This window comes from Robiginitomaculum antarcticum DSM 21748 (genome assembly GCF_000365025.1).
Taxonomy (GTDB): Bacteria; Pseudomonadota; Alphaproteobacteria; order Caulobacterales; family Maricaulaceae; genus Robiginitomaculum; species Robiginitomaculum antarcticum.
Window position 1 is genome coordinate 450,049 of sequence record NZ_KB823012.1, and the last position, 57,671, is coordinate 507,719.

A 57,671-nucleotide genomic window follows, 5' to 3' on the forward strand; every position below is an offset into this window, starting at 1 on the left:
GTAAACGTCATCCGAAATTTAAAATTGACTCCCGTCAATTCATTCTCAAATGTCAGAGCAGGGCTATATAGTCTGCATTGATAGTCGAACCAGCTCGGGCAGTGATTTCACATTTAACTTTGAGATTAAATGTGCTCTGTGCGTCTCTATCGTTCGAACAGATAAACCGAGTTTTGCCGCGATTATTTTATTCGGCTTGCCTTCTACAAGATAGGCCATAACTTCACGCTCTCTCGGCGTCAGAGTCGCTAACCTTTCTTCACCTTTAGCCTTAAGGACATTTCTCTGCAGGTTCTGTGTGACCGTGGTATTAACCCGGGCCAAAGACGATAGGATATGGGCCATATGAAAGGGTTTCTCAATGAAGTCCTTGGCGCCGCATCTCAGGGCCTTAACGGCCATTTCGACATCGGCGTGTCCGCTCATCATGATAATATGCAGTTTTGGGTTAACTTCTAAACTTTGCGTCAAAGTTTCCAAGCCATCACGGCCCGGCATTCTCACATCCAAAAGAATTGGCCCGGTAATTTTGAAAAGGTCGCTTTTTAGAAGATCATCTCCGCTCTTAAATACAGCGACGTCAAATCTATTTGTCTGAAGAAGAAGGGTTAGGCTGTCACGAACCGCTTCGTCATCATCCACTATAGTTACGCATGTGCCCATTAAATTATTTTACCCCTGAAGCAGGGAGGGTAAAGTAAAAACAGGTGCCGTTTGGCACATTACGTTCAGCCCAGAGACGACCATCATGGTTCGATATGATCGACTGACTGATAGACAATCCGACTCCCAAACCGCCCTTTTTATTGGTTGAAAACGGTTGATATAGTTTTTCGTATTGCTCTGTAGTCATGCCCCGCCCGGTATCAATTATACCAATTTTCAAAGTGTCTGGATTGATTAAATTGGCCTGTATAGTGACACAATTTGGAACATCACCATCCGACGCTTCGCAGGCATTACGAATGAGATTTACGAGCACTTGCTGGATTTGAACCTCGCTGACAACAATTTCCGGCAACTTAGAATCCAGAGCAATTTCAAATGCAATATTCATATGTTTAAAGGATGGCCGAATGAGATCGAGAGACGAAATTATCATCTCCTTTGGATTGATTTTAGATTTCTCCAAGTCGCCTGTTTCTATAAACTTTCTCAGTCGGAATAAGATTTTTGCGGCGCGGTCAGCTTGACCTGTTGATTTCTTGAGTATGTCGTAAAGAACATCATGGGATACTTCATCACGGTTCAACATCGCCGCGCCTGCTTCAAGATAATTCATTATTGCACTGAGAGGCTGATTAAGTTCATGAGCAATTGCCGCGCCCAATTGATCCATGGCGGCGACGCGTGAAAGATGATAATGATCATGCTGTAAGCGATCAAACTTTTCTTGTTGCCGGGAATTCTCGGTTAAATCCCTAATAATTCCAATATAGGCTCTGCCGCTTTGTCCGGGTAATTCTCCGACCGAAAGATACATGGGAAATATAGTTCCGTCGCGCCTCAGTCCTTTGACTTCACGCCCGATGCCAATGATTTTGGCCTCTCCGGACGCCGCATAATTCTTGATATACCCGTCATGGCGGTCTTTGTAAGGCTGAGGCATTAAGTGATTGATTTTCTGACCTATAACCTCATTCGCTGCGTATCCGAATATGGTAACGCATGCGGGGTTATACCGCTCGATAATACCGTCTGCGTCGATCACGATCACGCCATCGACAATAGTGTTAAGCACAGCGTCGAGTTCTGTCAGTGTTTTTTCTGTTGTCATAATATTGTATAAAACACTTATATGATTTTGTAAGGCCTACTTTCACTATGACTATACGCCGAGCGCTACGCGATACCATTATTTGAGTATAAGCCTTGGGATATGCCCTGTTGGCGGCATAGCTGCGATACGCTTTGCTCACCGCTCAGGGCGTCCAGCCAATGCGGATATTGTCTTCCGTAATATGCTTACGGGTTCTACGTTTGATAACCTTGACGAACCGCCCGCCGGACATGTGTTTGCGCGTTCTCTTCTTTCTCTTCATAAGGATGAAGATGAGCGGAAAGTCTCTCTTAGCCCAGACCTAAATCTATGTCATAGGTGATGACGTCAGACACAGAAGGTATAGCCGAAGGCTATATTATTTTGAAAGATTAGTCCTATCGCCGAATTATAAGTTTGAACATTATGCGCCAAAGGACGAAACCCTTAGCGAGCATATAATGATCAAGCGACCTTACCTTCTTTACCTTGGCAGCGGGGATGATCCACTATCCGTAAAAACAGCCCAAGGAATAATGACTTGGCGACCTGATTTCGTCGTTGGCGAAACAACAAATAACGGAAGCACCATTACAGTAGGTGCGAAGCGCATGACGATTTCTGAAGGCGCTAAGCGCGGTGCAAAAACACTTGTACTCGGATACGCAAATGGCGGGGGTGTTATAGAATCCTCTCATCTTGAAGACATCGTTCAGGCTCTTGAACTGGGGATGGATGTAGCGTCAGGCATGCATCATGCGCTTCAAGATCATAAACAGGTGGAACAGGCCGCATTACGCAATAACCGAACGCTTCATAATGTCCGGCAGACCGATCAGATTTTCAAAGTCGGAACGGGAGAAAAGCGGTCGGGGAATAGAGTTCTAGCTGTCGGCACAGACTGTTCTGTCGGTAAAATGTTTACAACACTCGCCATGCATAAGGACATGGTTGCGAGAGGGGTAAAGGCAGATTTCCGGGCTACAGGACAAACCGGTATTTTTATTGCGGGAACGGGAGTGCCCGTCGACGCTGTTATCGCTGACTTTATCTCCGGAAGTGTAGAGGCTTTGTCACCGTCGCGTGAAGACGGGGGGTGGGATATTATTGAAGGACAAGGATCGCTCTTTCATCCTGCTTATGCAGGCGTTTCTTTAGGGCTATTGCACGGGGCTCAGCCGGATCATTTGGTTATGTGCCATCAACCTCATAGGGAGCATATGCGCAATCTACCGGGGCGAGATGTTCCAGATATAGAAGAGTGCATGGAGGCTAATTTATGGGCCGCAAAAACTGTTAATCCCAATGTAAAACTCTCCGGGATAGCGCTCAATACGCGGCATATGGATGAAGACAGCGCGAAACGCATTTGCATGGAACTAGAAGAGAAATTCGATCTTCCGTGTCAGGACCCCATGCGCCACGGGGTCGAGCGAATAGTTGACCGCGTATTGTTTTTAAAACACCAATCTTACTCAGTCTCGCTCGCAGATGAATAGAGCTTTAAAAGTACAATCTGAAAGCTGGCCCTTAAGAACAGTTTTTAATATTTCCCGCGGCGCCAAGCGGGCAGCCGATGTTATTGTTGTCGAAATAACAGATGGTGATGTCATAGGGCGGGGCGAATGCGTTCCTTACCCTCGATATGGCGAGAGCCAAATGCAAGTGATTGATGATATTCGCGCCATTTCCCATGAAATCGAATCCGGATTAACGCGACAAGATCTGCAGAGTCTTATGCCTGCTGGTGCTGCGAGAAATGCGGTAGACTGTGCTTTGTGGCAAGTGGAGGCTCGCAAACAAAATTTAAGCTTTTCCGAGCTTTTTGGATTACGAAAGTTTGATCCGGTCAGAACGGCACAAACAATCAGTCTTGATAGTCCAGATAACATGGCCAGGGCGGCGCGGAAAATAGGCGCTGGACTTCTGAAGCTCAAGCTTGGACAGGACGATGTTTTCGAGAGTGTGCGGGCTGTGCGCGACGCTGCGCCTCAAGCCAAAATTATAATTGACGCGAACGAAGCGTGGTCGATGTCACAGCTTCTGGAGGTCATGCCCTGTTTGGTTGAGGCAAAAATAGAATTAATTGAGCAGCCTTTGCCGCAAGATGACGATGATGAGCTCGGGGATTACAAAAGCCCGATTCCGATCTGCGCAGATGAGAGCTGTCACAGCACGGAAAATCTTGACACACTGGCTAAGCGTTATGATGCCATAAATATCAAACTCGATAAAACAGGCGGACTTACCGAGGCTTTAAAATTGAGATCATCGTCGGAAAGTCTCGGATTAGACGTCATGTTGGGATGTATGATTTGCACATCATTATCTATCGCACCCATTTTTGCTTTAACCCATGGCGTTAAATATATTGATATTGACGGCCCCTTATGGCTTGAGGCTGATCGATCCGGCGGATGTGTATTTGATGGAATTAGAATGCATCCGCCAAGTTTGATGACATGAGAGATAGGCATAATAATAACACCGAGACCATAGCCAAAGCTTATGTCTCTCGTAAGTGTTTGAATTGACCGCAGGGTTGGTCTGGCAAGCAACTCCTATATAAAAAGATATCCATGTTATTTGGATAAGAAAGATTGGCATTAAGAATAATGATAAGGTTTAAAATCAAATCATTGCAAAAAGAAATGAGTTTTCTTTCTGTGTTTTTAGTGTCCACAGCGTCATTTTCTGTTATTTCAGGGTGTCGCACAACTCCAATATCTGAGAGCAGTGCTTACGACGACATTTTGATTGATATTTTAATTGAAGGCGGGACTATTTATCTTGGAAATGAGGGTGAAGGCCCTATTGAAACTGACATTGGCGTCACAGGTGAAAGAATTACATTTGTCGGTGATGCTGAAAAAGAATCTCTCCACGTCAAAACCCGTATTGATGCCCGTGGTCTTATAGTCACGCCGGGGTTTATTGATCCCCACACTCATGCAAGTGCGGAAATATTTTCTGACGATGCCGCTAAAAGATTGAATGTAAATTATTTAACTCAAGGCGTCACAACCGTATTTATTGGTAATGACGGCGGAGGTGATCCGGATATTAAAGGCCGGCGAAAAATACTGACTGAGTCAGGCATTGGGACTAATGTTGCTCTTCTTGTTGGTCACGGCGCTATACGCCGCGAGGTGATCGGGCTTGCTGACCGGAAACCAACTGAAAGTGAACTTGGTCATATGAGGCGCATGGTTGCGCGCGCCATGTGTGATGGGGCCTTCGGGTTTTCGGCAGGTTTATATTACACGCCTCAAAATTTTGCGACAACCGACGAAGTTGTGGCTCTGGCGCAAGAAGCCGGTAGCCGTAACGGCTATTATGATACTCACATACGCGACGAAAGTAGTTATTCCATAGGTCTGAAAAATGCGATCGCTGAAGCTATAGAAATCGGCCATCGTTCGGATGCGCACACCCATATTTCCCATATTAAAGCGCTCGGTGCAGACGTATGGGGGGACAGTGAAGGTGTTGTAAAATTAGTCGAGACGGCAAGAGCGCGGGGACAAAGCGTAACCGCAGACCAATACCCTTGGTTGGCTTCCGGAACGCGGATCAGTAATGCGCTTTTACCCGCCTGGGCACTAGATGGCGGATTGGAGCAAACCCGCGAAAGATTTGAGCAACCTGCGACATTTAGCAAAATAAAATCAGAAATGGCAGAAAACCTACGTCGTCGCGGGGGTGCTGATTCCATATTAATAACGCGAATTATCGATGCCGACCCAGCGTTTAACAATAAAACCTTAGCAGAAATATCGGAAGAGCTGAATATTGTCCCAATTGAAGTGGCGCTCAACATACTCAAAAGCGGTGATGCGCAAATCGCCTCGTTCAATATGAAAGAGGATGACGTCAAATATTTCATGCAACAGCCGTGGGTTATGACAGGATCAGACGGAAGCTCAGGGCACCCGCGAAAGTTTGCCAGCTTTCCGCAAAAATTTTCCAAATATGTTGTAAATGAGCAGCTCATCACGCCGTCAGACTTCATCTACAGAAGTGCAGGTCTTGCGGCAGAATCATTGGGAATACGAGATCGCGGCTTTCTGAGAACGGGGTATTTTGCTGATATCACCGTTCTTGATCCTAAGGCCTTCAAACCAAATGCGAATTACTCAGATCCGGAGATGTTATCCAGCGGCGTCATGAATTTGACGGTGAATGGCACGCTCGTCATCCAAGACGGCGAAATTAATACTGAATTCGCTGGACATGTACTGAGCGCTAAGACTGAAGCTGAGAGCGAAAATTGCTTTGGAGAAATATTTAAATCATCCGAAATGGGCCTGCTTAAATAAAGCAAGAATAAATAGAAAAAGGGAGTATGTATCATGAAAATTTCACTACGCACCGCCGTCCAGATATCCGTATCGATTCTACCGCTTATGGCCATTAATGCCTATGCGCAGGTCGATGAGCCCGACAAACCTTATGATGAAATAATTGTAGTCGGCACCCAAATTAAAGGCGCCGATATAGCGGGTGATTTACCTGTTTCCGTGATAACAGCAGAAGACCTTGTAGCCGCGGGCCTTGAGTCCGGAGAAGATCTTCTCCGGTCTATACCTCAAGTCGGTGCAATCGGTTTCAATGGAGAGAATGCGTCTATTGTAGGCATTAACTCGGCCCGCGGAGACGTGGCCTCCTATAATCTCCGTAGTCTCGGAGAGGGGAACACGCTCGTCCTGCTCAATGGCCGCCGCATGGTGCTTCACCCGATCACGCAGACAGATTTCGGCGTCCCCGTTACAACGCCAAATGCGAATACACTTCCTACAGGCGCAATTAAACGCGTCGAAGTCCTCAGGGACGGTGCCGGAGCTATTTATGGAGCCGACGCCGTTGGCGGAGTTATCAATTATGTCCTGGATGACGATTATGACGGCGCGGTAATCAGTAGCCGATTTGGCGGTGAGCTTGACGGCGGACGTTTGAGCTTCAACCTTCGCGGCGCGAAGGGGTTTCAACTCAATGAGGGGCGCACCAGCGTGGTTGTTTCAGCAAGTGCTGACTGGCGCGACGGTTTGCTGGCGAGAGAAAAAGACTATGCAGCGAATTCAGATCAACGCGTGAATGCACCGGATGCTTTTGCGAATGATCTCTCTCTCGACAATCGATCCAGTCTGGAAGTTTTCTCACGCGTGGATTTCAATGGGCTCGGTGGTTTCCACTTGCGTCCGACTGACCTTGTTCGTGACAATGGCAATTTATTAACAGTTGATGATTGCGGTGGTCGAGGATTAGACGGCGCGCAAACGAGCTTTTTTGATGGAGTGTATAATGTGTGTCTGGATTCAAGCGGACAAGACCGCGCTATCCGCCCAAACCGAAACGAACAAAGGACGCTGGTTTCCGACAATGAAAGATACAATTTTTTTGGATACATCAATCACGAATTAAGTGCAGATATGGAGCTTTACGGAGAAGCGTCATATTATCAGTCTAAAACCGAGCGCCAGTGGGAGCAGGCCAGTATATTAAGCAATGGGCGGTTCTTCGTCCCCTCAGATTATTATTATAACCCTTTTGGACCGGTCACATTTGATGATGGCCGTGCAAACCCTAACCGGCTTCCCGGGCTCGACCCTACGATTGTTCCTGTAGAGGGCTTGGGGTTCGAAGTGATCAGCTTGCGGCCCGTAGATGTTGGCCCGCGGGATATTACTGTGACGGGCGACAGTTTCAGGCTTCTCGGCGGGATTCGAGGACAGTTTTCCGGGTGGGATTATGATTCCGCCTTGCTTCACAGTGGCGCAACGGTAACAGACTCGACGGACAACAGGATTAGCACGCCGTTACTTCAGGCCTCGCTGAGACTGGACACGCCCGCCGCTTATAATATTTTCACAGGGGTCAATCCTAATAACCCGGCGAGCATTACAGATTTTACGCCCAATCCTAGAAATGTGATTGATCCGTTTATAGTCAATGTGACACGGGCTGCGGAGACTCAATTAACTTTGGCTGATTTCAGAGTCTCGAACCCCTCAATCTACGCGTTGCCGGACGGAAATATTGGTATTGGCTTGGGCGTAGAATTTCGCTCCGAAACTTTTGACGAGAATAATTCCGACCTTTTAGATGGCAGTGCGCCCTTCATTGACCCGCTAGATACCAGCCTCGCGGCGGGCGAAATTACTAACCAAAGTAGTGTTCAGGGCAGCAGTTTCCGACCGGATATATCGGGTGATCGTCAAGTATTTTCAGCGTGGGGCGAACTGCTCATTCCGGTACTACGGAACCGACCTCTATTTTATCAATTGGATGTACAAGCGGCTGTTCGCTATGAAAACTTTAGTGGAAGCGGTGATATTACGCGACCCAAAATTGGTGTTGCGTGGTCTCCTATTGAGCAGATTAAGTTCCGTGGTGCTTACTCACTGGGCTTCAGAGCTCCGAATTTGGTTCAGTTAAATACACCAGTTTCGAATTTAACAACAAGTGTGGATGATTTCGCAGAGGGCATTTTTCTTGGGACTGGCGACATCAACGATGGTCCGTCCAATGGGAATTATGTTTTAGAAACGTCCGGGAACCCCGATCTTCAACCCGAGACAAGTGAAAATATAAATCTGGGTGTGGTGTTAGAACCGATAAACGATTTCACGTTCACGGCAGACTTCTGGCGCGTCGAAACTGAAGGCACGACCGGCGTGCCGAGTGGCTCGAATGCGTCCCGTTTGGATGCACTTCTTCGAGATCAAGGATCTTTTAATCCAAATGTCATTCGTGACACACCGGACGCTGATAACCCGCTTGGAGAGATCGTTCTTATACGAAGAGGCTTTGAAAACCTAAATCGAAGAACGGTCGAAGGTTTGGATTTAGGTGCCCAGTACAGAAGAGAAACCGGTTTTGGTGATTTAAATTTCAAAGTTAACGCAGCGCGTCTCCTAACATTTGATCAAGAGCCCGGTGAGCTAGCCGACCGACTGGTAGCATTTGGTGCAGATCCCGACAGTCTAGGTTCTGCAGCGGGATCGCTCATTGAAACATCGGATTTTCCAAAATGGCGTGGGCATGCCTCGGTTGGCTGGAGAGGCTTGAATTCTGATTGGAGCGCTTTTGTGTCGGCAAACTACGTTGGTAGTGTAATTCAGACCTTTGTCACAGATGCGGATGGTAATGCGTATGAGGTTCCGTCGCGTATCGTCGTAAATGGATCGATTACTAAGCGTAACCTGTTTCAAGAGGGGCTTAGGGCCCAGCTTGGAATGCAAAACGTCTTTGATGAAGACCCGCCGTTTTCAGATTCTACATACGGCTATAATGGCGCGCTTCATTCCAATCTGGGGCGGTATGTATATTTGAGAATGACAAAAAACTTTGATTAAGATTTTGGGGCGGGTTTTCCGCCCCAAAATATTTATAATGGATTTACTCCCACGGCTCATTTTTCGATTGAAGAGGGTATGCTGAAATTTGTTTTTAAAATTCTTCTTTCGCAGATATCATGATTGTAGCTTGATTTTTAACATTTTGCGAACTTAAAGTATTTTGGTGAGCTTGGTGTATTCTATTTGGATTTATACGGTTCCCTAAACTTAAAAGGACAATACCATGCTCAAACGCTGGCAAAATATTACGCTGTGGAAGCGTGTGCTTATTGGGCTGGCGCTCGGCACAATTATCGGTCTTTCAACGCACTACCTCGGAGGCGAAGCTGGTTCGAACTTTGTAACGGTATGGATTTACCCATTTGGCGAGGCCTTTGTGCGTCTCATCAAAATGCTCATTTTACCATTAATATTTACAACTTTGGTTGTCGGTGTGATCGCGATGGGAGATCCAAAAAGGCTTGGATCACTCGGTGTGAAAACGATCGCGCTTTATTTGTTTACAACCTTTATCGCTGTTTTTCTCGGCTTGGTATCCGGAACAATTTTCAAGCCCGGCGTCGGAATTGATCTATCCAATGTTGATCCCGGCATTCGCGAAAACCTTGCGAAGACCGCCACGCAGGACACACCGACGATTTCGGAGAGCCTACTGGCTGTTATACCTGAAAACCCTGTGGCCGCGATGGCCAGCAACGATATTATTCCGGTTATATTTTTCGCGATCATCATAGGTGTCGGAATCATATCAATAGGAGATAAAGGCAAACCCCTTGTTATTTTTTTTGAGAGTGCCGAGAAAGTCGTTATGAAAATTACCTTATTTGTGATGGAGTTAGCTCCATTTGGAGTTTTTGCTCTTATTACTTGGGTTATGGCAGATGTCGGCCTCAGCATCATTTCTGCTATGGGAAAGCTGGCCCTTGCGCTTTATGTCGCTTGTTTTATCCAAATATTTGTTGTTTATGGCGGGCTTTTTGTCCGGACAATATTGAAATTACCACTTGTCAGATTTTTTTATGGCGTATTGGATGCACAAGGCGTGGCATTTTCAACATCATCCTCCAGTGCGACCTTGCCGGTAACAATATCATGCGCCAAAGATAATTTGGGCGTCGACGATACTATTGCCGGCTCCGTGTTGCCGCTTGGAGCCACGATCAATATGGATGGCACAGCCATTTATCTTGGTATTATCGCCTTATTTGCTGCGCAAGCTTTGGGGATAGAGCTGACATTGATGGAATATATACTCGTTGCTATCACCGTCACTCTGACGTCCATAGGAACCGCTAGCGTACCGTCAGCCAGCCTGTTTTTAGCATTTGCTGTACTCAGCGTATTTGGTGTGACGCTGGAGCAGTATACACTGATCATTGCCTTTATATTCCCCTTTGACCGTCTATTGGATATGATGAGAACTGTCACAAATGTGACGGGGGATATTACAGTTGCGTGCACTGTGGCAAAGTGGGAAGGGCAGCTAGACGAAGAGGTTTTTCGGGCCAAACCCGTGCATTAAGCCCTGGCCTTTCACTAACTAATTTAGGGGCTCGACGGGGGTTAGCTAGCGTGAATTTTATTTTTCATAATTCGATGCGAGGATCTCTTCAATAGCGCGGTAAGCAGAGTCCCCTTTTTGTGGGGCATCGCCGTTATTAATTGCGAAGTAAGCAATGCCAGTCTTTTTTGACATATCTACCCATAAGCCAGATCTGAGACCATAAGCATCACCGGCATGCCCGCTCCATTCTTCGCCTTTGGCTAGATCGTCGGCACACCCCCGGACAGGTGTGGGTAAAATTTGGGTGGCCAGACCATAAGTGCAGTAAAATCCCCTATCCGTATCGCCAATGGTTTCAGCATCAATTTCACCGTTTTTACCGTTATATTGCCATTGCGGCGCTTGCATTTCCATTACCGATTCTGGCGTCAAAAAAACCTGGCCGTTATAACGCCCTTCATTGAGCAGAACCTGACCCACAGTAGTGAGATCGCGAACGGAAATCCGAAGACCGCCTTGCGGTGAAAACAGAGCGCCATTCTCACCCGGCACGTATTTTTCCAGATCGCAATGATGGCCTTTTTTAACGCGAATAGGGCATGGGGGTCGTATGCCCTTTAAATCATCAAGATAAACCTGTCCGTCCAACTTATACATAACGACAGCACTCGCAATTTTTTCATCGCTGCATGTCGTCCAGTTATAACACGCGTCTATAGAGATGGGCTCAAAAACAAGCCGCTCCATAAGTAAGTCTAATCTTTCGCCCGTGGCACGCTCCATGATGGATGTGACAACGGGGAAATTTAAGTTGGAATAGCGAAAAAATGTTCCCGGAGCATGGTCAGGGTCATATACATCAGGAGCGCCAGCGACGTCCTCAAGCGGCACGCCATATCGAACGCCGTAATTTATGCCGTCATCCATCAGGCTGGATGTGTGGGACAGGAGTAGCCTTAATGTGACGGGAGTCTCAGGAAATGCGGGATTGCGTACGTCCCAACCGAGTATATCTGATACATCGTCATCGAGATTAAGCTTCCCCTCTTCGACAAGCTTCATAACGCCCAGTGTAAGAACCAATTTCGAAATAGACGCAATTCGTACAGGGTCGTCCAATGTTAAGACGCGCCCTGATTCACGATCCGCTAGCCCGGAGACCTTACTGTTTTTAATTCCATCTTTATCAAAGGTCGCCCAAGCATAAACTACATTGTCAGGTATCGCATACTCAGCGCCAGATTGTTCCGGTAAATCCGCATCAGTTGAACATGCTGATACAATAAAGAGTGATGCGATTATCAAAGTTATTCTAGACATAGAACTCCCTCATTTTCCTTCGTGTGTTACCGGTGCAGTTAGAGCCACGCCGTCGCTGCGCGGGTCAGCGGCTCCGACCCATTTCCCATCAATTTTCTCCACGGCGTTGACTTTTGAAGATTGACGGCCAAGTCGGACCGAGTGACCCAACTGTTCCAGACGGGGCTTGAGGGCTTGGCTGAGCGCTTTGTCTTCAAGTATGATTTGGTCATCATCAAAGAATATATTGGGAAGGGCTATGGCCTCTTCTGCATTCAAATCAAAGTCGATCACGCCCACGAGGGTTTTGAGAACATGCATAATTATGCGCGGGCCCCCGGCAGAACCTAATGCAAGAATAGGTTCGCCTTGTTCATTATACACGATTGTCGGACTCATTGATGAACGTGGCCGTTTAAAGGCTTGAACGCGGTTTGTCACGGGATGACCGTTTTCCTCGGCAATAAAACTGAAATCAGTCAGTTCATTATTCAAAACCATCCCATTTGCGAGCAGCTGGCTGCCGAATACACCTTCAATTGTTGACGTCATTGCAACAACATTGCCAGTAGCGTCTACGACAGAGAAATGGGTTGTACCGCCTTCATTTATGGGGGCTGGTTTCCCGGATTTAGACGATCCCGGAGGCGTACCGGCTTCTACTTTACCCAAAGCTATATTGGCATCAATTAAGGCTGAACGGGCCTGAAGGTAATCAGGATCAATTAGGCCTTCAACCGGTACCGGAGCAAAATCGTTATCACCTGTATAAATTGAACGGTCAGCATAAGTGAGGCGCATGGCGTCAGCAATTAAATGCCATGAATGAGCAGAGTTTGGGCCCATCGTCTTTAGATCAAATCTCTCCAGCAATCCTAATATACCCAACACGGTTGTTGCCCCGGATGAAGGGGGTCCCATGCCGCAAACGCGGTATTTGCGGTATTGACTACAAACGGCCGCGCGGGGCGTCGCCGTGTATTGAGAGAAATCTAAAGGCGTTACTTGCGCAGGATTGCGTGAGGCCTCGGCGACAACATCACTTATAACACGGGGGTTTTCACCATAATAGAACGCCGGGGCGCCCTCAATGGATATACGTGTTAGTAAAGCGGCAAGTTTAGGATTGCGAATAATATCACCGCCTGAGACGGGTTTTCCATCAGGAGCATATAAGGCCGCAATATCTGGAAAGTCCTGCCAGCCTTGCGACCAGCGCGTGACTGTACGGGAAAAACGAGGGGAGACCTCGAAGCCTTCATTTGCCAGTTTTATCGCGGGTTCAAACAGTTTCGCCCAGGGGAGCGTTCCCCAGCGCCGGTGGGCCTCTTCCATCAGTCGAATATTTCCCGGTATCCCTACAGATAATCCGCCGGGAAACGCATTATTAAATGGAATGGGCTGGCCCTGTTCATCTAAAAAACGTTCGGGAGTGGCGGATCCGGGTGCGCGCTCGCGCCCGTCAATCGTGTCTATCTTAGCTGTTCGTGCATCGTGATGGACAAAAAATCCTCCGCCTCCAATACCACTTGACTGTGGCTCGACTACGGTGAGTGTAATCATCATTGCCAAAGCAGCATCGGTAGCACTGCCGCCAGCCTCGAGCATTTCCAGACCCGCTTCAGACGCTCTGGGATCAGCTGAGGAAACCACGCCCTGAGCAAATGCGGGAAGGGCAATCAGACATAATAAGCCGGTGAGGCTGATTGAGAGAGATAATCTAACTGCGTTAATCTGTGAAAGCATAGTCTGTTCCTTTGGGATTATTCAGGTTATCGGCTACATGCCCTGGCGTCTATTTCTCTATAAAGCCGCTATTCACTTACTGCAGACGCACCGGGACGGCGCGGATCCGCAGCGCCCTGAACGCCGGGAATGTCGAGCACGATGGTTTGGGTGCTGCCGTTCGTTGCATCCACTGTGACCCTGTGACCCCATGCTTCCAGTAACCTCAGCGTGTCCGGCGATACGCCTCTTTCAACGGAAAGCTCGCCTGTGCGATACTCCGGATAAATGCGGGGGGAGTGGGTAGCTTCGGCCACAGTAAGATCATAATCGACCAAGTTAATAATCATTTGGGAGATTGTGCTTGGAATTGTGTTTCCTCCGGGACTTCCGACGAGGGCCCATAACTGACCGTCTTTAAATAACATTGTTGGAGACATGCTGGAGATTGGACGATGGCCGCCTCTCAATTTGTTGGCGCTCCGCAGTTTCCCATCCAAACGCTCTTCTCCTTCTAGTCCAATTCCAAAGTTGCCCATAAGATTTCCGAGCATAAACCCTGTGCCGTCCAGCATCACGCCCGACCCGAAATTGCTGCCCAGTGTAAATGTATTGCTGACAGCGTTACCTTGGGAGTCGACGACTGAAAAATGCGTCGTATCGCGGCTCTCATGCGCAAATGGATCGCCGGGTTCGGTTTGGCCCATAGGGGAAGCGCTGCGTTCAGACATTTGCTTTGCCCGCTCTTTTGCATAAGTTTTTGACGTCATAGTTGTTAGCGGCATTGTTCCGAAATCTACGTCTGTGGCATATCTGAAACGATCGGAAAATGAGAGTTTCATGGCCTCAGCCATAAGGTGATAGCTTTGTGCTGACTTCCAACCGGCGGCCTTCAGGTCAAAATTTTCTAGGATATTAAGAAGTTCTATAATACTCGCGCCGCCGCCGCTGGCAGGAGGCATGGTCACAATTTTGACGCCCCGATAGCTTCCGACCAAGGGCTCTCGGTCAACAGCGCGGTAATTATCCAAATCTTCCGCCGTAATGTAACCGTCGTTTTCGGACATTTCTTTTACAATGCGTTTCGCGATTGGACCGCGGTAGAAGGCATCTGCCCCGCCTATCTTTATGTTTTTAAGCGACCAGGCAAGATCCGGATGTTTTAGTCGTTCGCCATTTGTGTAACTTTCTCCGTCCTGTTTGAAGAAGACATTTGCGGCCACGCCTTCCGCGCTAATTCTATCTCGTGATCTTTCAATTATATCAACCGCGTCCCAAGAGAGAACGTACCCGTTCTCGGCAAGATCAATGGCAGGTTCAACAAGATCTTTCCATGGGAGTTGTCCAAACCGCTGGTGGGCGCGATATAAACCAGCGACTGTTCCGGGTATACCTGCGGCTTTAATGCCTCTATAGGCTTCACCGCTCACACTTCCGTCGGGCTCAAGAAATAAATCCACGGCGGCAGCAGCAGGCGCAACAGAACGGTAATCGATGGCGTAAGTGCGGTTTTCTTTCGCAATATGAACCAACATAAACCCATCCCCGCCAATATTACCGGCCCGCGGCAGGGTGACGGCTAATGCAAAAGCTGTCGCAATTGCTGCGTCTACAGCATTTCCGCCATTTCGGAGTATATCTGCTCCAACTTCACTTGCGATAGAGCTTTGGCTAACAACCATACCTTTGTCGCCCAAAACAGGATTTTCTATTGTTGTATAGAGCGGGGGAAGACTTTGAGCTTGAACCGATATTGGTGCTGCAACAAGACATATATTTCCGAGGAAAATTGCTAAACTTCTTTTGATATGACCCATCTGAAAGCTCCTATTGCCATTAAACATAGTTTTTGTGTTGTTTATCAGTTTCTACTTTAAGATCGCCAAGGCAGGATACTTGATCAAGCCAATGGTTTAATGATCGGCTAAAAGCCTAGGCATAAACCTGAATCCACTCTGCAAATAGTAGTCAACAAGAAACCGGTTTCCAATGAGTCAGGCTAAAGCAATTTGGCTCTGGCATATAGCTTTCGTCTATACCGTAAAGCGCTTCACGAATTGTCTCAACCTTCAGAAATACCCTATTGTTAGTTTTAATGGCAGTGGATTGATTGCCTGAAATTTCAGGCGCAAAGCCCTAAGATGCCATTAGAAAAGAAATCGCTATGATAAAAACTGGAGCTATGCGAATTTAAATTATGATGTCACTCCGTCATATCGAGGTGTTTTGCGCCGTATACCAAGCGGGGTCAGTCAGTGGAGCGGCACGACATCTTAACGTCTCACAGCCTTCCGTAAGCAAAGTTCTAAGGCACGCTGAAAGCCGGATAGGGTTCACATTGTTTAAGGTTGTTAAGGGCCGCTTGGCCCCCACCGACGAAGCTCATATCCTCTATAATGAAGCCCGTGATGTATATTCTAGGATACACTCTCTAAATGAAACAGCTAAGAATATTGGTCGGGGGAATGACGGTCATATACGCATAGCAGTTCTGCCGTCTCTCGGTTTGGAAGTTGCGCCCTCTACAGTGGCTGCATTTCTCCGGAAGTTCCCCAACGTCACATTTGATATAAAGACGATGCATAACGAAGATATGTTGCGGTCATTATATGAGCGCCATAGCGATATTGGTATTGTTTATGACGCGCCCTTGCACCCCCGCCTGACTTACAAGAAAATTGGCAAAGCCGAACTTGTATTATTATACCGTAAAAGCGAGCTCCCCGATTTACCTAAAGAGGTATCAATGGACATGATCGGCGCGCGCAAGATTATTCGGCTGACCGATGAAGGCACTGTTGGTAATCTTGTGAATGTGCAGCTCGGCACGAATTTAGATATGACATCAAATATCACTGTCCAGACATATTATATTGCGGCTGCATTGGTCAGACACGGTGCCGGATTGGCCATAGTCGATGAATTTACAGCGCGTGCAAATCTGTCCGAAGATTTGGACTTCAGGCCGTTTAAGAAACGCGTCCAGTATGAGATTTACTGCATTCATCTGGATGACCGTCCAATGTCAAAATTGTCGAAGGAGTTTACCAAGATCATGAAAAGGACGCTGTCATCTATATCCTTTTCATGAAGACCCAGATTGATCTCAATTGCCAAACACATGAAATGGAGATCTTGTATGATTAACCGAAGACAATTCGTAATGGGAAGTTCGGCGTGGGGTTTGGCAGGATGTGCGCTCCGACATGAAAGAGTCTTAGATGTCGCCTATATTAACCTGCGCGCTTGGACGGCGGACAGTCGAAAATCCTCAACAGACGCTATTGGGATCGTCGGTAATAAAATTGCTGTTTTGGGCCGTAGTGCTGTAGAGTCTCATACAGGAAAAAGAACGCAAATAATTGATTTAGAAGGGGCTTTTGTAACCCCCGGATTTATTGACAACCACACCCACTTTCTAACCGGATCTAATCGCCTTACTCAACCCGATCTGCTTTCTGCGACGTCACGTCAAGAATTTGCGGATCGACTCGGGAAAGCCGCGCGAGAGCGTCCCGGAAAATGGATTTTGGGGGGAAGTTGGGATGAACAAAGACTGGGAGGGGATATCCCGGATAAAAGCTGGATTGATGCCGCAACCCCGGACACGCCTGTGGCTGTACCTCGCACAGATCTGCACATGTATTTGCTCAACAGCGTAGCCCTAAAGATGGCGGGGATTACCCGCGACACGCCCGACATAGACGGCGGCGTTATCGGGCGGGACGCCAATGGGGACCCTAATGGCATCTTGAAAGATAATGCCAGATCGCTTGCGCGCCGCGCTTTTCCTGAAACATCTCATGCCGAGCAGAATGACAATATGCGCGGCGGTATTGCGCATGCTCTATCACGCGGTTTTACCCAAGTGCATTCTGTTGAGCGAGGGTGGAGTAATTTTGAGACGGCGCGGCGACTTCGGGAAAAAGGCGATACAGACTTACGCTTTTATTGCTTTGCAGCGGCCAAAAATTGGCAAAAACTATCCGCGATTATTAAGGCGGAGGGACGCGGAGACGAGTGGGTACGCTGGGGCGGTGTGAAAGCACTCTCAGACGGCTCTCTCGGATCGCGCACGGCTTTGTTTCGCGATCCCTATAGCGACGAACCCGGACACTATGGCGTTAGAACTATCCAAACATCGGTGCTTAAGGATTATATACTGGGTGCTGACAAAGCGAACTTACAGGTGGCCACACATGCGATTGGGGATCTCGCGAATGACGAGGTTCTGGATATCTATAAAGATGTGGCGCGGATTAACGGACCTCGGGATAGACGGTTTCGCATTGAGCACGCCCAGCATCTAACACTTGATGCCATTGGCCGCTTTGCGCGTCAAAATGTGATTGCATCGGTTCAACCCTATCACGCCATTGATGACGGGAGGTGGGCGGATAAACGGATTGGACAGAAGCGCCTGCAGGGAACCTATGCTTTCCATTCGCTGATGGAAAAAAGTGCTGTCGTAACTTTTGGATCCGACTGGCCTGTTGCTCCGCTGAATTTGTTTCAAGGTCTATATGCGGCCGTCACCCGCCAAACGATTGACGGCGAAAACCCTAATGGTTGGATTCCCCATGAAAAAGTTGCAATGGAACAAGCCTTAACAGCCTATACCGTAAATAATGCATATTCAGGTTTTCAAGAAAAAAAGCTTGGACAAATCCGGACCGGATTTCTAGCTGACCTCACTGTTTTTGACCGAAATCTCCTCAATGTTAAACCGGATGAGATTTTGACAACTCAAGTCTTAAAAACCATAGTCAATGGCCGCGAACGTTATCGTGCGTAACAGGTTATAATTCTATGTCTGGCGTCAAAACTATTTTTATAGCTAAGATTGGTAATGGCCGGGTATCTCATCCATCACACACTTAACTCTTTTTAACCTCTGTACTGCTTTCACATTTGTGTAAAATCTTTGATGACCCATCCGCCGGACATGTGTTTGCACGTTCTCTTCTCTCTCCATGAGGATGAAGATTAACAAGAACCCTCGCTTAGCCCGGGCCTAAGTCTGTGCCATGGACGATCACGTCAAACACATTACACGCCCCGGAGGTCTTTGATTTTAACAGTGCCCAACATGATCAACGTAATATTAAAAAGAATGACAATGAATAAAGCGGGGAGACCTCCTAAATTTGACATCATTTTCACACCGTCGATTCCGGATAAAGAGGTCATAACCCATGCGGCTATTCCGACCAGGCTGGCCCAAATGAATTTAATTCCGATGCGGCTTCCTGCCGCCGGATCCGGTGTTTTATCTTTGACGCACAACGCGGCCATTACCTCCATATTCGAATCGGCTGCTGTGACGTAGGATATAAAAGATACGATTATGAAGAGGATCGCGACCGGAATAGCTAAGGGTAAAAAATCTATTACCGCAAATAATACCTGATCAGGCCCGTCAGTATCTAAAACATCTTTCAAGAATCCCGGATTATTACTTTCAACGTTTAAAGAGGTACCCCCGAATATCGTCATCCATAAAATAGAAAAGAGAGCGGGAGCAAAAAAGTTCACAAATACATATTCGCGTACCGTGTATCCGCGCGAAATTTTCCCTAAAAACATGGCGGTGAGGGGCGCCCAAGCCAACCAATTTGCCCAGTAAAAGACTGTCCAGGAATTTAGCCATTCACGATTATTAAAGGGATCCAAAAAGAGTGACCGCGGAATGAATTCCGCCGCGTATTGGCCGATGGATCGGAAGCCTAACTCCAAAATGCCCCAGGTTGAGCCTGCAAAAAGGACAAAAATCATCAGAGCAATAAATATTTTTGTATTGATGTCAGAAAGAATGCGAATGCCCCGATGTAAGCCGCTCACGGAGGAGAGAAAGAACGCCGATACGATGGCAAGAGCAACACATGCCAAAAGGAGAGGACTGGATGACAACGAGGTTAATCGGTCAATCCCGCCCGAAATCGACATCATCCCAACGCCAAGCACGGCCGTGAGACCAAATAGCAAGGAAAGTAGAGCAAATCCGTCTAAAATATCCGCCCCCACTTGCGGCACAGTCCGGCCGGTTAGGGCCGATATTGGTGAGGACAAAGAAAATGGCTTTTTGAGATTGTAATAAACGAGCGCAAATGTGAGTCCGGGAATTGTATAGATCGCATAGGGCGTAAAGGCCCAATGCATAAAGAGGGTCGTCATCGAAAACCCAACCGCCTCATCACTTCCTGCTACAATAGATAGTCCGCCTGGATTATAGAGATGATAAATAGGCTCGGCTGTGGCCCAGAATAATATGCCGACGGCCACTGTCGTCGTTAGCGTTATGGCGAACCAATTCCAGCGGGATAACAAAGGCGTTGACGCCGCGCCGCCTATCCGAATTTTGCCAATCGGTGAGACCATGGCCCAACAGCAGGTCAAAACGAACGCGAAAGCTCCAAAAGAGAAAGCATGCGCGAATACAGCTAGGATCCAGTCATTAATTGAAGAGGTTACACTAAGGAAAACGCCAGTATTGACGAGGCTTGTAACGACAAGTGCGATAAAAACCGATATCGGCAGCCAAAACACTATGGGACGAATGTTAGAAAATTTCACTGAATTCCAATTTTATAATTAAATGTCACTGGTATAGGAAAGCAATGTTCTATCAATGTCATCTTTAAAAATAAAAATGCAAATTTCGCAGGTCGTCACGCAATACTGTTTGCCACACGGTTGATTGCCGCATCTATCTGTATTTCGGCCGCATCAAAAACATTGGGCTCATTCCTTACCGTGAATATTGATAGTTCAGTGCACGCAATAATAACAGGACAAATTCGGCTTAATTCAAGCACACAGTCCCGAAAATGATTAATATCTTCGGGCGTTTCTGTACGGGTGTAAACTTTTAGCCTAAAGGCATCGACGAGCGCTATCGCTTTTTCAGATACAGGCATCGGTTTCACACTTATAGATTTAAGCGCGTTCGCCCAGTAAGTTGATGTCATTGTATGCGCTGAACCGAGGACCACAACGTGATCGATTTGGACACTTTTTAGATGTGCAAGTGTTTCGTCAACGGGATGAATAACGGGAACGGCGGCGCGGGGTGCCGGCAGTCGGTCAAAAGTCTCGTGCAAGGTCATGTTCGGTATGACCACGACGTCACAGCACGATAGTGTGTTCAGACCGTTTCGCAAAGCGGGTTCAAGAACGGAAAAGTGATTTGGTAAATGCGCGTTAATAAGATCGAAGTTCATGTCGTTCACTACAACCGGGACGGTTTTCGCGCCAAGCAATGCCCGGATGCGGCTTAAGTAATATGAGGTGCTGCGCTCGCCAAGCTTTAACAACCCAATGCCGTGACTGCGGCTCATATTCGGTCCATGACAATATCCAAAAAATAGTTCTGAGAGTCCCGCAGGACTTTGATTATTTGAAACTGGGTGTTCCCAATAATGCTGTCGACAATATCTAAGTTATATTTGCGCGAAATTTCAGTGTGTATCCGTTCGCCCTTTGCAAAATTAAAGCTTTGATCCAAGGCCTCTATGCGGATGCATTGTTCGCGCAAACTCATAAGATAGCTCGCTGCGATGCCCGTTTTTTCCGAATATTCAGGCACATGCCGGAAGCTTGTTAAGTCAAATTCACCACCGAGCTCCCGGTTGATTCGGGCAAGAAGATTTATATTAAAGGCAGCGGTCACCCCGCCGGCATCGTTATAGGCCGGCAATATGATATCGGCGGATTTAATCTGGTCCACACCCAGTATCAACCGGTCCCCGGGTTTGAAGCAGTCAGACAACTCTTCCAAAAATATAGCTGACTTGTCGTCCGTGAGATTGCCAAGATTAGAGCCTAGATAGAGAACCACGCGGGGCGTTTCGGTTTCATATAGAATGTTCAACTGCTCAAAATAGTCACCAATTTTGGGCGCAATGTGCATTTGCGGCAGATGCCGCAAGAGACGGGCTTCCAACTGCGTGAGAACATGTGAGGAAATGTCTACCGGAACATAGGTAAAGTCATACCCGGCGGCCAACAACCCTTCGAGAAGATGCAGAGTTTTCTGTCCGTCTCCGGCTCCGAGTTCCACGAGTTCAAAATGCAGAGTTGGATTTTGTCCGAGCGCAGCAATCAGCTCATGTGTTTGCTGCGTAAAAATTTCCATTTCCGCGCGTGTTAGATAGTATTCGGGCAGGTCCATAATTTTTATGAACAGTTTATCGCCAAGGGCGTCGTAAAAATATTTCGACGGCAATGTTTTCGGGGTGGCGCCAAGTCCGGCGGCCACATCATTTGCAAATTGACCGGACATCTATCTTGCGAGTCGTAGCCCGGAGAATTGCCACCGTTTGTCAGGATGAAAAAAGTTCCGATAACTTGCCCGAACATGATCTTTGGGTGTGACACAGGACCCACCCTTTAATACAATAACATTACTCATGAATTTGCCATTATACTCGCCAATGGTTCCGTCCTCGGGACGAAAGCCGGGATAGGGTACAAATGGGCTCGCGGTCCACTCCCAAACATCGCCAAACAGTGCTGAAATCTCGTTCTTCCGGGTCGGTTGGGGCGCGGGACGCAAACGGCCGGATTCCAAAAAATTTCCCTGTACAAGTTTGTCTGTGGCGGCGAATTCCCATTCTGCTTCGGTCGGGAGTCTTGCTTTCGCAAAACACGCATAAGCGTCGGCTTCATAGTAAGAAATATGATGGACCGGCGCATCGGGATCGACGGGTTGCGCGCCGCGCAAGGTCTGGCTCCACCACGCTCCGTCTTGCTCAAACCAATAAAGCGGAGCGGTCCAACCGTTTGCCTGACAGGCCGCGAACCCATCTGAAAGCCAGTAAGCCGGGGTGTTATATCCGCCAGCGCTCATAAATGTCATCCATTCAGAATTGGTCACAGTTCTGCTGGCAAGTTCAAAGGGGTGGACAATAACATCGTGAGACGGCGCTTCGCAGTCGAAATGGAAATCGGGCCCATCATAACCAAGTGGCATGACGCCTCCCTCAAACTTTACCCATGCATTGGATCCGGATAATGTGTCATATGCGAGCGGCTTAGCGTGACGATAAGCTGGGCGGAGCGGGTTTTGTGCAAAGAGGTGCAGGATATCAGTCAGGGCTAATTCCTGGTGCTGTTCCTCATGGGCTAAGCCTAATGGCAATAGATTCAAGGCCCGCTGATTTCCCGCAGTGATAAGCTCTTCCATATGCGATGTGACATGTTGTCTATAATCTAATATGCGCTCCAGCGCTGGCCGAGTGAGCAGGCCCCGACTCCCTCTGTCGTGACGATCTCCAACACCGTCATAATAGGAATTAAAAAGGTAAGAAAATTCAGGGTCGAATCGCGCTGTTTCGCCGCGTTCAGGCGCGACGACAAATTCTTCAAAAAACCAACTTGTATGCGCCAGATGCCACTTCATGGGACTGGCATCAGGCATTGACTGTACGGTTGCATCCGCGTCGCTCAGACCCGCGGCTAATGTCTCGGTGGTCGCCCGAACGCCCTGAAACCGTTTAAGGGCCGCGGTGTTAGATTTCAGGACGGCAGATTCTGGGTTAGAGGTTGAAAGCATGAATTGTCCTTTTAAGTCTCTCCTACACTAACATCCGTGCCTCTGGTAAGTTCCTTGTGAATTCTAAGCCGGTTTGAAATAGCGTCCTATATCAATGTCTGTTTACACACGCGTTCGAAAACCTTACAATTTACTTATGCCAAATTTACCGAATTACTCCGCGTTAAAGGCTGTTATTCTCAACTGTTCCTTGAAGCGGGATGCCAAGCAATCGCACACACAATTGCTTTTAAATGCCGTAACCAGCTTAATGCAAATAGCCAAAGTGGACGTTTCAACGCTACATATGGCGGATCATAATGTGCCGCCCGGCGTATATCCCGATATGACTGATCACGGATATGAGGCGGATGAATGGCCCGATCTTTGGAAAATAATCAAGGCGGCAGATATTCTCATTATCGGCACGCCGATCTGGTTAGGGGTAGAGAGTTCGATATGCCGGATTGCCATTTAACGTCTCTATGCCATGAGCGGCAAATTGAATGCCAAGGGCCAAAGCATTTTTTACGGAAAAGTCGGGGGCGCTGTCGTGACGGGTAATGAAGACGGTGTGAAACATTGCGGTATGAGCCTGCTCTATTCAATGCAACATTTGGGTTATGTCATACCGCCACAAGCGGATTGCGGCTGGATCGGAGAAATCGGCCCCGGGCCTTCATTTGGCGATGATGTTGACGGGCAACCCGCAGGATATGACAGTGAGTTTACGCAACGCAATACGACTATCATGACGTGGAATTTGATGCATATGGCTCACGCGCTCAAGTCACAGGGCGGTATTCCCGCTTATGGCAATGACCGTAATGCCTGGAAGGACGGCGAGCGTTTCGGATTTAAATTTCCGGACCAGGGCTTGGATTAGCTCTATGGATCTTGAACAACCAAAATGTACTGAGCCGAGGCTCAGTTGCGGCTACGATTAACCCATATCATTGCCAATGGGCTGACGTCTGTTTTGGGGAGTGGCTGTGTGAGATGAAGATGAACACTCAAATGCAATAAGCAGCGCAAAACGCTGGGTTTCTCCTAAACCTCCCCCGACTTTATAATTATAAGGCTTGAGTAGTGCAGCATCACTGCATCGCGTCTCGGTAAAAGCGGAGCTCCGAAATCGCCTCCAGAGACATTTTCCTGAAATAGCGTATTACCGGCCCATCAGAGACGTATCTTACAGACGGTTTGTCATCTGTATCCGGCTAAGTCTTCGTTAGCAGCGTGTTCTTTATGAGTGATATGAGTGGGTCATGTTGTGCCAGAAGGTAATGGCGGAGACGAAGGGATTCGAACCCTCGATACCCTTTTGAGGTATACTCCCTTAGCAGGGGAGCGCCTTCGACCACTCGGCCACGTCTCCGCTGGCGGGTCTATGGGATTGATACCGTTGGGGCAAGCTGTCTTTTCGGTTAATCTGTATAAAGACGGGCTGTCTTCGCCCGACCTCCGATTACTGAATGCCGAACTGCATTTCAGATAAACGGGCATAAAGGCCGCCGGTTTTGGCGAGGCTGTCATGCGTGCCGGTTTCGACAATTCGCCCTTGGTCTAATACGATAATTCGGTCGGCCTTACGGACGGTGGACAGGCGGTGGGCAATCACCAATGTGGTTTTGGATTTGGACAGATTTTCAAATGCCGACTGCACCGCGATTTCGCTTTCGCTATCCAGCGCGCTGGTCGCCTCGTCAAGCAGCAGGACGGGCGCGTCACGCAATATGGCGCGGGCAATGGCAATGCGTTGCCGCTGCCCGCCTGACAGAGACGCGGCAGCTTCACCTAAATCCGTGTTGTACCCTTGTGGAAGCGCGGAAATAAAATCATGAGCAAAGGCAGATTTTGCCGCCGCTATCACGTCGTCGTCGCTCGCGCCGTCGCGGCCATATCGAATATTTTCCATGGCCGTGCCGGAAAAGAGCGGCGTATTTTGCTGCACGATAGAAAATTGCCGCCGCAAATTCTCGGGCGCAAGCGCGCGAACGTCATGACCGTCAATTTTTACGGCTCCGCTGTTTACATCGTAAAACCTCAAAAGGAGCTGAAAAACCGTTGTCTTGCCTGCCCCTGACGGGCCGACCAGTGCAATGGTCTCGCCGGGCTTAATATCAAATCCCACGCCATGAAGCGCCTGTTGCTCAGGGCGTGTAGGATATGAAAAACTGACATCATCGAAACGGATTTCCCCGCGCGCCACGCCGATCACTTCGGGTTTCTCAGGCGCTATAATATCTGATGTTTCAGATAATAGTTCCATGATTCGTTCTGTCGCGCCGGCGGCGCGTAGAAAATCGGTATATGTATTGGTGAGGAACCCGACGCCCGAGACAGCAGCAAATGCGTAATAGGAAAAGCCGACAATGTCGCCGCCCGATAAGTCTCCGGTTTGAACGAGTTCGGCGCCATACCAGAACACACCGACCATGCCGGCCATTCCAAACCCGAATAGGACGAAGGTCATGACGCTACGCACCAGAATACGGCTGCGGTGGGCATCAAATGTGGCCTCTGTGGCACGGCCAAAATCTTCGCGCTCTTTGACCTCGCGCGTAAAGGCCTGAACGGTCTGGATGGCTCCAAGGCTCTCGCCGGCACGAACTGAAGCCGTTGCAAGGTTGTCTTGCGAGCTTCTGGACAGCCGCTGAACACGTCTTCCGAAAACAATTCCAATCAGAATTAAGAACGGGCCAATGGAAATTACCATTAAGGTTAGCTTCCAGCTTATAAAAAACATAAGAACCAGCGCGCCGATTGATGTTACAATTGTGCGCAATGCAAAGCTGATCGAACTTCCGATAACGGTTTCGATCAGCATTGTATCTGTTGTGAGACGTGACTGAACTTCTCCGGTGTGAACGCGCTCAAAAAACGATGTCGAAAGTGTGGTCAGATGGTTGTAAACCGCTTTGCGTAAGTCTGCGATGACGCGCTGTCCCAATACGGACACATAATAGAAACGGAGCGCAGAGAAGACAGCGGTAAAGAAGGCGACCGCTATACCGAGTTTGAAATATGAGCCCATATTTGCGGCATTACCCAGAGCGAACCTTTCGCATTCAGCGGGCAGCTCGCCGCTTCCTCCGAAACCGCAATCCACAATGAGCTTCATGGCCCAACCAATAGACAGGCTCAGCATGGCTGCGAGCACCATGAAAATCAAGAAAAGCGCGATTGTGCCAGGATAGTTCAGGACGAACGGCATGATGCGGCGCAACGGTTTGACGGATTTCGCGCGGCTGCGAGCCTGTTTATCCTGCTCTAGCTCGGCAGCAAAAGTCGACGCACGGCGCACACTTTCAGGAGGAGTCAAAGACGGTGATGAGTTAGGGGCAGTCTGAGCCAATGAAATCTCCTGAATATGGCGGGCGGCTTACCACAAAGACAATTGAGTCGGCTGTGACATAAACGTCACAGCCATATGCAAATCAGTGCATATGACCGTTGAATGCCTTGCCATTTTAGCGCTGGCATATGATGAAGCCGCATAAAAATAATAATGTCTACACACATAGCAAACACATGAGGGACGACAATGACTATTTCTAAATCCTTGAAGCTCGGCGTATCCACGATGGTTCTCGCTTCCGGACTGTTCGGTGCATCGGCCCACGCGCAAAGCGCGGCCGAAATCATCACGGATGAAATTTTCGTAACCGGTACAAAAAAGCAGAACGCTGAAAATGTTCAGGACGTTCCGATTGCGATGACGGCCTATAATACAGAGACGCTCGAGGCGCGCAAAGTGCGTACGCTCGAAGATTTGTCATTTTCTGCGCCTAATGTGTCACTGGATGATATCGGTACATCGCGCGGCACAGCGAACTTCGCTATTCGCGGCCTTGGCGTGAACTCTTCTATCCCGTCTATTGATCCGGCCGTTGGCGTCTTTATCGACGGTGTTTATCAAGGCCTGAATTCCGGCTCCGTTTTTGATCTTTTTGATTTGGACAGTGTTGAAGTAATGCGCGGACCGCAGGGAATTTTGTTTGGCCGTAACACGACGGGCGGTGCGGTGCTTATCAACACGGGCAATCCGACGGATACATTTCAGTACAAAGCGCGCTTCGCAATAGATGGCCCCGTCGATGATAACCGCGGCGGCATCAACACATATGCCCAAGGCGTGGTCTCCGGCCCGCTCGTCGACGGCGTTCTGAACGGTAAACTCGGCGTTTATTACAACAATGATGACGGCTATTTCAAAAATCTAGCCAATAACAGCAACCATGGCGAAGCACAGCTCTATGTCGTACGCGGCGCGCTGGAATGGATGCCAACTGACGAATTCTCATTACTAGGTAAAATAAGCTATTCAGAAGGTAAGGGCGACGGTCCGTCAGCCACAAATCGCGGCCGTTTCTCTCGTGACAGCTTTGATTTCGCGATAGATAATGAAGGCTTTTACGATAATGAGCAGACACAATTTAGTCTAAAGGCTGACTATGATGTGGCATTTGGTGACGGCACAATTACCAATATCTTCGGCTATATTGACGGTAGCGCCGAAACAGACGCTGACATTGATGCGGCTCCGGCATTCCTGTTTCATTCGCAGACAGAACTGACAACTGAGCAAATCTCAAATGAGCTGCGTTATGCGGGTACATTTGGGAAAGCCGAAGTGACGACGGGTCTGTTCTATTTTAACAATGATGTTGCTTATACCGAAGTTCGGATGCTTCCTCCGCTGTCGCCCCTGACATTTTATGGCGGCGGCGCGCAGGATCACACCGTTCTGGGCCTATTTGGTCAAATTGATTATTCCTTTAACGACAACTTTGTCGGAATTTTAGGTCTGCGCTATTCCAAAGAAGATAAGGATGCGGCGATTACATATGTGCGTCCGCGCAATGCATGTTCTGTCGTTGATGGCTCATGCCCGACCACCGGCAATAACGCTTTATTGGCGGCCATAACCGGCGGTCTGTTGCAAGAGCCGAACGGTTTTACAGACAGCAATGAGTGGGAAAACTTCTCCCCGAAAGTCGGGTTCCAGTATTTCACAAATGCCGGCAATCAGATCTACGGTAACTACACAAAAGGCTTCCGTTCAGGCGGTTATAACTTCCGTATAACAGATGTTCCACTTTTCCTTGGCCAGCTTGCTGCGTCAGGTGAGCCGTCATTCGATGAAGAAGAGGTCGATGCTTTTGAACTCGGCTTTAAATATCGTCGGGATGACCGCAAATTGACTTTGAACGGCGCGATCTTCACAAATAAAATTTCAGATATGCAGCGGGAAGTGAATTTGGCCTCGCCAGGCGCCGGTGTGTCGCAATTTATTATCAATACAGCTGACGCTGATATTTACGGTGCGGAGCTGGATGGCCAGATCGTATTATTACCGAACTTGATTGCTTCCGCCAATGTCGGTTTAATTAGCGCAAGCTATACGGATGTGCGTTTCGATATATCAGGCGATGCTGCTGTCGATAGTATAGACTTGGGGCTGGAATTGCCTCGCGTCCCTAAATCGACATATGGCTTCGGGATTATTCATTCATTGGATATGAACACTGCCGGGACGCTTAATACACGCGTTAACTTCCAACACCGTGATAAAATTGCTTACACGGACAATAATTTTGGCTGGATTCAGTCTGCGAATATGCTGTCCGCTAATGTTGGGTGGGATACGCCGGTTGAGGGCGTAAGCTTATCACTTTACGGCAACAATCTTCTGGACGAAGTACAGGTCGGCGGCGATACGCAGCTTCCGTTCCCCGGACCGCTTAGTACTGGCGTTGATCGTCCCTTTGCCGATCGTCCGGCACTGACGACATTCAGCCCGCTGAAAAAGGGTCGTGTTGTCGGTATTGAGTTGATAATCAAAGGCTAATCGTGTTCAAATATAGAGTAAAAAGGCGGCTTACGGGCCGCCTTTTTTGTTTCAGGCCCGCTTAAATGTGCAAGGGGCAGCCAACATGGCCGGCGCGCGGTTCATTGGTACAATTTCAAACGCGGGCTCTAGTTCCGGATCATAAGAAATAGTGACATGAATGGACTGGCTTTCTACGCTGCCGCGCCGCGCCGCCGTTTTACGCCTCCCATTATAAATACGGGTCGGAGCATCCGTTAAAGTCGCGCTGCAAGACACAACGTCGCCAACATTTTGCGAGTTCTCACCAAGCGTCGATACCGAAACGGCATATTCGCCAAGCTGGCCTGTGCTGACGACAGCAAAGGCTGAATTTGACGACACCAGATATTCGGCCATGCCCGGCTGCGTGGAAATGGGGCTAACGATGACGGTTTGTTTGGCGTCTAGAATTATCCGCTCGGACAGATTGGCCATAGCGGGGAAGGCGGCAATGGTGCCGACAATTTCTATGGCAAGCCAGCCGCCAAGGATTGCATAACGGTTTTTGGAAATAAATTTCAGAGGCTTAGACATAGCGGACCTGTGTGCAAGGACGTAACAATACTGCGATTCATTACAATTGCTGTGCCAACACACGCGGGCCGGCGTTGCAGAGCGCCGTGGCGGGCTTTATAGGAGCGTCCATGAACGAGACGAGCAAAGCCCTGATTTTATTCTCCGGCGGACAGGACAGCGCGACCTGTCTGGCTTGGGCGCTGGAGCGTTATGACCATATCGAGACAGTCGGTTTTGATTATGACCAACGCCACACTATTGAAATGCAGTGCCGCATGGAGGTCCTTGCTGCGTTCAAGTCCGAGTTTGCTGAATGGGCTGACAAAATCGGACAGGATCATGTTGTCGATCTCTCCGCTTTGGGTGCGATCAGCGAAACGTCGCTGACCCGCGAGCAGGAAATCACGCTTAGCGCCGAAGGCCTGCCCAGCACATTTGTGCCGGGACGTAACCTGATCTTTCTCAATTTTGCGGCGGCTATTGGCTACAGGCGCGGTATATATAATTTAGTTGCAGGGATGTGTGAGGCTGACTTTTCGGGGTATCCTGATTGCCGAAAAGACACGTTGGACGCCCAGATGCAGGCGATTAGTTTGGGGATGGATAAGCCTTACACGCTCGAAACGCCACTTATGAGCATCAGCAAGGCAGGGGCGTGGTCACTGGCTAAGGATATGGGCGGGGCGCCTTTGGTCGAGCTGATCCGTGTGCGTACCCATAGCTGTTACAGGGGAGAGCATGATATTCTTCACGCATGGGGATATGGCTGCGATAATTGTCCCGCTTGCGATTTACGCGCGAAAGGCTGGCGGGCTTATGTCGCAAAATAGTACGAGGATTTATAGCGTCAAAGAAACCTATCTCACGGTGCAGGGCGAGGGCGCGCAAACGGGACGTCCGGCCGTGTTTTTGCGCTTTGCCGGATGTAACCTGTGGTCGGGTCGTGAAAAAGACCGGGCCACTGCCGTCTGCAAGTTCTGTGACACGCAATTTGTCGGTACAGACGGGCCGGGCGGCGGTCAGTTCAAAACGCCGGACGCTTTGGCAGAACATGTTATGTCTTTCTGGCCGAAAACCCCAGGCGGAGAGCCATGGGTGGTCTGCACTGGCGGCGAGCCGCTCTTACAACTGGGCGCCCCGCTCATTGCGGCGCTTCATAAGGTCGGTCTGAAAATCGCAGTGGAGAGCAACGGAACCATCGCTGCGCCGGAGGGCATTGATTGGTTGACCGTATCGCCCAAAGCTAGTGCCCCGCTGGTTCAAAAATCCGGTGATGAACTCAAATTGGTGTTTCCGCAGGTCGAAAACCATCCCGAAGATTTTACCGATTTGGACTTTAAAAACTTTTATCTACAGCCGCGCGATGACAGCTTGACCGATTCATCAAAAAACGCGGCCCATGCACAGGCCGCGTTTGAATATTGTTTGAGACATCCTCAATGGAAACTTTCCGTGCAGACGCATAAATTTATCGGTGTGCCTTAAGGCGCGCGATTTAATTGCCGATTGTTTTGGCTGTTTTGCTGGCATAACGGCTAAAAGCGCGCTTAGCCTCACTCCACGTGCCTTTGGGATAGTCGTCTAAAAAGCTGTCATACCACCCATATTGAGACGTACCGACAACGTTGCCTGCAGGGTCAATAAGCTCTGACGTCATACGCGCACCGCCGCGGGCTATGCTTCTAAAGGACAGGCTGGGCTGCTTGGATAGCTGGCCCATAGTGGGGCGGTTCGGGCGCGCATCATCAATAGTGACGCGCAAGGTGTAGGCCCCTGCAACAGTGACCGCATATCCTGCTTTGGACAGATCCGTAATCATTTCATCCGCCATATCGCCGCGGAGGTTATCAAGCTCACGCATGCCGTAAAAGCCGTTTCCGCCAAAGCCGTTATTCAGGCCGCGCGAGCCGCTGCGGTCGGAGAGTTTTTCGGGTAGATTATCGGCGCGGTGGATCATATCCGGGGAGAGAACCACATCGACTTTTACGCTAGCGCCTGCTGGCAAAGCCATATCTTCGGCGAATTTATTTTTGCTCACAGCGAAAGCGGGCGCTGTCGCAAGGGCTATGATCGCGGTGCTGATAAGAATTCTGCGCATAATGATCTCCATAGTTACCGTTACACCATAACATAAAGAGCTCTAATTTTCAATGTGGCATAGCCATGCTCAACGCATTGTGATGACAGCGCCGTTTGACTTAACTCCGCGCGACGTCAATCAAGATTGAGATAACGCGCCCTGACGCTTTGGCTGCAGCAATATGGGCTTCCATTTCGGCGCGGCTGATAAGTTTAGATAGGGTCACAAGTTTGCCCGAGACGTCCACAACAAGCGTCGTGACGATCAACACATTTGCTGTGGTCTCAAGCACGGCATTCGTGACGCGAACCGTTGTTTTGCCCGTCTCGTAAATCCCTTTGCCGGTATAATAGACGCCTTTACCGGCGAGCTTTGATGTGCCGATAACGCCTTTCCCGGCATATTTTCCGGTGTAATAGACGCCTTTAACAGGCAGGGCCGCAACTTTTCCGGTCGCTTTGGCCACGCCGCATCCCGTCAGTGCCGGCAATATTAATGCTGTAAGCATCAATTTATAGATATTACGCATATTTATTCCAATCTTTCAGCCCCACTCTTTAACGCTTCTATAGCAAGACACTTTTTAATTGTTTAAACAATTACACGTAAATTGAAATATGCTGTAATTTCAACCCTATGAAATTGAATAGTCGATTGGCTTATATGTAAAATTATTAGACTGTCCTGCCGAGCAGGATGTTAGAGCAACAATCATATCCATCTCAGCTCTAAACTGTGTGAACTGCCCCGCGCGGCTGAGCGGCGGGCGCACTTCGATTTTCCCGCTATCGCTATCGACATGAACATACATAAATATGTTAAATGCTATGGGGACAGCGTCCGGTCCGATTCCATAAGGCGCAACAGCTTCCGCTAGATTGCCAAAACAGCCCCGATGCGGATCGTCCTCATGATAAAGCTTGCGAAACATTTCTGCAGAGCAGGGGGTGAGGGTAAAATCATGACGCCCGACCTGGTCTTCTAAAATTGTAAACATCGGCGTACTGCGGTTAGAATAAAGTACATCGTCAGTCGTCAGAAACATACGACCCGCATAATCAATACTGCGTCCGGAGGACATATATTCGCGATGATCTGCTACATTATATGCAATCATATCGGAGACCTGCTCGCCTTCGGGATCAATCACGGTCAGAATGTGCCCGGCTTTAATTTCAAACCCCACACCGGAGCGCGGGGCGATGCGGTGAATTTTTGTTTTAATGTCTTGCTGCATTTTGGACCTTAATTTAGCGTTTTATAGCAGTGGAGTTTATTTTGAAATTTTGCCTGCGTCTGCTTTTGCATGAAATGGACAGACCCAATCAGCGGGCAGATTTCGTCCAGAATATTGCCGCGCCTCTGACGTGCGTCCATGATCGTCAAGCATAGGATTAACGGAGCCGTTAAATTTAATCTCTCTTTGACGGATTATAGCCTTAAGCTTGTCATAGCGTCCGTCTGCGCGCAGCCTGTCAAATTGTAGATTAGAATTAAATACGAGTGTCGGATAAGGCGTGCGCCGCGCTTCGCGGCTGGCTTGACCGTGCATTCCGACGACAAAAAAGGGATGTCCGGCGATACTCATGGAAAAATGAGGGCTGTCCGGATCAGGGGAGACTTCTTTGTTCCAATCAATTTGAAGCCCTTTGCTCTGTTCGTATAACATGGAAAGCTGCGTCCATAGCCGGGTTTCAAACGCTTCTTCGCCACCATCTACAGAGTGTTTAAATATCGCAGCAAAGGACTGTATTTGCGGCCCGTTCAGATCAATAGTTTGCACATATTCCATCAAATCGAAATGCAGGCTGGTCGTTGCAGACGCATCCGCAATAGAATCGTAAATCCGAAAGTTCACATTGCCTTGTGCGAGAGCGGCCTTTGCGCCGACACAGGGAAATGTGGGATCAGCAATATACGTTTTGATGTCTGAGATAATTGCTAAATCATCTACGCTGTAAAAATTAGCGGGAGAGACAACAGATAAGGGCGCATCGCGGCGAAAATGATTCATAACTGTCCTGACATCTACGCTAGGCTGGAGCCTGCGCTGTTTGGATATGAAATAATCATACGCATTTTATGAGTAGAAAGTTCCGCACGTCTTAATCTGTGATAAGAGATCTGATAAGATTTTTGGCACCGCAAATGTAAGTCGCTTATTTTAATTTAAATACTTAGATGCACGTTTAGATCAAGACAGGTGGACATCTTATTTTCATACAGACTATCCCGCCATTTCACGCGCAATATAGTCGTCGATTATGCGGCCCAGGACGGTCATTGGGACGCTACCGCCCAAAACGACAGCGTCGTTAAAGCGGCGATAGTCGAATTTATCGCCGAGCTGCGCTTCGGCGCGCTGGCGCAGACGGTTAATCTCCGTATGACCGACTTTATAGCCGCAGGCCTGTCCCGGCCACGCGCAATAGCGGTCAATTTCGCCGCGCACTTCTTCGGGATTAGAGCCGTTATTTTTGACAAACCAGTCAATCGCCTGCTCACGCGTCCACTGTTTGGCATGAAGGCCGGTATCGACAACCAGACGGCAGGCACGGAACGCCAGCGATTGCAGATAGCCCAGACGCCCAACGGGGAAATCCTCATAAACGCCCAGCTCGTCCGCGATTTGCTGCGCGTAGAGCGCCCAGCCCTCGGAATAGGCATTAAAGGCCAGAAGTGAGCGGATGAGCGGTTGTTTGAATGTATATTCACCCTGCCAGACATGTCCGGGAATCGCTTCATGATAGGTCAAGTCGGCAAGACCGAATTTATTATGCAAATCCGTACTGCGCAGATTGATCCAGAAATGGCCCGGCTTTTTGCCATCAATTGACCCGGCTCCGCCATAGGCGCCCGGCGCGCCGGCTTCAACGTCAGGGCTGATACGGGTGACTTCCAGAAAACCCGGAACCAGCGTTTCAAAAGCCTGGGGCATGCGCGCGCGAATATCTGCGACAGTATCGTCGATAAAGGTCATAATCTCGGCGCGGCCTTCATCGCCTTTTGCAAAATGATAGCGCTTATCTGCGCTCAGCGCAGTCATGCGATCGCCAACGGCGCCTTTGCTATATCCGATGGATTTTAAAATCGGATCCATTTGCGCCTGAAGGCTGGCCAGCTCGTCCAGACCCATTTGGTGAACCTCGTCAGGGCTCATATTTGTGGTGGTTCCGGCGGCCAGCGCCCAGTCATAATAGGCCTCGCCATCGGGCTTGGCCCAGATGCCGGCATCGCTATTGGCTTTTGGCGCCAGCGCTTCGTGCGCTGCGATCTGGCGGTCAATGGCCGGGCCGATCTCGTTTTGGGCAATCGCGGCTGCGCGGGAGGTAAAATCGCCGTCCATATCCGATGTCTTACCGGAGAGGCTACCAACAATACCCCAACTGGCCGGATCAGCGGCGCGGGCTGTGCGTAATTGGCCCAGTGTTTTCGCCATCAGGAAATCCGGCAGGATAACGCCCTTTTCGCCGTAAATACGGGCGCGTTCAGTTTCGCCGTCCAGCTGTTCGGCATAGGCGCTCATCCGCGAGAGATAATCCTCAGCGTCACTGGCGTTGGCTATGGCGTGGGAGCTGTCGAGGAAGGACGGGATTTCAACAAATGCCCCGACATTTTGCGCCACAGCATAAGGGGCATTGCGATAAGACCAATTGCTGTTGAGCAGCGCGACATCCCCGTAAGGCAGATCGAAGCCTTCAGCCGTGCGTTCAAAGACGCTGCGCACAACCTCAATATTGAGCGCGTCGCCCGCCTCCATTGCGCTGGTGTCCACATTATTGAGCCGCGCTAACATAGTGCGCGTATCGCTCTCAATAGCGGCCTGTCCTTCGGGGGAGCGGTCAGTGAGTTTGCTCTTCAGCGCCGCATATTGGCCGGTATCAATTCCGGCGCTGGACGCGGACTCCGGATAGGCGTTCAGCATCATATCTGTCGCCTCTTGCAGGACATTTGTCTCTGTGGATGATGCCGGCACGACAGCAACAGGCTCGCGCCTTTCCGTGCATCCGGAAAGCGGCAGGGCGGCGCCCGCAAGAGCGGCAGCGGAGGTTCCAAGCAGTGTGCGGCGGGAGAGGGTCATAACGGTCAGCCTTATCTATGATAATGCGCAATATGTGCCACGTCCAAAGAGTTAGCGCAATTCTGATATCGCGCTGTATTGCGGGGCGGCAATGTCGCAGCGCGACGCTCAAGCTGATCTCCGAAATACGAGAGCTGACAGGCACAAACCCGTTATCATAAGACAAGCGCCACCCTGCGATGGCCCGTCGGGTGACCACGAAATAAAAAGCAGGAAGCCTGCGGGGCGACAACTCCGAAGGCTGCCAAAGAGTTTTCTAGTGTTTACGAAGATGCCATCCCCGCAGCGGTATCTCGCGGCCCTCCCCTGTCGGGGCATGAGCATCACACTAAGAGCTGCGTCCCACGCGAGGTCACAGGCCCAAACCTGATAATGTGAGCCGTTACCTCACAGCAGCGCAGATTCAATACCGTCTCGTGGCAGAAAAGAAACGTCTTCCCCGTCCTGACCAAAAGAACAGTCTAAAGATAAGTCAGATGGAAGAGGCGGGGATGGATAAATATATATCCACGGTTTTTGAAATGAAATCTCATATACAAACGGCTGTCATCCAGAGCGAAGCGAAGGATCCATACCTACATGTACCCACGTATTATTATGTCGAAAGTCCTAGACTTGGATCCTTCGCCGCACGCGGCTCTGGATGACGAGTGTGTGTTGAGAATGTAAATTGCTAAGCTGACAAAGGCGTTAGGCTTAAAATAGTCTACCGTCCCTCGGCGCGCCAGGCCCACGCCATCATCAGTGCGGCGAGGGCAAAGAAAAACAGCACAGGCGCGAAAGGCTTGCGCGTGCTGGCTGTCACGTCATAACGGGCGTGGCGCACCAGTCCGGCCCACCCGTCGCCGGACAGTTTTGCGCCGGGTTTCACATCGCGCAGCTCGGGCAGAGCGATATCGCCTTCCCCGATCAGGCGGCTGTGACCGCCCGTGGCTGTGACCAGCGGGGCGAGCTTTTCTTGCGTCGGGATGAGGTCTGAGAACTCTGTCGGATTGAGGGCGCCAGCGGCGGCAATGGCTTGTATGGTTCCGCTCTGGACACGGTATGTGCCGTCTTCGGGCGCCGCAATATCGCCGACATAGACGCCCGGCGAGGTGCGGGTCAGCTCAGTCATTTGCGCCGTGCCGTCCGGGCCGATAATACGCGCGTTTTGCGGCTCGTCGGACAACGTATTCCGGATAATGTCCATACGGCCATTGGTGATAGTCGCCGACAGGCGCTCGGCTTCCAGATCCGGCTCGCCCATCAGCCAATGCGCCAGTCGCCGGAACATTTCATTATAGGGTCCGCCGCCATCCACGCCGCGCGCCCACAGCCACGCTTGGTCAGAGAGCAGCATAGCGGCGCGGCCTTTGCCGATCTCATCCAGCACAAGGAGCGGCGCATCGGTCTGTGTTCGCATCAGCACGTCACCGGACAGCACATCGGCGTCGATGGCGCGGTACCATTGTCCCCAGTTTTCGGCCTCGCGTCCTGCAAATCCTGACGTGATCGGGTGGCGCTCGCCTTTATCGGTCAGCTCAGGACGAAATGCGCCTTCGGAAATGGTGCCTTTGGGCTGCACCGGCAGCACAGCGGCGAGCGGCGAGCGGTAAACGCTGGACGGCTCGGCAAAGGGCGGGCCGGCCGCAACCAGAAGCGCGCCGCCGCCCGCGACATAGCGGGCAATATTTTGAAAATAATAGGGCGAAAGAATTTGGCGCCGACGATATTGATCCAGAATAATCAGATCAAATTCCTCGACATTATCTTCAAACAGTTGGCGCACGGGAAACTGGATCAGCGATAATTCATCCTGATTAGCCCCGAACGGTTTACCCGGCGGCCGCAAAATAGAAAATTGAATCAGGTCAACCGAAGGATCGGATTTTAAAAGGTTACGCCAGGCCCGTCCGCCGCTATGCGGCTCGCCTGTAATCAGCAGGACGCGCAAACGGTCGCGAATGCCGGACATGTCCTGAACGAAGATATTATTGACATAGGTCAACTCCCCCTCAACGCCTTGGGCGATCAGCTCGACCGTATTGCTGCCGCGCCGCTCCACTGTCACCGGGATGGTCACTTTTTCACCAATGGTGACATTGAATGTGGCTTGTTCGCGGCCATTCAAGCGCACTTGGATGAGGGCCTGCTCGCCATCAAAGCCCGGATCATCGACGCGGATCTCAAAATCGACCGTCTCATCAACCAGACCGAAGCGCGGTGCGTTAATTGCGCTCATACGGCGGTCACGCGCGCTGGCATCTCCGGCAATCAGCGCGTGAAAGGGCACGCCGTCGGTCATCAATTTTTGCGAGTTGTCCGGCAGATCATGAACCTGTCCGTCGCTAATTACGAAAACGCCGGCAATACGGTCACGCGGCAGATTGGCCAGACCTTCGAGCAGGGGAGGCACTATCTGCGTGCCCTGATCGGAGGGATCGATAGAGACGGTGACGATTTCCATGCCGTCGCGGGCAGCCAGATTTGTCGATAATTGATTAGCGGCTTCGGTAATGGCCTCTGCGCGCTGTCCAATATTGGCGCTCTCGGTTTTATCGACGATAATGAGCGCGACATCAGGCAAGGCCTCACGCTCTTCGGTCACGCTTTGCGGGTTCATTAGCGCCGCGCCGATTATGAGTACGGCCAAAGCGCGCGGGATAAAACTGCGCAGTTTTGCCGTGCCGGTGAGCGCCGCCGCGACAAGGCCTAAAGCCACCAAAACGGCGATTACCCACGGAGCCAAAAGTGGATCAAAGGCCAGCGCGCTATCCATTATTGCGGCTCTGTTTGCAGTTGTTGGGGCTGGCGCTGCTCGCGTTCGCTTTCAGGGCGCAGGCGGTCAAGTATAGCCTGCGCGTGGACCTGATCGGCTTTGTAATTTCCTGACAGCACATACATGCCCAGATTAACGCCGAAGCGGCGGGCAAATTCAATCTGGCGCGGCATAGTATCATCCACCGCGCCGATATATTCACCCTGCGCGCTCACCGCCCAGCCTGTCGCCCAATCATTCGAGCCGACAATAACGCTGGCGACGCCGTCGCGCGCAGATATGGATTTAGCGTCAACCCAGACCTGTCCGTCGGAGTAGCGGCCGGGAAAATTCTCCAGCAGGAAAAAGGTTTTTGTCAGGACGTGATCCTTGGGGATGGGCTGCAATTCAGGAATGTCGAGCGGCTTGGAAATCCGCGCCAGACCGGGATGCGCGCCGCCGCCAAAGACCGCGCGGTCACCCTGGTCCTGTGTGTCAAAAATAATCGTGCCACCCGCAGCCAAATAGCCATTAACGTTTTTCGCCGCGGCCTCGGACAGCTCCGCCGCATCCCGCGTGACAGGCCAATAAATAAAGGGATAAAACAGCAGATTATCAGTCTCGATATTCAGCCCGCGCGGCGCTTGCGGTTCGACCGTTGTGCGGTCAAACAGTGCTTTGGTCACGCCGCGCAGGCCGGCTTCGGAATTACGGTCAATCACGCTGTTTCCGGTTATGACATAGGCAAAATGCAGCGCCAGCGCGTCCTGATTAAAATCCTGGCTTGCGGGCGGCCTGTCCTGTGATTGCGCCTCGGTCAGCTGGGGCGTCAAGATCACAGCGGCAAGTATTAAAGAGGTGAGGGCCGCGGCGCGGCGGCGCGGCATCAGCCGCGCGAAACGGCCTGTCACGAATAGCGCGAGCAGGGCGTCAAAGGCCAGCATGGTCAAACCGATAGCGAGCAAGATGCCCTCCAGCGTGCGGGTGCGGGTCTTGCCATAAGGCTGCCCCGCGCCGGTTACATCCGAAATCGCGCTGATTTGCAGACCCTGCGGCACGGCATTGAGCGCGCGTCTGCGCTCGCCCTGCTGGTATAGCCCGGCCGGATGACGCGCGCTGGGCACGGTGGCGTCAAAGACGGCGTCATCTATGGCGACTGCGCTGGCTGGCGGCGCGACAAGGCGGCCCATGCCGTCTAGGATGCGGTCGGCCGCCCAGGCCCCGCCTGTGGCGTCCGGCGCAACGCTGCGGCGGCGCGCCAGCGGCAATATGCGTTTTAACATGCCGACATAAAGCCCGCTTACAGCCAGATTTGACCATTCTGGATCAGAGGTTACATGGAACAGAACAATTCGCCCTTGGCCGCGCGGCGCGCTGGTGACAACAGGAGAGCCATCAGACAGCCGCGCCCATGTCTTGCTGTCCAGCTCTGTCGACGGCTGCGCCATGACCTGCTGCGTCACTTGAACATCAGATGGAATGGACAGACCGAAAAACGGGCTGTCGGGCTCAAATGGGGCCAGCGTTTGTGGCTCTTCCCATGTCAGCGCCCCGCCCAGCGCGCGGTCGCCAAAGCGCAATTCGACCGGCAGTAAATCATCACTGCGCGCCGCCAGTTTCGGTCCGGCAAAGCGGATCAGCAGCCCGCCATTTTCGACAAATTCAACCAGCCCCTCACTCTGCACCCGCGAGTCGTCCGGCATAACGAGGATGGTGGGCGCCAAATCAAGCAGTTCGGAGAGCGGCGCTTTGTAAATTTCCGCTGAAGGCCCGAGCGCTTTTTCAAGATAAAAGGTTTCAGAGAGAAGCGGCTGAACCGTATCATCGCTGACCGAGACGAGACCAACAACGGGCCGTCCCCAACTATCATCCAGCAATTTGACTCCTGCCGCGCTGGACTGTCCTTCGGGCCGGATGCGCGAGACTTGATTGCGCAAATCGGACGGCAGCTCAAACTCTGCCGCTGCGGTTCTCTCGCCCAGACCGAATGCGGCCGGCGCGCGGGCAATGACGCGCCCGTCACTGCCGTAAGCTATAATATTTTGCGTTCGGGCGCTGGCCGTATCAGCGCGGCGATAGATAATCTCAAAGCCCTGCGCGGTCTCTTGCGTGGCCTCGGCGAAGATCGGCATGCGCTCGCTATCGGGGATTAGAACGGTTTTGCTGGCTGCTCCCGACAGGGTTTTATCCAAAGTCTGTGCATCGCCAAAATTCGTCCCGCCGGAGAACCAGACTGCGTCCGCGCCGCCCAGATCACGGCTCCCGATCATGGCGGTCATAGCGATGTGATCGACGGGGCGCGGGGTGGGGCGCAAAATACGCACGGTCTCTAAAGCGGCAGTGGCAGGCGCAAAGACAGGCGCGGACTCGCCGCCGCGCTGCCCGTAAATCAGCATGACATTCAGGTTCTGACGCCGGGCTTCGATCAGACGCACTTCGGCTTCATTGCTGATGCGGCTCCAATTGGCCGCGGCGCCAAAGCCGTCATCAATGACCATCACAATATCGCGCGCAGCTTGTGTGTCGCGTTCGGATAAAAAGGGACGGGCCAGCGCCACAGCCAATATGGCAATCATCGCCATACGAAACACCAATAGCCACCACGGCGTGCGGTCAGGCATTTCTTCGTCGCGGCGGATCTGTGAAAAGATTCGCAATGGCGGAAAAATCTGGTCCTTCGGCCGCGGCGGGGTTGCGCGCAGAAGCCACCAGATCAAAGGCAGAACGATCAGGCCAAGCAGACCTAACGGGGCCAAAAATGTGATCGCGCCCCAACTCATCTGCGGCTCTCGCCTTCAAATGCGGTATATAGGGCGGCCAAAGCGCGCGTCGCCGGTTGATCGGTATGATGGGTGACCAGTGACCAGCCCAGCCGGCGCGCCGTATTGGCCATAGTCTGTTTATGGGCGGCAAAGCGGGCGATATAGTCCTCACGGGCGCGTTCGGCGCGGCCCACAATCAGCGGCTCAATCACGCCGCTGCCGGGATATTTAAGCCTCACACGACCTGTATAAGGAAAGTTTTCTTCCGCCGGATCAATGATATGCAGCAAAACGCCGGAGGCGGGGCGGGCGGTCAGGCGGGCCAGACGCTCACGCCATTTTTCTGCGCCGTCCAGAAAATCGGAGGCAATTAGAATGCGCGCATGAGCGGGAATATCCGCGCGTAGATTTTCGGCAGCGCCCATAGACCGCGCCATTCGGGCGGTAACGCGTTCCAAACCCGCGCGGCCCGTGCGCGGCCTTTCGCTCTCGCCCAGAACGGCGCAGCGCTCGCCGCCGCGAATAAGCAGTGCCGCCAAAGCCATGGACAGCACGCTGGCGCGGTCTTTTTTTGTCGGATAATCACCGCTGCTCCAGTCCATACCGGCCGAGCCATCACGCCACATCCACACGGTGTTAGACGCTTCCCACTCGGTCTCGCGGACGAATAATGCGTCACTGCGTGCGCTGCGGCGCCAGTCAATAGAACGCGCCGCGTCGCTGCTATCATAAGGGCGGTATTGCCAGAATGTTTCGCCTGTTCCCGCGCGGCGGCGGCCATGAACGCCTTGGGCGACGATTGCCGCCACGCGCTCGGCCTCAGCCTGAAGACCGGGGAATGATCCCGCCAGCGTCTCGGCGCGGCGGCGCAGCGAGGTCACTTCGGGTTTAGCGCGTGTGAAAGGCGATAGGGCCATAAAGACAATTTAGCCTATGGTCTTGGTCAATTTAGAAATGATGCCGTCAAGATTCTGGCCGTCTGCGCGGGCGGCAAATGACAGCGCCATGCGGTGTTTCAAGACCGGCGCGGCGAGCGCGGCGACATCATCAAGACTGGGCGAAAGGCGGCCGTCCATCAAAGCGCGGGCCCGGCTGGCCAGCATCAAGGCTTGTCCGGCGCGCGGGCCTGGGCCCCATGTGACGGCGTCGCGGATAAAGTCGTGGCGGCTTTGGTCGGGTCGGGCATTGCGCACCAGATCTAAAATAGCCTCGACGATGGTCTCGCCGATCGGCAATTTACGCACAAGCTGTTGCAGGCTTTGCAATTGTTTGGGGGTCATGACTTTTGTCGTGCTCGCAATATTTGCGCCTGTAGTCGCCAGCAAGATGGCGCGCTCCGTGTCCAGCTCCGGATAACCGACATCAATTTGAAACAGGAAACGGTCAAGCTGCGCTTCGGGCAGGGGATATGTCCCTTCCTGCTCAATCGGGTTTTGCGTGGCCAGAACATGGAACGGCGCGGGCAGATCGTGGCGCTGTCCGGCGACCGTAACAAAGTGTTCCTGCATCGCCTGCAATAATGCGGACTGGGTGCGCGGGCTGGCGCGGTTGATCTCATCGGCCATTAACAGCTGTGTGAACACAGGGCCTTCGATGAAGCGAAATTCACGTTTTCCCTTTGCGCCGGTTTCTAGAACTTCCGAGCCGATAATATCGGCGGGCATAAGGTCGGGGGTGAATTGCACGCGTTTGTTGGACAGGCCCGTAACCGTGCCGATGGTTTCGACCAGCAACGTTTTAGCCAGTCCCGGCGCTCCCACTAAGAGGGCGTGACCGCCGCATAAAATCGCGCTAAGAGTGAGATCGACAACATCAGTTTGTCCGAGGACGACCTGGCCGATGGCGGCGCGGGCCTCGGTGAGCTGCACAGCCGCTTTTTCGGCGGCGGTTTGAACGGATTTACTGGCGACTGTATCAAGCATAGAGGGCGTGTCCTTACGGGGCGGCATAAATTGAATCGGAACGCGATATAGCGCGAAAGCGTTTTTTGAATTATTCCCTTAAAGTCAAAGGTTTGTCCATGGGCGAAAAGTTACAAAAAGGTCACAGCACCGGCGGGTCGCAGTCCGGTTTTTCTCTGGCCGATCTGGTCAAGGCGGCGGAAGCGCAATCGCGCGGTGAAGGCGCGCCGCCCGTCGAGAAATGGAATCCTGAGAATTGCGGTGAAATGGATCTGGTCATCCAGCGTGACGGAGTATGGATGCACGAAGGCAGTCCGATTGGCCGCCACAAACTTGTGCAGCTTTTTGCGACGATTTTGCGCAAGGACGCGGACGGGACGACATATCTCGTGACGCCTGTCGAAAAGATTGAAATTACCGTCGAGGATGCGGCATTTGTCGCAATCCGCGTTGACGTAAGCGGCGAGGGGGAGACGCAGGATTTGATCTTCACGACCAATGTTGGCGATACGGTTAAAGTCGGGCCGAAGCGGCCTTTGCGTGTTGAAATTGACGCAAAGTCCGGCGAGCCTGCGCCGTATATTCTAGTGCGCGGACGGCTGGACGCGCTGATTAACCGCGCCGTATTCTATGAATTGGTTGAACTGGCCGTGACGCGACGCACTGATGACGGCCCGCAGCTTGGCGTCTGGAGCGGCGGCGTGTTTTTCGCCTTAGGTGAAGCGGGAAGCCATTTAGCCTAGGGCGCATTTACGTCAGTGATATTTTTTCGGGTAGAACAAAAAGTGTTGTAAATTGACGGGCGACTTCGATGTTTCCATCGATTTGAAGCTGTCCTGAAGACTGAAGATCAGATAAGGCCACGCCGCCATAGACCGCCGCCGCGATGAGTGTGGGGTCGGCGGTGAAAATGCAGTCCGCGTCTTTGGGATTAGCGCGCCGGGCTTCGATTTTTGCCTGTTTAATCGTGACGACGAATGTTTCGCCGTTGAGATTAAATCCAATTTTGTGATTAAAGCCCTGCGCGCGATCCGCGCTGAGCATCGTTTTAAACGACATGATGATGGAGGCGGCGCTGAGCGGCAAAGTTGGATCATGACCGGGGTGACGCGTGGCCCAGCGGCCCAAATCCTGCACCAGACTTTCAGCTTCATAGCCCCAGGGCGTCAATTCATAGACCTGCGTCGCGCCGGATGTGCCGTCGCCATGTTTACGCAGGATAGAATTGTCCTCGAGCGTCGCCAAACGCGCGCTGAGCACTTTTGCGCTAATGCCGGGCAGGCCGCTGCGCAGCTCTCCAAAGCGGCGCGGCCCGAACATCAGTTCCCGCAGGATGAGAACCGTCCAGCGCTCGCCGATCAGCTCCAGCGCAAAGGCGGTTCCGCAGGCATCATTATACCATCTATTTGTAATAATTTCGGGCATTAAGTAACTTTTTGTAACTAACTGGTTTACATTAGTAACCGAATTTGCCATAAGCTGCAAATCACGGAGATGTAATCATGATAGATAACACCCATACTCTTACTGTTGAGCGCACCCTTAATGCCCCGCGCGACAAAATATGGCGCTGCTGGACGGACCCAGATTTGTTGAAACAATGGTACGTGCCCAAACCTTGGTATATTCCGACTGTTGATCTTGATGTTCGCCCCGGCGGACGTTGCAATTTCACCATGGCCGGACCGGACGGCGAACGCATCGAAAACGTTGGCTGTTATCTCGAGGTCACCTCGCAAGAACGCCTTGTATTCACCGATGGCTACTCTGAAGATTTTATGCCGCGTCCTGACGGTTTCATGACCGGCGTTGTCAAACTATCCGATGCCGGCAAGGGCCAGACAAAAATGCTCTGGAGCGCCCGCCACGCCACACCGGAACTAAAACAAAAGCACCTCGATATGGGCTTCGAGCAAGGCTGGAACGCCTGCGTCGATCAGCTTGCCGCGCTCTGCGAAACGCAAACAAAAACAGGAACAATATAATGAGCGATATCAAATTTACGTCCAAAGTCCGGACGTGCCTCTGGTTTGAAAAAGACGGCGAGGCGGCGGCGCGATTTTATGTCAGCCTTTTGCCGGATAGCGCGATTGAGACCGTCTCCTATCCTGATCCGGACGGCCTCGCTCTCGTCACCGAATTCACTTTAGCCGGCGCGCCCTTTATGACGCTGAATGGCGGGCCGATGTATGAGCAAAGTCCGGCCGCATCGATATCCGTACTCACCAAAGACCAAGCCGAGACCGATAGGCTCTGGCAAAAGCTTCTTGAAGATGGCGGGAAGGAAAGCCAGTGCGGATGGATCTTCGATAAATATGGTGTGTCGTGGCAGGTTATTCCCGAAGTGATGGCGAAGATGATGAACCAATCCGCTGACACAGCGGCCGCCATGCGGGCGCGTGAGGCGATGTTTAAGATGAAAAAAATCGACATTGCGGCATTGAAGGCCGCGTTTAATGACAGAAAAAAGGAGACCTAGTATGAGTTATATTGAAGGATTTGTCGCCGCCGTGCCAAAGGCTAATAAAGAAGCTTACCGCGAACATGCCAAAGCGGCTCTGCCCATGTTTCAAGACCTCGGTGTTACCCGTATGGTGGAGAGCTGGGAAGATGACATAAAAGACGGCAAGCTCAACGATCTGCGCATGGCTGTGAACGCCAAGAGCGACGAGGAGGTTGTCTTTAGCTGGATGGAATATCCTGACAAAGCCGCGCGCGATGCGGCCACTGTTAAGATGGAAAATGATCCGCGTATGGGCGAGATGATGGCGAATATGCCGTTTGACGGCAAACGTATGATTTTCGGCGGATTTGCTCCGCTTTACGATGAAAATTCAGGTGGAACTTGCGGCTATATTGATGGCTGCCTCGTCCCGGTTCCTGAAAAGAACAAAGCCGCCTTCACAACATATGCCAAGAAAAGCGCAGCCATGTTCATGGAGCACGGGGCCACGCGCGTAATAGATACATGGGGCGACGACATTCCCGACGGCAAAGTCACGGATTACAGACGCGCCGTGCACGCTGAAGATGGCGAAACCGTGGACTTTGGTTGGGTCGAATGGCCTTCCAAAGAGACTCGCGATACGGCATGGGAGAAGATTATGTCGGATGAAAGCATGGCCGAAATGGATCATCCCTTTGATGGCAAGCGCATGATATTTGGCGGATTTAAGCCTATTTTGGATGAGTGATCGTAGAGCTGTGAAGCCCACTATCACCGCTTTTGAACGCTCGCCTGATGAAGGCAAGGGTTTGGCGCGCGACATGCGCGTTCGCTGGGCGCTAGAAGAAGTAGGCCAGCCCTACGATGTTCGGCTTGTTTCATTCGCAGAAATGAAGGAATCCGCGCATCGTGCACTTCATCCTTTCGGGCAGATCCCAACTTACGAAGATGGCGATTTAACCCTGTTCGAGTCAGGAGCGATTACCTTCCATATTGCGCAGCGTCATGCTGGTCTTCTGCCCACTGACAGGAACGCCCGCGCCCGCGCAATAACCTGGATGTTCGCCGCACTCAACACGGTGGAACCCCCGATTGTAGCGCGCGAACAGGCCTTTTATACGGAACGCAAAGAGAGTTGGTACAAGGAGCGCCTTCCGGTCCTTGAGGGTCGCATACGGGTCAAGTTGGACGACCTCTCAAGACGACTTGGTAAGGCTGATTGGCTAGACGGTGGTTTCAGCGCCGGTGATCTGACGATGGTGCTAGTACTGCGCAGGTTGGACGGAACGAAAATACTGGAAGAATATTCGAACCTTTACGCCTATGTCGCAAGAGCCGAAGCGCGACCTGCCTATAAGAGGGCTTTTGCAGCGCAACTGGCTGTATTCAACAGCGCGTCAACTGCCTCTTGACGGTAAGCGCATGATATTTGGCGGATTTATACCGCTGATTATTGCCTAACCGAGTAGCGTTAACGCCATCATCAATTTTGGTTTGTCGGCGGTAAATCCGCTACGCACCCATAGCGCTTCAAGCGCTTTTAATTTGCGTCCCATAGCCTCGCCGGGCGCTACGCCTGCCGCTTTGAGATCCTTACCGGAGAGCGGGAATTTCGGCTGTTCCCACGTCTGCGCCAGCTCCGACAAGGCCATCCAGCGCGCTGAGATTAGCGGGTCTTCTGCCCCTGCGGCGCGCAATCTCGCGCGGTCCATAACAACCTGTTTGCCCGCCGTGTAAATCGCCGCCAGCGCTTTGCGCTGCTCCATGCCCGGGGCAAGAGCGGTGGCGTCGCCCGCCCATGCGCGCAGGCGCTTGGACTCGACCTTAGACATTTTCATGCGCTTAGTCAGAAGAGCCATCGGCAGAGGCTCGCGCGCAGACATAGACATCAGGCGCAGATACGGATCCGGGGCAATCGCCTCGCGCGATTCCAGCTTGGTCAGCAGTGATAAGCCTTGCGCATTGCTCGCCTCGGGGAGAAGCGTTTCCAATATGCCTTGTTGCAACATAATATTCACAGCTCTTGCCGGACGGGGCGCGGATAAAAGCCGTTTGATCTCACTCCAGACGCGCTCTGCGGAGAGCTTCTTGAGCCCCGGCTTTCCGGCGCGGCAGGCGGCAAGAGCGCGTGAGTCGAATTTGGCCTCAGGCGCATACCAGGCCATGAACCGGAAATAGCGCAATATGCGCAAATAATCCTCGGCAATGCGCTCAGACGCCTCACCGATAAAGCGAAATGTGCGGGTTTTGATATCGGTTAGACCTTGACCGGTCGGATCGAATAATGTGCCGCTTCGGTCCGCGTAGAGCGCATTAATGGTAAAATCCCGGCGTTGCGCGTCCTGCGCCCAATCTTTGGTATAGGCGACAACGGCGCGGCGGCCATCCGTGGCCACATCGCGGCGCAGGCTGGTGACCTCATAGGGCTGACCTTTGATCACTGCCGTAATCGTGCCGTGGTCTATGCCGGTCTCGGCGTAGCGAATGCCGGCAGCTTTTAGCGCCGCGATGACGCCTTCAGGCTCCAATGGGGTGGCCAAATCAATGTCTTTGATCGGCTCGCCCAAAAGCCCGTTGCGCACGCAGCCTCCGACATAACGCAGCGCGCCGTTAGGAAAGGCGTCAAACAGGGCATTTGCCCCTGTGTCAGATAACAAATCCGGGGGGAGCGCGGGCATTACAGGCCTAAGGCGTCCATATCGGCTTTGCCAAATTCAGCCGCAATCGGCCAGTGACGCCGCTCCATTTTCTCAATCGCGGCGGCTTCCTGTTCCATAACGCTCAGAATGCTGCGTCCTTTATTTAAAGACGCGGGCTGCACGCGGAAAAGACTGTTTTCAAATACAGTATCGGCGTTCATCAACTCCCATCCATTGGCTTTGAAATGGGCCAAAAGATCGCCGAGAAACAAACCGTTCAGTTCATTATGATGGACAAGCATTGTGTGCGGCGTGCCAGCGCGGCCTATATCTGCTGCGACGGCATTATAGTATTCCGCGAGTTTTAGCGCAGAAGCGAGATAATAATCGCGATAGCCTGTCAGGTCTGCATCAGGTGATGCCATCAAACGGTCATCCATACGCTGCGCAATATACCAATCCATCGTATCAAGTGTCACGGCGGCATTGAGATAATCATTAGCGTTCAAATATTGACGGATGGTATTGCGCTTTTCCAACTCGCCGCCTTCATCCAAAAACGGGAAACGGAATAATTTGGCCCGCGCGGCGTCAATACCGCTGAGAAACACCGTATTTTTCTCGATATCCGCAATATAGTCTTCGGCAGACAAGTCCCGTGCATGTTGGTGCGTATAGGTGTGGTTGCCGATAATATGTCCGGCGTCCAGCCAGCTTTTGATAACTGCGCGGCCTTGCTCATTATTAACGAAGCTTCCGGTCACCAGTCCCGCGCCTTTGTGATTATGCGCGGCCATAGCCTCTAAAATGCCTTGATTGCGCGCCTCAATTGTTTGCCGCCCTGCGGTATTCAGATTGAAATCATCCATAGTAATGGCGAAGCGTTTAGACGCGCTGCCGCGCCCGCAAGCAGAGGTGGAGACAGCGGCGAGTGCGGCGCTAGAGGCTAAAAAAAGACGGCGGGAAATCATTGCGGTCAAACCTTTCGGGGTGCAGCTTTTGATAAAGTCTGAAAATCATCATGGAGGTCATACCCCAGACATTTCTAAATGTCCCGCGCTCGTCCGTATAAGGCATGTCAAAAAAAGTATGCGGCTCACCTCCAAATGTCATGTCGCGGCGCACATGGTTCTGAGCTGTCATAAAAAAGGGCAGGGGGACTTCGAAAATATCGGCGACTTCGGAGGGATCGGCGACGGTCTGTGCGCTCGGATCAATCAAACCGACATAAGGGGTGACGCGAAAATCAGATACTGCGTTAAAACTGTCCAGCCGTCCGATAATATGAATTTCGCGGTCATTCAAACCGACTTCTTCATGGGTTTCGCGCAGGGCCGCATCCAGCGTATTTTCTCCGGGCTCCACCCGCCCGCCAGGAAAGCTGACCTGTCCCGGGTGACGCGGCATGTGCATGGGCCGCTGGGTCAAAATGACATGCCAATCCCTCTCGCGCATCACAAGCGGCATTAAAACGGCAGCGCGGCGCTGTCCCTTGCGCTTCACCTCATCTGCGCCGTCCTCAATATCTATAGCGTGGATCACATCGGCGATACGCGCAATGGTCGGGTCGGACAGGAATGTTGCGGGATCGAACGGCATGGTGGCTATATGGGCTGCGTCGCGGATGGGTTCAACGGTGTAGGCCGTATAGGGCTATGAAATTTAACCCCAAGTCACAACAGGGGGCATGGACGATAAAATGGTTTTGACATTGCCGCCGGTCTTCAGGCCGAATGTCGTGCCGCGATCATAGAGCAGGTTAAATTCCACATAGCGTCCGCGAATCTCTAATTGCTCGGCGCGCTCGGCTTCTGTCCAGGGCTCGTCCATACGCCGGCGCACAATGGCGGCGTAGGTTTTGAGAAAATGCCGACCGACATCCTGCGTGAAAGCAAAATCGGCCTCCCAATCGCCGCTATTATGGCGGTCATAGAAAATGCCGCCAATGCCGCGCGGCTCGTCGCGATGGGCGAGATGGAAGTATTCATCACACCATGTTTTAAAGCGAGGATAATCAGCACAATCATGCGCGGCGCAGGCGGCCTCCATGCCGGCGTGAAAGGCGAGCGTATCAGGATGGTCATCGCCGCGTGCATTCCATAATGTCGGGGTCAGGTCCCCGCCGCCGCCAAACCAGTCACGCGTCGTCACTATATAGCGCGTATTCATATGCACAGCCGGAACGCGCGGATTTCTCATATGGGCGATCAGGCTGATCCCGGCCGCCCAAAAGCGCGGATCTTGGTCTGCGCCGGGGATATTGGCAGCCATATCGGGGGTGAATTCACCTTTGACGACAGAGATATGGACGCCGCATTTTTCAAATAAACGCCCGCGCAGCATGCCGCCCGTGCCGCCGCCGCCACCGATCTGTGTACGCTGCCAGTCCTCGAACACGAATTGACCCGGTTCTCCGGGATAGAGCGCGGGATCAGCCTCGCGCTCCAGCGCTTCAAATTCGGCGCAGATCGTATCGCGCAAGGTTTTAAACCAGAGGCGGGCCGTTTGTTTTTTGTGCTCAAGGGGCATATCAGATGATGTCATAAGGCGCTCTAACGGTTTTGGGTTAGCCGGGCAAACTGGCGGTTTGACGCAAGGCTTCGACTGGCAAACCCCCGGTTTGCCTCAGAGCTTCAAAAAGCGTGATTGAGGCGCTGTTGACCAGATTGAGCGAGCGCGCGCCGCCGCTCATAGGAATTCGCACCCGCGCATCAGCAGCCCCGTGAAGTAAATCAGGCGCGCCTTCGCTTTCCCGGCCGAATATCAGAGCGTCATTGGCGCAAAACTCAAAACTATTTATGTCCTGTGCGCCCTGTGTGGTGAGCAGAATCAGCCGCGCGCCGCCCAAACTTTTCATGGCCGCGTTGAGGTTTGCGTGGCGGATTATGTCACCTGTATGGCCGTAATCCATGGCTGCGCGCCGCGCGGCTTTGGCTGTTAAAGGGAAACCGCAGGGCAGAACGACTTCCAGTGAAAGGCCGAAACAGGCACATAACCTGATGGCGGCTCCAAAATTGCCGGGTTGGTCGGGCTGAAATAAAATGAGACGCATGGTTGAGATATGCCTTAAAATCGTTAGAAAGCAAAGCCATAGACTAAGGGCTCTCGCGGGGCTTGCGGCGCTATGCCGCGAGAAGTTTTGGGGTGATTTTTCTATATGAATAGAGTAGGGAGCGGCCAAAATGACCTTGCGTCTGACGCGCAAGTGAGTCGATTGGCCATAATACGAAAGGGCAGGTTGTGTCCGAAGTCATAAATGACGTAAATTCTACTGATGAAACTCACGGCGAGGATCCGTCCCGCCGCGATTTCATTTATATCGCAACCGGCGCCGCAGCGGCCGCCGGAGCAGGCGCTATTGTCTGGCCTCTGATCACGCAAATGGGCCCTGCGGCCGATACGCTTGCGGTCGGTTCGATTGAAATTGATCTGTCCAAGGTTGATGAAGGCCAGCAGTTAAAAGTATTATGGCGCGGCAAGCCCGTTTTCGTCCGTCACCGCACGGCTAAAGAAATTGCCGAAGCTGAGTCCGTTGACCTTGCGGACCTCAAAGATCCGGCGACAGATGACAGCCGCCTGCGCCCGGATGGCGAAGGTAAGCTAAACCCTCAATATTTAGTTATGGTCGGCGTCTGCACGCATTTTGGCTGTATTCCTGTTGGCGAAGCCGGCGATTTTGACGGTTGGTACTGTCCGTGTCACGGAAGTCACTACGATACATCCGGACGTATTCGCAAAGGCCCCGCGCCGCTAAACCTCGTAGTGCCTGAATATGAATATCTCAGCGCCAACAGAATTAAGGTAGGGTAACACTATGAGTGGTCCGTCAACTTACGTCCCGCGCACCGGCTTTTCCAAATGGATGGATGAGCGCCTTCCGATTATTCGGATGGGCAGCGATTTCATGACTTATCCCAGCCCGCGCAATCTGAATTACTGGTATGCCTTTGGCGGCATTCTGACGCTCTGCCTGATTACCCAAATCGTAACCGGCATTATTATTGCGATGCATTATACGCCGCATATTGATCTGGCCTTTGACAGTGTCCAGCGTTTTAAACGTGACGTGTCCTTCGGCTGGTTGATACAGCCGCTCCATGCTGTCGGCGCGTCCATGTTCTTCCTTGCCGTTTATATTCACATGTTCCGCGGACTGTATTACGGCTCATATAAGGCGCCGCGCGAAATGATTTGGATGATTGGCTGCGTAATTTATCTCTTGATGATGGCGACAGCCTTTCTGGGTTATACGCTGCCATGGGGACAAATGTCTTTTTGGGGCGCAACCGTGATTACCGGCTTCTTTGGCGCCGTGCCTTTTGTCGGAGAGTCGCTGCAGCAGTGGCTTCTGGGCGGATATTCCGTGTCTAACGCGACATTACAGCGCTTTTTCAGCCTGCATTATTTACTGCCCTTCCTGATAGCCGCCCTTGTCGGCCTGCATGTCTGGGCTTTGCATCATGCCGGACAGAATAACCCGATTGGGATTTCGGTAAAAACCAAAAAAGATACACTCTCTTTCCACCCTTATTATACCGTTAAAGACGGCTTTGCGGTGGGCGTATTTTTGCTGATTTTTTGTTTCTTCCTGTTCTATCAACCCGACGCCCTCGGTCATGCTGATAATTATATCAAAGCGGATCCGCTTGTGACCCCGCCGCATATTGTGCCCGAATGGTATTTCCTGCCGTTCTACGCAATCCTGCGCGCGGTTGAGAATAAGCTTTTTGGCCTGATTTTGATGGTTGGCGCGATTGCCGTACTCTTCTTTCTGCCTTGGCTGGACTTTAGCAAAGTGCGCTCCATGCGCTTTCGCCCGATCACGCGCTGGTTCTTCATCATCTTTATTGTTATGTGCTTCATCCTGGGATGGTGCGGCGCGGAAACGCCGGATAATATGGTGTTTACAGTTGGTGATGGTTTAGGCCTGAACTTCTTGTGGCTATCGCGTATCGCTACGGCTTATTACTTTGCGTATTTCATCATTATTTTGCCGGCCATGTCGCTAATCGAAACCCCAAAAGAGCGCCCGGCGTCCATTACTGAAGCCGTTTTGGGCCATGCGGATCGCGGCGCGCCTTTAGTGCCGGCTGAGTAGTGGCTGTGAGAGGATTGAGGACAATGAAAATGCTGAAAAACCTTCTCGTGGCAACCGGTCTCGGACTTGCCGCTATCGGCACAGCTGTCACCGTTAACGCAGCCGGCAGTAGTGAGGGGCACGCAGACGCCATGAAACACATGGACTGGAGCTTTAACGGCCCGTTCGGTCAATATGACCGCGATGCGGCGCAGCGCGGTTACCAGGTTTATAAAGAGGTGTGTTCATCCTGCCATGCGTTGGATCAACTGGCCTTCCGTCATTTGGGCGATAAGGGCGCGCCGTTTTTTAACGCTGATTTCCCGAACCCGAATGATAACCCGCTTGTTAAAGGCTTTGCAGCCGACTGGGACGTGCCGGATGTTGACAGCGATGACGGCTCCGCGATGACGCGCACCGGTATTCCCGCCGATAATTTCCCGCCAATCTATGAAAATGAAATTGCGGCAGCCAACGCCAATGGCAAAGCCCCGCCTGATTTGTCGTTGATTGTCAAAGCCCGTAATGGCGGCGCAGACTATGTCTATAGCCTATTGTTGGGCTACGATCATGAAGCCCCTGCAGAAATTGCCGAGAGCATGGGCGCAGGATCATATTATAACCCTGTGATGGAAGGCGGCGTGATTGCCATGCCGCCGCAACTTCAGGACGGCTTGCTGGACTATGAAGGCGAAAACGCGCCTGCCGCAACCAAAGAACAAATGGCCTATGATGTGACGCAGTTTCTGGCTTGGTCTGCTGATCCTAAACTGGAACAGCGCAAACGCGTAGGCTTCGGCACGATGATTTATCTGTTCCTTCTGACCATACTTTTATATTTGTCCTACCGTCAGGTTTGGAAAAACGTAAAGCATTAGGTTCACAAAAATATCATATAAAGACGGGCCCGCGCGGCCCGTTTTTTATTGTCTGAACATCGTGCCCTGCCTATCGTCAGTTCACTGGAGAATATTATGAGCGAATGGATTTTAGGTGTGCTGGGCGGATCGGGACTATATGGTCTGGACGGGCTGAAAAACGAACAATGGATCAAAATCGATACGCCGTGGGGTGATGCGTCTGACGAGATTTTATTCGCCGAGATGAACGGCGTGAAGCTGCGCTTCCTGCCGCGTCACGGCCGCGCCCATGCGCTCTCACCCAGTGATGTCAATTACCGCGCAAATATCGATGCACTTAAACGCTCCGGCTGCACTGATGTGCTGTCGCTCTCTGCGGTTGGGAGCTTAAAAGAGGCTTATCCGCCCGGGCACTTTGTGGCGGTAGATCAATTTATTGACCGTACATTTGCGCGCAAAAAGAGCTTTTTTGGCGAAGGCTGCGTTGCCCATGTGTCTGTCGCCGACCCGGTTTGCGCGCGCCTGTCCGGTTGGGCCGCAGATAGCGCGCAGGCGGCGGGAGCGCCCGTGACGCGCGGCGGAACCTATTTGGCTATGGAGGGCCCGCAATTCTCGACCAAGGCCGAGAGCGCGCTCTACCGCCAATGGGGATGTGACGTGATCGGCATGACCAATATGCCCGAAGCTAAACTCGCCCGCGAGGCAGAGCTTTGCTACGCGACCATTGGCATGGTCACGGACTATGATTGCTGGCACCCTGATCATGGCAATGTCGATGTGGCCAGCGTCATCGCCACGCTGATGGGTAATGCCGACACTGCGCGCGCAACGGTGCGCGGTGTGATAGAACGCTTGGCTGCAATACCGCGAACGCCGTCAGAGCAAGGCATAGAGACAAATTTGGACTTTTCCATCATTACGCAACCGGCGCATCGCGATCCGGCGCTCATGGGTAAACTCGACGCTGTCGCGGGCCGGGTTCTGAAATAAAAACCCTGCACCGCCGGGGGAGCAGCAGACAGGGCAAAACCGCTCGGGGGGAGGGTTTTTTGATCGGCTACGCGCCGATTGTTATGTTGCGGCGTTAGTCTGTAACGATTTTGCCGCGCTTAAGCTTGCAGGTGACAACGAAACTGTCTCCGCCATCAACAGGGGTTGCTTCGAGCATGATTTTACGGTTTGTCGCCGTTTTGAAATCAAGCGTGTGAGTGGCAAGATTAACCTCTCCAGATGTGACGACATAGGCTTTACACTCTGCGATTTGGCTCTGCGTCACGGCCATGGCGGGCACGGCGGCAAGTCCAATAAGCGCTGTCGCCAATCCGGCGGTGGCGAGATTTTTAAAATTAAGAACAGTCATGGGAAGCTCCGTTTGCGATTGCTATATCTTTAAAATAGGGACGAATTTCAGTCATGATATAGGCTGTGACTGCATATGCGCTATGCAGGTCAGTCTTGGATATTGCCCATTCATAATCGATTGAGTTTGTGTTGCGCACATCTTATTATGCCGCCGAGTCTGGACGGCGCGGCTTGCGCGCAATACAGCAGGGTATGCAATCTCCTTTGACACTTTATATCGGTAATAAAAATTATTCATCCTGGTCATTGCGGCCATGGCTTGTCCTGCGAAAGGCTGAGCTTCCCTTTGACGAAGCGCTGATCCAGCTTGATGTGCCCGGATATAAAACCGCGCTTCTGGCGATCTCTAAAGCCGGAACGGTTCCGGTTCTCAAGGTCAAAGGTGAGGTGATCCCCGATAGCCTGGCGATATCAGAGTGGGCCGCTAAGGCTGTACCGAATTTGTGGCCGAAAAATGTGGATGACCGCAAGCGCGCCAAAGAGATCACTCATTTAATGCATGAAGGCTTTGACGCCTTGCGCGCGCAGGCTCCTATGAATTTGCGCCGCCGCACGGCGTCGAAAATGCCGCAAGGCTGTTTGGATGATGCAGCCAGAATGTCTGATATCTGGGATGAATGTCTGTCTAAACATGACGGACCGTTTCTCTTTGGCGACTGGTGTATCGCTGATGCATTTTACACCCCTGCGGCGACGCGCTTTGTCAGCTATGATTTACCGCGCTCGGCCAAGTCAGATACCTATATCTCCGAGCTGATGAGTGATCCGGACTATATGGACTGGGAAGCCGACGCGATGGTCGAGCCGTGGCATTTAGTCGAGACAGACAAGGCAAATTTATGAACCTGAAAGATACAATCCGCACAATACCCGATTTTCCGGTTAAAGGGATTATGTTTCGCGACATCACGACGTTAATGACCAACCGTCACGCTTATCACGCCTCAATCGTGCAGTTATGCCAGCCTTATGAGGATCTAAAAATCGACAATGTTGCGGGGATAGAAGCGCGCGGATTTACCTTTGCCGGCGCGATGGCCGACCGGCTTGGCGCGGGGTTTGTGCCTATCCGCAAAGCCGGAAAACTTCCAGGCGATGTTTACAGTCAGAGCTATGATCTGGAATATGGTTCAGACATATTAGAAATTCATGCTGACGCCATACGCGGACAGGAAAAGGTCGTTTTGGTGGACGATTTGATTGCTACAGGCGGCACGGCGGTTGCAGCGGTGAAGCTGCTGCGCAAAACCGGCGCGAAAATTGTCGGCGCGGCTTTCGTTGTCAATTTGCCGGAACTGGGCGGTCTAAAAAAGATTGCTGCGATGGGCATTCCTGTCACAGCGCTCGTGTCATTTGACGGCCATTGAGGTCAGCGCTCTAGCGATAGCTCTGGTAAATCTGCCGCGCCAACACCATATTTTTATCGCGGCACCTTCCGGCAATCAAAAACCAGTCGATGAGAACCCATATGCCTAATCCGCCAACTGTTATCAGTTTTAAGATTCCGGCGACAATATCACCGACATAAAACCGGTCTATGCCGAGCCATCCCAGCCAACTGTTAAAGCCGATGGCATAGACCGGGTTTTTCTCACGCATCGCCAGATCATTCATAAAACGGTCGGCATTGTCGTGCGACAATGAGGCGTACATATTAAGAAGTTCGTTGCGGTAAGCGTGACGTTCCATGATTTTCCCCGGATCATATGTTATGTGTGGGTTGCTCTATCTGCTAGCGGGGCCCTTTGGCAAGGGAGCGAAGGGGATTAAACGTTGAATTTGAATAGCAAAACATCACCGTCTTTAACAATATAGGTCTTGCCCTCTTGGCGGGTTTTCCCGGCATCTTTTGCGCCGTGTTCGCCGCCATTTCCAATATAATCATCAAAGGCAGTGGTTTCAGCGCGAATAAAGCCGCGTTCAAAATCGCCGTGGATAACGCCGGCGCATTGCGGCGCGGTCCAGCCTTCGACGAAGGTCCATGCGCGCGCCTCTTTGGGCCCGGCCGTGAAATATGTTTTCAGGCCCAGCAGGTCATATCCTGTATGGATCATACGGTTCAACCCCGGTTCGGTTAAGCCGAGCGCTTCCATATATTCGAGCCGTTCGGATTCATCGTCCAGCAAAGCCAGTTCACTCTCGATTTTAGCAGAGATAA

The 57,671-nt window shown here is 51.5% G+C and carries 52 protein-coding genes and 1 tRNA gene (1 of these 53 running past the window's edge); 23 read left to right on the forward strand and 30 right to left on the reverse strand.

Annotation, left to right across the window (positions count from 1 at the left end; all coding sequences use genetic code 11):
- Window positions 1-63: 63 nt before the first annotated feature.
- Window positions 64-663 carry a response regulator transcription factor gene (locus tag H142_RS0109030; RefSeq protein ID WP_017931806.1) on the reverse strand — a complete coding sequence of 200 codons (600 nt, stop codon included), beginning with the start codon at window positions 661-663 and terminating at the stop codon, window positions 64-66.
- A 4-nt stretch (window positions 664-667) separates the two neighbouring features.
- Window positions 668-1,777 (reverse strand): two-component system sensor histidine kinase NtrB, encoded by a 1,110-nt coding sequence (locus H142_RS0109035; RefSeq protein ID WP_017931807.1) that lies wholly within the window; start codon window positions 1,775-1,777, stop codon window positions 668-670.
- Window positions 1,778-2,220: 443 nt separating this feature from the next.
- Between H142_RS0109035 and dgcN the strand changes: the two genes are divergently transcribed.
- From dgcN to H142_RS0109060, 5 genes are all read left to right on the forward strand, one after another.
- Window positions 2,221-3,258: an N-acetyltransferase DgcN gene (gene dgcN / locus H142_RS15105; protein WP_017931809.1), complete on the forward strand. Its 1,038-nt coding sequence runs from the start codon at window positions 2,221-2,223 to the stop codon at window positions 3,256-3,258.
- On the forward strand, window positions 3,251-4,225 hold the full coding sequence (dgcA, locus tag H142_RS0109045) for an N-acetyl-D-Glu racemase DgcA (RefSeq protein WP_017931810.1): 975 nt from the start codon (window positions 3,251-3,253) through the stop codon (window positions 4,223-4,225). Before dgcN ends, dgcA begins: the two co-directional genes overlap by 8 nt.
- A gap of 149 nt (window positions 4,226-4,374) precedes the next feature.
- A complete protein-coding gene (locus H142_RS15110; protein WP_017931811.1) occupies window positions 4,375-6,078 on the forward strand; it encodes an N-acyl-D-amino-acid deacylase family protein in 1,704 nt (567 codons plus the stop codon).
- A 33-nt stretch (window positions 6,079-6,111) separates the two neighbouring features.
- Window positions 6,112-9,114, forward strand: coding sequence for a TonB-dependent receptor domain-containing protein (locus H142_RS0109055; RefSeq protein WP_017931812.1), 3,003 nt, complete (start codon window positions 6,112-6,114; stop codon window positions 9,112-9,114).
- A gap of 226 nt (window positions 9,115-9,340) precedes the next feature.
- Window positions 9,341-10,639 (forward strand): dicarboxylate/amino acid:cation symporter, encoded by a 1,299-nt coding sequence (locus tag H142_RS0109060; protein WP_017931813.1) that lies wholly within the window; start codon window positions 9,341-9,343, stop codon window positions 10,637-10,639.
- A gap of 57 nt (window positions 10,640-10,696) precedes the next feature.
- Here the strand turns inward: H142_RS0109060 and H142_RS0109065 are convergent, their stop codons facing one another.
- The 3 genes from H142_RS0109065 to ggt (H142_RS0109075) all read right to left on the reverse strand — a co-directional run bounded on the left by H142_RS0109065 (window position 10,697) and on the right by ggt (H142_RS0109075) (window position 15,462).
- Entirely contained in the window at window positions 10,697-11,941 is a 1,245-nt protein-coding gene (locus H142_RS0109065) for a serine hydrolase domain-containing protein (RefSeq protein ID WP_017931814.1), read from the reverse strand.
- Between the two features lie 9 nt (window positions 11,942-11,950).
- Complete coding sequence (ggt, locus tag H142_RS0109070; RefSeq protein ID WP_017931815.1) at window positions 11,951-13,666, reverse strand: gamma-glutamyltransferase; 1,716 nt, start codon at window positions 13,664-13,666, stop codon at window positions 11,951-11,953.
- 68 nt (window positions 13,667-13,734) lie between these two features.
- Complete coding sequence (ggt, locus tag H142_RS0109075) at window positions 13,735-15,462, reverse strand: gamma-glutamyltransferase (RefSeq protein WP_017931816.1); 1,728 nt, start codon at window positions 15,460-15,462, stop codon at window positions 13,735-13,737.
- 383 nt (window positions 15,463-15,845) lie between these two features.
- Here ggt (H142_RS0109075) and H142_RS16660 point away from each other — a divergent pair, with 383 nt between their 5' ends.
- Together H142_RS16660 and H142_RS0109085 are read left to right on the forward strand one after the other, a co-directional pair.
- Complete coding sequence (locus H142_RS16660; protein WP_026147924.1) at window positions 15,846-16,736, forward strand: LysR family transcriptional regulator; 891 nt, start codon at window positions 15,846-15,848, stop codon at window positions 16,734-16,736.
- 48 nt (window positions 16,737-16,784) lie between these two features.
- Window positions 16,785-18,440, forward strand: a complete 1,656-nt coding sequence (locus H142_RS0109085; RefSeq protein WP_033315086.1) for an amidohydrolase — start codon at window positions 16,785-16,787, stop codon at window positions 18,438-18,440.
- Between the two features lie 254 nt (window positions 18,441-18,694).
- On the opposite strand, the gene H142_RS15115 is transcribed toward H142_RS0109085, so the two are convergent.
- From H142_RS15115 to egtB, 4 genes are all read right to left on the reverse strand, one after another.
- A complete protein-coding gene (locus tag H142_RS15115) occupies window positions 18,695-20,218 on the reverse strand; it encodes a BCCT family transporter (protein WP_156811967.1) in 1,524 nt (507 codons plus the stop codon).
- Between the two features lie 95 nt (window positions 20,219-20,313).
- Window positions 20,314-20,982, reverse strand: coding sequence for an aspartate/glutamate racemase family protein (locus H142_RS0109095; protein ID WP_017931821.1), 669 nt, complete (start codon window positions 20,980-20,982; stop codon window positions 20,314-20,316).
- Window positions 20,979-21,926, reverse strand: coding sequence for an L-histidine N(alpha)-methyltransferase (egtD, locus tag H142_RS0109100; RefSeq protein ID WP_017931822.1), 948 nt, complete (start codon window positions 21,924-21,926; stop codon window positions 20,979-20,981). The genes H142_RS0109095 and egtD overlap by 4 nt, the downstream gene beginning before the upstream one ends.
- Window positions 21,927-23,198, reverse strand: coding sequence for an ergothioneine biosynthesis protein EgtB (egtB, locus tag H142_RS0109105; RefSeq protein WP_017931823.1), 1,272 nt, complete (start codon window positions 23,196-23,198; stop codon window positions 21,927-21,929). It abuts the gene before it with no gap.
- A gap of 136 nt (window positions 23,199-23,334) precedes the next feature.
- On the opposite strand from egtB, the gene H142_RS17045 reads away from it, so the two are divergent.
- Together H142_RS17045 and H142_RS17050 are read left to right on the forward strand one after the other, a co-directional pair.
- On the forward strand, window positions 23,335-23,655 hold the full coding sequence (locus H142_RS17045; RefSeq protein ID WP_017931824.1) for a flavodoxin family protein: 321 nt from the start codon (window positions 23,335-23,337) through the stop codon (window positions 23,653-23,655).
- Window positions 23,656-23,667: 12 nt separating this feature from the next.
- Window positions 23,668-24,063: a hypothetical protein gene (locus H142_RS17050; RefSeq protein ID WP_017931825.1), complete on the forward strand. Its 396-nt coding sequence runs from the start codon at window positions 23,668-23,670 to the stop codon at window positions 24,061-24,063.
- Between the two features lie 401 nt (window positions 24,064-24,464).
- Here the strand turns inward: H142_RS17050 and H142_RS0109115 are convergent.
- Window positions 24,465-24,555 (reverse strand) — tRNA-Ser (locus tag H142_RS0109115).
- 90 nt (window positions 24,556-24,645) lie between these two features.
- On the reverse strand, window positions 24,646-26,535 hold the full coding sequence (locus H142_RS0109120) for an ABC transporter transmembrane domain-containing protein (protein WP_233341652.1): 1,890 nt from the start codon (window positions 26,533-26,535) through the stop codon (window positions 24,646-24,648).
- Between the two features lie 189 nt (window positions 26,536-26,724).
- Here H142_RS0109120 and H142_RS0109125 point away from each other — a divergent pair, with 189 nt between their 5' ends.
- Complete coding sequence (locus H142_RS0109125) at window positions 26,725-29,031, forward strand: TonB-dependent receptor (protein ID WP_017931827.1); 2,307 nt, start codon at window positions 26,725-26,727, stop codon at window positions 29,029-29,031.
- Between the two features lie 51 nt (window positions 29,032-29,082).
- On the opposite strand, the gene H142_RS0109130 is transcribed toward H142_RS0109125, so the two are convergent.
- Window positions 29,083-29,586 (reverse strand): restriction endonuclease subunit S domain-containing protein, encoded by a 504-nt coding sequence (locus H142_RS0109130; RefSeq protein WP_017931828.1) that lies wholly within the window; start codon window positions 29,584-29,586, stop codon window positions 29,083-29,085.
- 110 nt (window positions 29,587-29,696) lie between these two features.
- On the opposite strand from H142_RS0109130, the gene queC reads away from it, so the two are divergent.
- Both queC and queE read left to right on the forward strand, forming a co-directional pair.
- On the forward strand, window positions 29,697-30,398 hold the full coding sequence (gene queC / locus H142_RS0109135) for a 7-cyano-7-deazaguanine synthase QueC (protein ID WP_017931829.1): 702 nt from the start codon (window positions 29,697-29,699) through the stop codon (window positions 30,396-30,398).
- A complete protein-coding gene (gene queE / locus H142_RS0109140) occupies window positions 30,385-31,053 on the forward strand; it encodes a 7-carboxy-7-deazaguanine synthase (RefSeq protein ID WP_017931830.1) in 669 nt (222 codons plus the stop codon). The genes queC and queE overlap by 14 nt, the downstream gene beginning before the upstream one ends.
- 10 nt (window positions 31,054-31,063) lie before the next feature.
- Here queE and H142_RS0109145 read toward each other — a convergent pair whose 3' ends face one another.
- The 9 genes from H142_RS0109145 to H142_RS0109190 all read right to left on the reverse strand — a co-directional run bounded on the left by H142_RS0109145 (window position 31,064) and on the right by H142_RS0109190 (window position 43,150).
- Complete coding sequence (locus tag H142_RS0109145; protein ID WP_156811968.1) at window positions 31,064-31,666, reverse strand: hypothetical protein; 603 nt, start codon at window positions 31,664-31,666, stop codon at window positions 31,064-31,066.
- A gap of 100 nt (window positions 31,667-31,766) precedes the next feature.
- On the reverse strand, window positions 31,767-32,177 hold the full coding sequence (locus tag H142_RS0109150; RefSeq protein ID WP_017931832.1) for a hypothetical protein: 411 nt from the start codon (window positions 32,175-32,177) through the stop codon (window positions 31,767-31,769).
- 105 nt (window positions 32,178-32,282) lie between these two features.
- Window positions 32,283-32,885: a DUF1989 domain-containing protein gene (locus tag H142_RS0109155; RefSeq protein WP_017931833.1), complete on the reverse strand. Its 603-nt coding sequence runs from the start codon at window positions 32,883-32,885 to the stop codon at window positions 32,283-32,285.
- A gap of 36 nt (window positions 32,886-32,921) precedes the next feature.
- Window positions 32,922-33,662, reverse strand: coding sequence for a guanitoxin biosynthesis heme-dependent pre-guanitoxin N-hydroxylase GntA (gntA, locus tag H142_RS15125; protein ID WP_017931834.1), 741 nt, complete (start codon window positions 33,660-33,662; stop codon window positions 32,922-32,924).
- Between the two features lie 213 nt (window positions 33,663-33,875).
- Window positions 33,876-35,729 carry a DUF885 domain-containing protein gene (locus H142_RS0109165; RefSeq protein ID WP_017931835.1) on the reverse strand — a complete coding sequence of 618 codons (1,854 nt, stop codon included), beginning with the start codon at window positions 35,727-35,729 and terminating at the stop codon, window positions 33,876-33,878.
- A gap of 706 nt (window positions 35,730-36,435) precedes the next feature.
- Entirely contained in the window at window positions 36,436-38,487 is a 2,052-nt protein-coding gene (locus H142_RS0109175; protein ID WP_017931837.1) for a hypothetical protein, read from the reverse strand.
- Complete coding sequence (locus H142_RS15130; RefSeq protein ID WP_017931838.1) at window positions 38,487-41,246, reverse strand: DUF4159 domain-containing protein; 2,760 nt, start codon at window positions 41,244-41,246, stop codon at window positions 38,487-38,489. The genes H142_RS0109175 and H142_RS15130 overlap by 1 nt, the downstream gene beginning before the upstream one ends.
- Window positions 41,243-42,145: a DUF58 domain-containing protein gene (locus tag H142_RS0109185; protein ID WP_017931839.1), complete on the reverse strand. Its 903-nt coding sequence runs from the start codon at window positions 42,143-42,145 to the stop codon at window positions 41,243-41,245. The genes H142_RS15130 and H142_RS0109185 overlap by 4 nt, the downstream gene beginning before the upstream one ends.
- Before the next feature lie 9 nt (window positions 42,146-42,154).
- Window positions 42,155-43,150, reverse strand: a complete 996-nt coding sequence (locus H142_RS0109190; protein ID WP_233341654.1) for an AAA family ATPase — start codon at window positions 43,148-43,150, stop codon at window positions 42,155-42,157.
- Window positions 43,151-43,215: 65 nt separating this feature from the next.
- Here H142_RS0109190 and H142_RS0109195 point away from each other — a divergent pair, with 65 nt between their 5' ends.
- Entirely contained in the window at window positions 43,216-43,872 is a 657-nt protein-coding gene (locus H142_RS0109195) for a DUF1285 domain-containing protein (protein WP_017931841.1), read from the forward strand.
- 7 nt (window positions 43,873-43,879) lie between these two features.
- Here the strand turns inward: H142_RS0109195 and H142_RS0109200 are convergent, their stop codons facing one another.
- Complete coding sequence (locus tag H142_RS0109200) at window positions 43,880-44,554, reverse strand: winged helix-turn-helix transcriptional regulator (RefSeq protein WP_017931842.1); 675 nt, start codon at window positions 44,552-44,554, stop codon at window positions 43,880-43,882.
- 77 nt (window positions 44,555-44,631) lie between these two features.
- Between H142_RS0109200 and H142_RS0109205 the strand changes: the two genes are divergently transcribed.
- Genes H142_RS0109205 through H142_RS0109220 form a run of 4 tightly spaced genes read left to right on the forward strand, consistent with a single transcriptional unit; the run spans window position 44,632 to window position 46,987 of the window.
- Window positions 44,632-45,114: an SRPBCC family protein gene (locus tag H142_RS0109205; RefSeq protein WP_017931843.1), complete on the forward strand. Its 483-nt coding sequence runs from the start codon at window positions 44,632-44,634 to the stop codon at window positions 45,112-45,114.
- Window positions 45,114-45,608: a VOC family protein gene (locus tag H142_RS0109210; RefSeq protein ID WP_017931844.1), complete on the forward strand. Its 495-nt coding sequence runs from the start codon at window positions 45,114-45,116 to the stop codon at window positions 45,606-45,608. The genes H142_RS0109205 and H142_RS0109210 overlap by 1 nt, the downstream gene beginning before the upstream one ends.
- Window position 45,609: 1 nt before the next feature.
- A complete protein-coding gene (locus H142_RS0109215; RefSeq protein ID WP_017931845.1) occupies window positions 45,610-46,323 on the forward strand; it encodes a DUF1428 domain-containing protein in 714 nt (237 codons plus the stop codon).
- Window positions 46,316-46,987: a glutathione S-transferase family protein gene (locus H142_RS0109220; RefSeq protein WP_017931846.1), complete on the forward strand. Its 672-nt coding sequence runs from the start codon at window positions 46,316-46,318 to the stop codon at window positions 46,985-46,987. Before H142_RS0109215 ends, H142_RS0109220 begins: the two co-directional genes overlap by 8 nt.
- 45 nt (window positions 46,988-47,032) lie before the next feature.
- Here the strand turns inward: H142_RS0109220 and H142_RS0109225 are convergent, their stop codons facing one another.
- From H142_RS0109225 to H142_RS0109245, 5 genes are all read right to left on the reverse strand, one after another.
- Window positions 47,033-48,253 (reverse strand): CCA tRNA nucleotidyltransferase, encoded by a 1,221-nt coding sequence (locus H142_RS0109225; RefSeq protein ID WP_017931847.1) that lies wholly within the window; start codon window positions 48,251-48,253, stop codon window positions 47,033-47,035.
- On the reverse strand, window positions 48,253-49,185 hold the full coding sequence (locus H142_RS15135; RefSeq protein WP_017931848.1) for a polysaccharide deacetylase family protein: 933 nt from the start codon (window positions 49,183-49,185) through the stop codon (window positions 48,253-48,255). Before H142_RS15135 ends, H142_RS0109225 begins: the two co-directional genes overlap by 1 nt.
- On the reverse strand, window positions 49,154-49,813 hold the full coding sequence (locus H142_RS15140) for an NUDIX hydrolase (RefSeq protein ID WP_017931849.1): 660 nt from the start codon (window positions 49,811-49,813) through the stop codon (window positions 49,154-49,156). The genes H142_RS15135 and H142_RS15140 overlap by 32 nt, the downstream gene beginning before the upstream one ends.
- 63 nt (window positions 49,814-49,876) lie before the next feature.
- A complete protein-coding gene (hemF, locus tag H142_RS0109240; protein ID WP_017931850.1) occupies window positions 49,877-50,758 on the reverse strand; it encodes an oxygen-dependent coproporphyrinogen oxidase in 882 nt (293 codons plus the stop codon).
- A 22-nt stretch (window positions 50,759-50,780) separates the two neighbouring features.
- The gene (locus H142_RS0109245; RefSeq protein WP_017931851.1) at window positions 50,781-51,266 is read right to left on the reverse strand and encodes a tRNA (cytidine(34)-2'-O)-methyltransferase; all 486 of its coding nucleotides are present in this window, start codon (window positions 51,264-51,266) and stop codon (window positions 50,781-50,783) included.
- Between the two features lie 188 nt (window positions 51,267-51,454).
- On the opposite strand from H142_RS0109245, the gene petA reads away from it, so the two are divergent.
- The 4 genes from petA to H142_RS0109265 all read left to right on the forward strand — a co-directional run bounded on the left by petA (window position 51,455) and on the right by H142_RS0109265 (window position 55,141).
- On the forward strand, window positions 51,455-52,024 hold the full coding sequence (gene petA, locus H142_RS0109250) for a ubiquinol-cytochrome c reductase iron-sulfur subunit (RefSeq protein WP_017931852.1): 570 nt from the start codon (window positions 51,455-51,457) through the stop codon (window positions 52,022-52,024).
- A gap of 4 nt (window positions 52,025-52,028) precedes the next feature.
- On the forward strand, window positions 52,029-53,312 hold the full coding sequence (locus tag H142_RS0109255; RefSeq protein ID WP_017931853.1) for a cytochrome b: 1,284 nt from the start codon (window positions 52,029-52,031) through the stop codon (window positions 53,310-53,312).
- A 29-nt stretch (window positions 53,313-53,341) separates the two neighbouring features.
- A complete protein-coding gene (locus H142_RS0109260) occupies window positions 53,342-54,169 on the forward strand; it encodes a cytochrome c1 (protein WP_033315195.1) in 828 nt (275 codons plus the stop codon).
- Window positions 54,170-54,265: 96 nt separating this feature from the next.
- Window positions 54,266-55,141, forward strand: a complete 876-nt coding sequence (locus tag H142_RS0109265; protein WP_026147931.1) for an S-methyl-5'-thioadenosine phosphorylase — start codon at window positions 54,266-54,268, stop codon at window positions 55,139-55,141.
- Window positions 55,142-55,235: 94 nt separating this feature from the next.
- Here the strand turns inward: H142_RS0109265 and H142_RS0109270 are convergent, their stop codons facing one another.
- Window positions 55,236-55,511, reverse strand: a complete 276-nt coding sequence (locus H142_RS0109270) for a hypothetical protein (protein WP_017931856.1) — start codon at window positions 55,509-55,511, stop codon at window positions 55,236-55,238.
- A gap of 194 nt (window positions 55,512-55,705) precedes the next feature.
- Here H142_RS0109270 and H142_RS0109275 point away from each other — a divergent pair, with 194 nt between their 5' ends.
- Window positions 55,706-56,356 carry a glutathione S-transferase gene (locus tag H142_RS0109275; RefSeq protein WP_033315087.1) on the forward strand — a complete coding sequence of 217 codons (651 nt, stop codon included), beginning with the start codon at window positions 55,706-55,708 and terminating at the stop codon, window positions 56,354-56,356.
- Window positions 56,353-56,880, forward strand: a complete 528-nt coding sequence (locus H142_RS0109280) for an adenine phosphoribosyltransferase (protein WP_017931858.1) — start codon at window positions 56,353-56,355, stop codon at window positions 56,878-56,880. The genes H142_RS0109275 and H142_RS0109280 overlap by 4 nt, the downstream gene beginning before the upstream one ends.
- 10 nt (window positions 56,881-56,890) lie before the next feature.
- Here H142_RS0109280 and H142_RS15145 read toward each other — a convergent pair whose 3' ends face one another.
- Both H142_RS15145 and ychF read right to left on the reverse strand, forming a co-directional pair.
- Complete coding sequence (locus H142_RS15145) at window positions 56,891-57,202, reverse strand: TM2 domain-containing protein (protein ID WP_017931859.1); 312 nt, start codon at window positions 57,200-57,202, stop codon at window positions 56,891-56,893.
- A gap of 77 nt (window positions 57,203-57,279) precedes the next feature.
- Window positions 57,280-57,671, reverse strand: the 3' end of a protein-coding gene (gene ychF, locus H142_RS0109290) for a redox-regulated ATPase YchF (protein WP_017931860.1). Its footprint extends 709 nt past the window's final position; the window shows 392 of its 1,101 coding nt (coding positions 710-1,101); its start codon lies beyond the right edge, outside the window; the stop codon is at window positions 57,280-57,282.

Excerpts from the sequence above, each read along its gene's own strand:
- H142_RS0109225 (WP_017931847.1), bottom strand. The coding sequence starts at position 48,253 with ATGCCCGCGCTCCCCCCGGATTTGTTATCTGACACAGGGGCAAATGCC.
- H142_RS15130 (WP_017931838.1), bottom strand. The coding sequence starts at position 41,246 with ATGAGTTGGGGCGCGATCACATTTTTGGCCCCGTTAGGTCTGCTTGGC.
- egtB (WP_017931823.1), bottom strand. The coding sequence starts at position 23,198 with ATGCTTTCAACCTCTAACCCAGAATCTGCCGTCCTGAAATCTAACACC.
- ggt (WP_017931815.1), bottom strand. The coding sequence starts at position 13,666 with ATGCTTTCACAGATTAACGCAGTTAGATTATCTCTCTCAATCAGCCTC.
- H142_RS0109200 (WP_017931842.1), bottom strand. The coding sequence starts at position 44,554 with ATGCCCGAAATTATTACAAATAGATGGTATAATGATGCCTGCGGAACC.
- H142_RS0109275 (WP_033315087.1), top strand. The coding sequence starts at position 55,706 with ATGCAATCTCCTTTGACACTTTATATCGGTAATAAAAATTATTCATCC.
- H142_RS0109220 (WP_017931846.1), top strand. The coding sequence starts at position 46,316 with ATGAGTGATCGTAGAGCTGTGAAGCCCACTATCACCGCTTTTGAACGC.
- queE (WP_017931830.1), top strand. The coding sequence starts at position 30,385 with ATGTCGCAAAATAGTACGAGGATTTATAGCGTCAAAGAAACCTATCTC.
- H142_RS0109125 (WP_017931827.1), top strand. The coding sequence starts at position 26,725 with ATGACTATTTCTAAATCCTTGAAGCTCGGCGTATCCACGATGGTTCTC.
- H142_RS0109175 (WP_017931837.1), bottom strand. The coding sequence starts at position 38,487 with ATGGATAGCGCGCTGGCCTTTGATCCACTTTTGGCTCCGTGGGTAATC.
- H142_RS0109055 (WP_017931812.1), top strand. The coding sequence starts at position 6,112 with ATGAAAATTTCACTACGCACCGCCGTCCAGATATCCGTATCGATTCTA.
- H142_RS0109130 (WP_017931828.1), bottom strand. The coding sequence starts at position 29,586 with ATGTCTAAGCCTCTGAAATTTATTTCCAAAAACCGTTATGCAATCCTT.
- H142_RS0109280 (WP_017931858.1), top strand. The coding sequence starts at position 56,353 with ATGAACCTGAAAGATACAATCCGCACAATACCCGATTTTCCGGTTAAA.
- dgcA (WP_017931810.1), top strand. The coding sequence starts at position 3,251 with ATGAATAGAGCTTTAAAAGTACAATCTGAAAGCTGGCCCTTAAGAACA.
- H142_RS0109065 (WP_017931814.1), bottom strand. The coding sequence starts at position 11,941 with ATGTCTAGAATAACTTTGATAATCGCATCACTCTTTATTGTATCAGCA.
- H142_RS0109270 (WP_017931856.1), bottom strand. The coding sequence starts at position 55,511 with ATGACTGTTCTTAATTTTAAAAATCTCGCCACCGCCGGATTGGCGACA.
- H142_RS0109095 (WP_017931821.1), bottom strand. The coding sequence starts at position 20,982 with ATGAGCCGCAGTCACGGCATTGGGTTGTTAAAGCTTGGCGAGCGCAGC.
- H142_RS0109060 (WP_017931813.1), top strand. The coding sequence starts at position 9,341 with ATGCTCAAACGCTGGCAAAATATTACGCTGTGGAAGCGTGTGCTTATT.
- H142_RS15145 (WP_017931859.1), bottom strand. The coding sequence starts at position 57,202 with ATGGAACGTCACGCTTACCGCAACGAACTTCTTAATATGTACGCCTCA.
- H142_RS16660 (WP_026147924.1), top strand. The coding sequence starts at position 15,846 with ATGTCACTCCGTCATATCGAGGTGTTTTGCGCCGTATACCAAGCGGGG.
- H142_RS0109215 (WP_017931845.1), top strand. The coding sequence starts at position 45,610 with ATGAGTTATATTGAAGGATTTGTCGCCGCCGTGCCAAAGGCTAATAAA.
- H142_RS0109030 (WP_017931806.1), bottom strand. The coding sequence starts at position 663 with ATGGGCACATGCGTAACTATAGTGGATGATGACGAAGCGGTTCGTGAC.
- H142_RS0109035 (WP_017931807.1), bottom strand. The coding sequence starts at position 1,777 with ATGACAACAGAAAAAACACTGACAGAACTCGACGCTGTGCTTAACACT.
- H142_RS0109210 (WP_017931844.1), top strand. The coding sequence starts at position 45,114 with ATGAGCGATATCAAATTTACGTCCAAAGTCCGGACGTGCCTCTGGTTT.
- H142_RS0109145 (WP_156811968.1), bottom strand. The coding sequence starts at position 31,666 with ATGCGCAGAATTCTTATCAGCACCGCGATCATAGCCCTTGCGACAGCG.
- queC (WP_017931829.1), top strand. The coding sequence starts at position 29,697 with ATGAACGAGACGAGCAAAGCCCTGATTTTATTCTCCGGCGGACAGGAC.
- H142_RS0109255 (WP_017931853.1), top strand. The coding sequence starts at position 52,029 with ATGAGTGGTCCGTCAACTTACGTCCCGCGCACCGGCTTTTCCAAATGG.
- H142_RS15140 (WP_017931849.1), bottom strand. The coding sequence starts at position 49,813 with ATGCCGTTCGATCCCGCAACATTCCTGTCCGACCCGACCATTGCGCGT.
- H142_RS0109150 (WP_017931832.1), bottom strand. The coding sequence starts at position 32,177 with ATGCGTAATATCTATAAATTGATGCTTACAGCATTAATATTGCCGGCA.
- H142_RS17050 (WP_017931825.1), top strand. The coding sequence starts at position 23,668 with ATGAGCGGCAAATTGAATGCCAAGGGCCAAAGCATTTTTTACGGAAAA.
- ggt (WP_017931816.1), bottom strand. The coding sequence starts at position 15,462 with ATGGGTCATATCAAAAGAAGTTTAGCAATTTTCCTCGGAAATATATGT.
- hemF (WP_017931850.1), bottom strand. The coding sequence starts at position 50,758 with ATGACATCATCTGATATGCCCCTTGAGCACAAAAAACAAACGGCCCGC.
- gntA (WP_017931834.1), bottom strand. The coding sequence starts at position 33,662 with ATGAATCATTTTCGCCGCGATGCGCCCTTATCTGTTGTCTCTCCCGCT.
- H142_RS0109155 (WP_017931833.1), bottom strand. The coding sequence starts at position 32,885 with ATGCAGCAAGACATTAAAACAAAAATTCACCGCATCGCCCCGCGCTCC.
- H142_RS0109185 (WP_017931839.1), bottom strand. The coding sequence starts at position 42,145 with ATGGCCCTATCGCCTTTCACACGCGCTAAACCCGAAGTGACCTCGCTG.
- H142_RS0109265 (WP_026147931.1), top strand. The coding sequence starts at position 54,266 with ATGAGCGAATGGATTTTAGGTGTGCTGGGCGGATCGGGACTATATGGT.
- H142_RS0109190 (WP_233341654.1), bottom strand. The coding sequence starts at position 43,150 with ATGCTTGATACAGTCGCCAGTAAATCCGTTCAAACCGCCGCCGAAAAA.
- H142_RS17045 (WP_017931824.1), top strand. The coding sequence starts at position 23,335 with ATGCCAAATTTACCGAATTACTCCGCGTTAAAGGCTGTTATTCTCAAC.
- H142_RS0109085 (WP_033315086.1), top strand. The coding sequence starts at position 16,785 with ATGATTAACCGAAGACAATTCGTAATGGGAAGTTCGGCGTGGGGTTTG.
- H142_RS0109245 (WP_017931851.1), bottom strand. The coding sequence starts at position 51,266 with ATGCGTCTCATTTTATTTCAGCCCGACCAACCCGGCAATTTTGGAGCC.
- H142_RS0109165 (WP_017931835.1), bottom strand. The coding sequence starts at position 35,729 with ATGACCCTCTCCCGCCGCACACTGCTTGGAACCTCCGCTGCCGCTCTT.
- H142_RS15135 (WP_017931848.1), bottom strand. The coding sequence starts at position 49,185 with ATGATTTCCCGCCGTCTTTTTTTAGCCTCTAGCGCCGCACTCGCCGCT.
- H142_RS15110 (WP_017931811.1), top strand. The coding sequence starts at position 4,375 with ATGATAAGGTTTAAAATCAAATCATTGCAAAAAGAAATGAGTTTTCTT.
- H142_RS0109260 (WP_033315195.1), top strand. The coding sequence starts at position 53,342 with ATGCTGAAAAACCTTCTCGTGGCAACCGGTCTCGGACTTGCCGCTATC.
- dgcN (WP_017931809.1), top strand. The coding sequence starts at position 2,221 with ATGATCAAGCGACCTTACCTTCTTTACCTTGGCAGCGGGGATGATCCA.
- H142_RS0109205 (WP_017931843.1), top strand. The coding sequence starts at position 44,632 with ATGATAGATAACACCCATACTCTTACTGTTGAGCGCACCCTTAATGCC.
- egtD (WP_017931822.1), bottom strand. The coding sequence starts at position 21,926 with ATGTCCGGTCAATTTGCAAATGATGTGGCCGCCGGACTTGGCGCCACC.